We start from the raw sequence: 57,293 nt of genomic DNA on the forward strand, positions 1-57,293 counted from the left end.
GTCACCGGCACCCGCCGGGACGGCCTCCTTCTCCAGCGCCTTGCGGATGCCGCCATAGGGCAGGAGGTCCTGGGGACGCCGCGGACCGGCGGCGTGCATGGCGACGGCGGACAGGTCGACGTCGACGATTCTCGTGTAGACCGGCGTTGCGTCGGGTTCGAACCACAGGCCCGTCTGCCGGGTGTACGCCTCGACCAGCCGCGTCTGTTCCGCACTGCGGCCGGTGCTGGCCAGGTAGTCGAGGACGTGCGCGTCGATCGGGAAGTAACCGGTGGTGGCGCCATATTCAGGCGCCATATTGGCGACGACGGCGCGTTCGCCGACGGTCAGTGTCGAAACGCCGGGGCCGAAGAACTCGACGAACTCCCCCGTGACGCCCACCTGGCGCAGCCGCTGGGTGACGGCCAGCGCCAAGTCAGTGGCCAGGGTCCCCGCCGCCAGTTCACCGGTCAGGCGGACGCCGACGACGTCGGGGATGCGCAGCGTGGCGGGCATCCCGAACATCACGGTCTGTGCTTCCAGCCCGCCGACGCCCCAGCCCAGGACGCCGAGGCCGTTGATCATCGGGGTGTGGCTGTCGGTGCCGACCATCATGTCCGGCACCGCCCACCGGACGCCGTCCCGCTCGATTGTGGTGACCACGGTGGCCAGCTGCTCGAGGTTGATCGTGTGCATGATGCCGGTGCCCGGCGGGTTGATGTGCACGCCGTTCATGGCTTTGGACGCCCATTTGAGGAACTGGTACCGCTCCCGGTTCCGGCGGATCTCGTGCTTGATGTTCCGGGCGGCCGCGTCGGCGCGCCCGTATTCCTCCACCGCCAGGGAATGGTCGATGGACACGTCCACGCGCAGCAGCGGGTTCAGCACCATGGGATCTGCTCCGGACTCGGCGAGGGTGTCCCGCATGGCCGCAATGTCCACCAGCGCAGGCGTGCTGGTGGTGTCGTGCATCAGCACCCGAGTGGGCAGGAACTCGATTTCTGCGGTGCTGGTGCCCGTGGCCAGCCAGTTCCGCAGCGCGTCCATGGCCTGTTCGCGTTCGCGGCCCACCATGTTCCGCTGCACGTTCTCCGCCAGCAGCCGCAGCACCACCGGCAGCCGGGAATACCCGGTGCCGACGGCACTTGCGATGTCCACCGTCTGCAGGACATCGCCGTTGACGGCAAGGCTGGCGATGCAGGGGTCGGAGCCGGCGGCGGTGACGATATTCATGGTGCACACTTTCTAGAACAAGAGTCAGGCGTGGGACAGATTATAAGATATAACCGGTCAGGTGGTCACGGCCATCATCTCCGCCGCGTCGGCCGAAACCACGTTGGCACGTGGGTAGAGGCGCAGGGCTTCAACCGGCACCACCAATATCAGGTCGCCACGGAAGACGTTGCTCTTACTGTCCACGGCCAGGGTCCGCGTTCCGTAGCGGAGCTCGTATTCGTAGCGGGAACCCACGTAGGAGGTAGTGAGGATTTCCACGGGCAGGCCCACGTGCCCGGACGGGATGGAGTCCCCCACAGGTGCCAGGGATGCTTTTTCCGGGCGGAAAGCAACGGTGACGGGGTCACCGTCGCGCATCTGGCCGGTGAGTACGGCGGTGACGGTTTCGCCCGTGTCTTCGAGCCGGACGGTTGCCGTACCGCCGTTGGTGGACACAATCACGCCGTCGAGGAAGTTGGAGCGGCCGATGAAGGCAGCGACTTCTGCGGTGGCGGGGCGTTCGTAGATTTCCTCGGGCGGTGCGACCTGGAGCATGTTGCCGTTGGACATGACGGCGATGCGGTCACTCATGGCCAGGGCTTCTTCCTGGTCATGGGTGACGTAGACGGTGGTGATGCCGAGTTCGGACTGCAGGCGCTTGAGCCAGACGCGGGCCTGCTCGCGGAGCTTTGCGTCCAGGTTGGAGAGCGGCTCGTCCAGGAGCAGGACCTTGGGTGAGTAGACCAGGGCGCGGGCCAAGGCGACGCGCTGCTGCTGGCCGCCGGAGAGCTGGTGCGGGAAGCGGTGGGCCAGATGGGCCAGGCCCACCTTGTCCAGGGCGTCGTGGATGAGGGTTTTCTGTTCGGCCTTGGGGACTTTGCGGATGTTCAGCGGCATGGCCAGGTTGTCTGCCAGGGTCATGTGCGGCCAGAGGGCGTAGGACTGGAAGACCATGCCGAGGTTACGCTCTTCCGGGGGCACGAACCTGTTGGATGTGTCATCGACCAGCACGGTGTCGCCGACGGCGATGGAGCCGGAGGTGGGCTGTTCCAGGCCGGCGAGGCAGGACAGGGTGGTGGACTTGCCGCAGCCGGAGGGGCCTAGGAGGGTGAAAAACTCGCCGTCCTTGATGGTGAAGCTGACCTCGTGGAGGACGGTGTTCCCGCCGAAGTCCTTGCGGAGGTTCTTGATGATGACGTCAGGCATCTTTCTTACCTTTCATGAGCAGGCCGGCGATGCCGACGAAGGCTGCGGTGATTCCGATTTGAATGGTGGCCAAGGCTGCCACGGAGCCGGTGTTGCCCTGGACCCAGAGTTCGAGCATGGTGGTGCCGATGATGTTGGTGTCCGCCGAGCCGAGGAAGATGGCCGGGGAGTATTCCTTCATCATCACCACGAAGGTCAGCACCATCGCGGCGACGAACGCGGGGGTAAGGAGTTTGGCCAGGACGGTCAGGAACATCCGCATCCAGTCCGCGCCGTTGACCCGGGCGGCGTTGTCCAGTTCCTCGCCGATCTGCATCACGGCCGGCGAGATGGACCCGAAGGCGCTGGGCAGGGCGCGGAGGCCGAAGCCAATGATGATGGCCCAGATGGTGCCCTGGACGAACGAGCCCAGGTTGAACGGCAGGAAGGCGAAGGCCCAGAACAGGCCGATGCCGATGATCAAACCTGGCATGGCCTGCGGGGCCAGGGCCAGGTATTCGATGACTTTCCGGTAGCGGAAGGTGGAGCGTTTGGCGACGACGACGGCCACCACGGCCAGCACGCTGACCAGAACCGCGCCGGCGCCGGCAACGATGAGGCTGTTGCGGATCGAGGCGACGTAGGCCGGGAATTCGAAGATGCGCTGGTAGTTGGCCAGAGTCACCGAGGCCAGCGGGTTCTGCAGCGGCGTGAAGATTTTGGTGAAGGAGCGCATCACCAGGCCGGCGATCGGAACCAAAGCGCCGACCACCACGTAGATGGAGATGAATGCCACCGAGACCCATTTGATCCAGCCCAGGTCCAGCAGCCGCGGCCGGGTGGCCTTGCCGCGGACCGAGACGAACCGCTTGGCGTCCTTGAGCAGCTTGGCCTGCACGGCCACCAGCAGAACCGTAACGAGGAGGATGATCGTGGACGCCGCCCCGAGGATGCCGTAGTCGGGGTCGATGGACTGCAGCCCGTTTTTATACAGGAAGGTCGCGAAGACGGTGATGTTCACCGGCTGGCCGTACAGCAGCGGGATGGACAGGGTCTCGATGGACATGCTGAACACCAGTACGGAGCTGTAGACCATGGGCGGGCGCAGCATCGGGATGATGACCGACCAGAGGATCCGAAAGGGGCCGGCGCCGACGGTCTGCGCTGCACCTTCGAGGGAGGCATCGGAGTTCCGCAGCGCGTTGGCACAGAACATGTACGCGATCGGCGCCAGCGCCACGGCTTCGGTGAGCGCCATTCCCGGAATGCTGTACAGGTCCCAGGGCAGGAAGCCCAGAACTCGCCTGACCTCTACGCTGGCGAACCCGGCCGGGCCGTACATGGTGATCCAGCCGAAACCGAGGATCAGGGAGGAGATGAAGAACGGCCACTGCATCGCGGCACCGAAGAACTTCCGGCCCGGGATGTTGGTCCTGACCACCACGATGGCCATCGGGACCGCGATCAGCAGCGTCATCACTGTGGTCAGCACGGCAAACATGAGCGTATTCAGCGCGACCGTGCCGAAGCCTGCCTCGGTAAACAGCCGGGTGTAGTTCTCCGCGGTGAACAGACCGCCCTCCTCATACAGAGGACGGTCCATCACCGACTGGTAGAGCGTGGGCACCACGGGTGCAAGGACCAGGAGCGCCAGGATGATAATCGTCGCCCAGTACAGCAGCTGGCTGCGGTCGGCACCGAGGACCCGGCGGTACTTCGGTGCGGGATACTCCGGCCGCGCGGCCGCCACGGTGGCGGGCGGCCTGGTCTCAGGAATTGTAGTCATGGAAATCGTTCCGGTCCTTGCTTTTCGGGGGCACGGCTGTTGGTCAGTTCTTCAGTAACGCGGAATGGAGCGCTTACTTCTTGAGGCTGTTCCAGCGCTCCGTGAACGTGGCGGTTTCAGCTGCGGAGACCTTCTCGTAGGGAACGAGGATGACGTCTTCCTTGCCAACTTCCTTAACGATGTCGTCATAGGTGTAGCTGAACTCGACCGGCTTCACGCCTTCGCGGTAGGAGGAGAGGCCGCCTTCCTGGATGGCCTGCTGGCCTTCGGCCGAGAGCGTGAAATCGGTGAACAGCTTCGCGGTGGCAGCGTGCGGCGCCTTTGCAGCGACGCCGAGGCCGCGCGGCAGAACTACCGTTCCGTCGTCGGGCAGGGCGATCTTGAACAGCCCGCCCGAGTCCTTCACCACGGGAAAGGCCGGAGCCGCGCTGACCAGTGCGCTGGCGACATACTCGCCGGCGAGTACCTTCTCGGTGGCCGAGGAGCTCTCGGGACGCGAGAGCGGAAGGATGGTGGCGAGGGAATCCCAGGCTTCCGGGTGGCTCTTGGTCAGGCTGTGGAAGACGGTGAAACCGAAGGCGCCCTCGATGTCACGGAGGCCGATCTTGTCCTTGAATAGCTCCGGCTTTTCCTTGGCCTGCTGAGCGAGCGAGGCCAGGCCCGTGGGCGCGGTGGGCAGCAGCGAGGTGTTGTACGTGATGGTCATGGCGTCTGCGGACATGGCCGTAACGCCGGGCAGCAACTGGGCGAACTCGGGCAGTTTTGCCAGCTCCGGCGAGGTGTATTTGGCCAGGAGGTCGCCGCGGGCGGCGAAGTCGGCCCAGGCGCCGGCGGCGTTGGTCACCAGGACGTCGGCCGGGGAGGTTCCGGTGGCGTTCTCGCTTAGCACGCGCTGGAACACTTCATCGGATCCAAGGTTGTTGGCCGAGATTTCCTTGACGAACGGGTACTTTTTCCTGAAGTCCCGGAACACCGGAGCCCAGTTCTCCTGGTCGGTGTTCGAGTAGATCGTGAGTTCGCCGCCCTCCTTCTCGGCGGCGGCCACCAAGTCCTTGTAGTCGGCCGGGTAGTAGTCCGGGTACTGGCCGGTGGCGATGGAGTTGACCGGCGCAGGCGCAGCAGCCGGGGAAGAGCCTCCGCAGGCGGTGAGTGCCAGGAGCAGAGCCGAGGCCACCCCTGCCGCGGCGTACCTGCTGAGCGAACGGGGAACGGGCTTATCCGACGCGGTGGTTTTTGACGCCATCATGGCTGTCTCTCCTTTGAGCAAAAACGATGGTGGTATTCACGGCCGGCACTGGATGTGATCCGGTTCACGAAACTATAGCTTATAACCTATAGTAAAAATCAAGCCGGGCTAAGGACTTGTCAGATAGGCCTTGGGCCCGGGGATTGAAGTGGCGCGGACGGCGTCGCCCGTGTGTATTTGTTTTCGCCGACGCGTGACGGCGGGAGCAACGCCGCCGGCCGAGGGCGGAAAGCTACTATAGGACATAGCCTATTTCGGCGCGCCTGGGCATTCCCGGACCGCCGCCGGAAGCAACGTAATAAGGAGCACACGGTGGCATATCCGACCGTAGCACTGACCAAGAGCGCCTACGCCTACGAGGAAATGCGGCGCCGAATCCTGACCGGGGAGATCTCCCACGGGTCGGTGCTCAGCCAGGCCCAGCTCGCCCACGAAATCGGCGTGAGCACCACGCCCCTGCGCGAGGCGCTGCGCCGGCTTGCCGCCGAGGGGCTGGTCCAGCTGGAGTCCCACCGGGATGCCCGGGTCGCCGCACTCACGGCGGATGAAGCAAAGGACCTGTACATCCTCCGTGAGAATCTGGACCCGCTGGCCGCCGGGCTCGCGGCGGAAAGCCGGACACCCGGGGACATCGAGAACATCCAAGCCGCGCTGAAGCAGCTGACACCGCTGCACGACGCCGCGGACCTGGACGCCATGACGGCGCACCGCGAATTCCACCGCGCTGTCTACATGGCCTCGCATAACCCCCTGCTCATCGGGATCCTGGAGGGCCTGTGGGACAAGGCGGACCGGTACCGCCAGATAGGCCTGCAGGGCCAGAAGGACTCCCAGAAGGACCAGAAGCGCGTCCGCGAAGAACACATCGAGATCGCCGACGCCGTGGTGTCCGGTGACGCCGTCCGCGCCCGCGAGATCATGCAGCGCCACGTCGTGGGCAGCCTGGGTCGCCGCGCCATCGCCGTCCTCGCCGAGGAGTAGCACTGTAACCCTGTATGTGGCAAACCTCACCCGCCATTTGGGGCCAAATCGTTTGAAAAGCCCCATCGCGCCTGTGCATCATGGAAAGGAACCACAGAAGAATACGCTTTTCTGCAAGTGGTTCAGAAGTTCAAACACAACAAAATCCTGGTGGACGCAATGAGGCCAAACCGGTGAGCTCGTCGAGCTGCCTAAGGCCTCCGAGCGTTCCTGGGCTGACCTGTTCCGCGGCATCGCATTGGCGCCATGCCCAGACACGAAAGCACTGAAAAATGACCTTTGAGACCGCCGAATCAATGACGATCAAGATCTGGGACCGTTCTGCAGTGAACCACACGCTGGAGACGCTGGTGCACGATTTCTCGAGCCGGGCCAACGCAAAGAAGAGCGACGTCGCCGTCACCCTTAGCGGCCCGAACACCTTCACGCTCAGCCTGAACACCGCTGCCCTTTAGTCAGCACCCAAGCACAACGCAAGAGGACGATGGCGGGACTTCCCGCCGTCGTCCTCTTGCGTTTTTGCCTGAATAGCGGAGCAGCGCGCTAGGAGTGCTCGGCCAGCAGTGCGTCGATCTGTCCGGCGGCCTCCTTCATGCCGTCCTCCATGCCCATCTCGATCATCGTCTTCATCTGCTCTTCGGACTCGAAGACGGACTGAACCGTCATCCGGGTGCGGCCGCCGATGTCCTCAAGGGTGACGGTGGCGTGCGAGGTGCCCATGGCCTCGACAGGAGCGCCGTCGTCGTCGGCGAACCCGTCGTCGAACTCGAGGCGGTTCGGCGACTGGATGTCGGTGATGCGCCACCAGCCGCCGGCCTTCTCACCCTCCGGGCCGGTCATGTAGTAGGAGGCCTCGCCGCCGGGAGTGAACTCGTACTGGCTGAACGTTGCCGGCCAGGTGGGCGGGCCCCACCAGCGCTCGAGCTGCCGCGGGTCTTCCCAGATCTGCCAGACGCGCTTCACGTCGGCGTCGAATTCTGCCACGAGGGTGAAGCTGAGCGCCTCGGGGTTCTTGGTGGAACTGATAACCGTCATTGCCGGACCCTTCCTATTCTTCAGCCAGTCCTACTCTTCAGCGAGGATGTCTGCGATCCGGGCGACGCGCTGCCGCCAGATCGCCTCGTACTCATCAAGCAGCCAGCGGGCTTTCTCCAGGCCATCATGGTTGCCCCGCACAATCTGCTCCCTTCCGCGCTTCTCCTTGGTGACCAGGGAGGCGCGCTCCAACACCGCCACGTGCTTCTGGACGGCAGCAAAGCTCATGGCGTAGAGCGCTGCCAGGCCGCTCACCGAATACTCGCCGACTGTCACCCGGCGCATAATGTCCCGCCGGGTGGTGTCCGCGAACGCCTGGAAGAGGCGGTCGAGTTCGGCATCGCTAAGCTGATCTACAACCATTTGGTTGTAGGATATGACCACCGGGGAAGGGTGTCAATGGGCTGCAGCGTTGGCCACGTCGGTGGCCACGTCAGTGGGCACGGTTTTTGCGGGCACGGTCCCGTCGTCCTCGTACTCCACGGCCCCAGCCAGATCGCGGCCGGCAACGTATCCGAACGCCAGAGCCGGGCCGAGGTTGATGCCCCCGGCCGGGTAGTGCCCGCCCATCACACTGGCCTGGTCGTTGCCGGCGACGTACAGGCCCGGGATGGGCCGGCCGCCGTCGTCAAGGGCGCGGGAGCGGCCGTCCACATCCAGCCCGGCGAACGTGCCGAAGCTCCCCGGCACCACCCGCACGGCGTAGAACGGGCCCTTCTCGATGGGGCCCAGCGACGGGTTCGGCTTCACCGAGGCGTCGCCGCCATAGCGGTTGAAGGACGTGGAGCCGCGGCCGAAGTCCGGGTCCGTGCCGCCGGCCGCATGGCGGTTGAACCGCTCCACCGTCTCCTTCAGCCCGGCGGGATCGATGCCGCAGCGGGCCGCGAGTTCCTCGAGCGTGCGGCCCTTCTTCAGGTAGCCCGAGCGCACGTAGGGGAAGAGCGGCACGGGCAGCGGTTTGGCCATGCCCAACGGAAAGCGCCGCACAAAGCGGGAATCGGCGACCTGCCAGGCCTCCGCCTGTTCCCCCGCCGGCGTGGCCGCCAGCATTGCCGCCACGTAGTCGTAATACCCGTTAGCTTCGTTAACGAACCGCTTCCCGCTGCGCAGGACGCCGATGCTGCCGGGCTTGGCACGGTCCATGATGTGCGGGAACGTGCCGGTCCGGCCGCTGCGGTACGGAACCAGCGACACCGGACACCACGCGGCCGCGGATTTCACGTCGGTCCTGAAACGGGCGCCCACCGACTGGCCCAGGCTGATGCCGTCGCCGCCGGCCTCCGCAGGCGCCAGCGTCCAGTGTTCGTGCCCGGTTGGGGTGTGCGGGAACAGTTCCTTCCGGCGCTCCACGTCCTGCGGGAAGCCGCCGGCCGCCAGGACCACTCCGCGTACGGCGTTGATCCGCAGTTCCCCTTCGGGGGTTCCGACGACGGCGCCCGTCGCCTTGCCTGCCGCGTCGGTCAGCAACCGGCGGGCCGGTGTGGAGACGCGGATGTCCACGCCAAAGCGGTCTGCCGACTGCAGCAGCCGGCCGGTCAGGGCCGTGCCGTTGACCAGCTGCATGTTGCGCCGATGCGTCAGCAGATCCAGGAGGTGCAAGCCGAAGCGCCAGCCTGCATGGAAGAGCCCGCGCGGATTGCCCCGGGACGCGGACAGGAAGTTGGCCAGATCCGGTCCGGCCATGATGCCCATTCCCAGGAACGAGGTTTCATACAGCTGGTGCCGCAGCTTGGCGCGCAGCTCCGGACGGATCCGCCGGGCGTTCATGGGCTTGGGCCCAACTGAGCGGTGGCCGGTCCCGGCACCGGGAAGCCCGCCATAAACGTCGTTGATCCTTGCACCCGGGACGAACTGCAGTGACGTCTTCTGATGGAAGAAGCCCACCATGTGGGGCACGGCCTCCAGGAACGCGTCCACCCTGTCCGCTTGGTAGTCCGCCCCCAGGACTCCGCGCAGGTAGGTTCGGAAGGTCTCCTTGTCCTCGCTGACGCCGGCGGCCCGGGCCAGCGGATTGCCCGGCGCCCAGGCCCAGCCGCCGGACCAGGCCGTGGCACCGCCGCAGACGTCCGCCTTTTCCACCACCACAACGTTCAGCCCGTGGTACGCGGCCGTCACGGCTGCGGCCAGGCCGCCCGCGCCGGAGCCCACCACCAGGACGTCGCAGTTCAGCGCGCGCATGTTGACTCCGGCAGCGGAGGGGGTTGTTGCATCAGTCGGGAAAGTCATCTCTTGCTCCAGTTGTTCTTTCAGTGTCCGAATTCGTTTGAGTCCAGCCGCGGCGGCGCGCCCGTGTCCAGGGCATCAATGCCGGCCATTTCCGCCTCGGTGAGGGCAAAACCGAAGACATCAAGGTTTTCGCGCTGCCGCCGGTCGTCGGCGGACTTGGGGATGGCCACCCGGCCGGACTGGACCTGCCAGCGGAGTACCACCTGCGCCGGCGTCTTGGCGTATGCCTCGGCGGGACCGGTGACGGCAGGGGCCGCGAGGAAGCCGCCGTTGCGGCCCAGCGGGCTGTAGGCCGCGGTGGCGATGTTGTGTTCACGGTGGAAGGCCAGCTGGTCGAGCTGCTGGTGTTCGGGGTCGATTTGAACCTGGTTGACCGGGACGTCGAGGCCTGCCGCCTGCAGCTCGCGCAGGTGGGCCGGCTTGAAGTTGGAAACGCCCCAGCACCTGATCAGCCCCTCCTCGGCCAGCCGGGCGAGCCCTTCCGCTGCGTCAACAAACCGGCCCTGGGCAGGGTTCGGCCAGTGGATCAGGAAGAGGTCCAGGTACTCGGTGCCGAGCCGCCGGGTTGCCGCGCCGAAGGCCTCGCGCACACCCGTCCTGCCGTGCCACTGCTTATTGAATTTGGTAGTAAGGAACAGGTCCCTGCGGGCAATGCCGCTGCGGCGGATCCCCTCCCCCACGGCCTCCTCGTTGCGGTAATTTTCCGCCGTATCGATATGCCGGTACCCGTTGGCTATCGCCCGGGCCACGGCATCGGCGGCCTCCTCGCCGGTCATCGGCCAGGTGCCCAGGCCGATGAGGGGAATTACGACGCCGGGCGCCAGTTCCGCCGTCGTGTTTTCCTCTGTTTTTTGGCTCATTTGGTTCCTGCATTCTGGAGGTTGCCTGCCGCCTGCAGCACCGTGTCGGCTGCCTCCTTGAGCTTCCGTGCCCAGCCCAGCTCCCCCAGCCGGGCCACCGTGCTGTCCGAGGGCACCTCCACGCTCACGGCAAGATCAGCGGGGAAGGCGTTGACCAGGGCGGCCAGGTTGAAGCCGCCCTCGCCCGGAACACCGCGTTCCGAGCGGGACTCCGTCACCAGCGCCTCCTGGGCGGCCGGACGCTGCGCCGGCCCGTCGCACAGCTGCAGCAGCGGCACCAGGTCGAGGTTCGCCTGGAGGTCCTCCCACTGCGCGCACCCCGGAACGGCCCCGAAGCGGTTCAGATGGAGTGCGTCCACCACGAGGTTGCAGCCCGAGGACCGGGCCAGAGCCACCGCGGCGGGAATGGAGTTCACCGCCTGGTAGGAGATGGGCTCCAGGGTGGGGACGATGCCGTAGCTGCGGCCGTCCTCGGCCATGCGCGCCAGGGTGTCGGCAAGGCGTGCAGTGTCGGGGTCGGACCCGGCCACCGTCAGGGATACGGCGCCGAGGGCCTGCCCGGCCTCCATCATGGCAAGCCAGGCATCGCGCTGGTCAGTGCCGTCCAGCAGCAGGAACTCGATGTCGCGGACCGTGACGCCGGTGTCGGCCATCCGGGCCAGGGTCTCCTTCAGCATCGGCGACCCGGGCTGCAGGTCATAGGGCCGCTCAGTGGGAGTGACCGGGCGGACGCGGGCGCCGATGAAGTCGAAGCCGGCTTCGGCGGCGATGGCCACCAGCTGCGGCGGTGCGGTGTTGAGGAGGGACAGCTGGGCCAGGCCCAGCGGGCGGCGCGGTGCGCTCATGATGCTGCTCCGTTCATGCTGAGTTCTACGGGACGGGCTGATTCACTGGCTGGCGCTGCCGATTCGGCGGCTGGCGCGAACGGCTCGGCGGCAAGCGCAGCGGCGATGCGCTGCGCGGCGTCATAACCGCCCTTCACCGCGTTTGAGGCGATGGCGGGGGTCCGGTCCACCACCGTTCCCGCCAACGCCAGCGGCACACCGGCCGCTCCGGCCAAGTGGGCCTCACGGTCCGCCGCGGGAACGGAACCGTCCAGCGGCAGCACCGAACGGGATACCAGCAACGGACCAGGCGCGTCCAGCCATTCCGGGCCGGACCCGTCTCGAGCCCCATCCGGGGAGGTGCCGGCGATCCGGATCCGGCCGCCGTCGTACTCCTCGATCGTGGCACCGAGCCGGACCCGCACCCGCGGATTCTGTTCGAGCCGGGGCACGGCAAGGATCTTCGCCCGCCGCCCGGATTCCGGCGCGAGGACCTCCTGCGGCCCCACCAGCAGCACGGCGGTGCCGCGGCCCGCGAGGGTGTCGGCCACGCTCATCGCCACGGAGTCCGCACCCCAGATGGTCACGGCGTCCGGAATGCTCCCACCTTGCCCATCCGGGCGCAGCACCTCGGGGTGGGCGGCGAGCCAGTCCCGCACGTCCGTCACACCGGGCAAATCGGCTCCGGGGAAGCCTGCCCCGGGGCGGGTCCCGCCGGTGGCGAGCACGACGGCGTCGGCCCCGGTTTCCCGGATCAGCGCCGCAACGTCGCCCGGATCGGAAAGATCCACCTGCCCGCCCAGCCGGACGTCAATGCCCAGCCTGTCGTTCTCGGCGGCGGACCAGTCGGTGAAGCGGTGGAAATCAGGAGTGGATTTCATCTGTTCGGCGAGGGCGAACTGCCCGCCCAGCCGGACGCCGCCGTCGAGCACGGTGACCTGCGCACCTGCCACGGCGAGTTCCCGGGCGGCGGTGAGGCCGGCCGGGCCGGCCCCCACGACGGTGACCCGGGCACCCGGCCGCACGGCCGGCGTCGGAACGGGAACCCGCGAGCGTCCGACGGCGGGGTTAACGGTGCACGTGACCTGCCCCTGGCCGAGGGTGTCGATGCAGACGTTGCAGGCGATGCAGGGGCGGTACGCCTCGCCGTGCAGGACCGCGCCCACAAACGCTGGGTCGGCATGGATGGCGCGCGCCAGGCTGACGAAGTCGCAGACTCCGGCGCCGAGAACCTCTTCGATGACCGCCGGCGAGTTCAGCCGCCCGGCCATGCCCAGCGGAAGGCCGAACTGCCGGTATTCCGTGGCGTAGTCCCGGAGCAGGCCGGGCTTCCATTCGCCAGGCTGGACGATCCATTCACCGGCGTCGTAGCTGCCGGCGGACAGGTCGAGAAAGTCCAGCTGGTCCAGGTGTGCCTTGGCCATGACGGCCACCTGGTCTTCGGCGCTGATGCCGTCCGCCGGGCCTTCGACGACGGACACCCGCACGCCGACGAGGGCGTCCGGCGCCGCCTCCCGGACGGCGTCGATGACCAGGTTCAGGAAGTGCTCCGGCGCGGCGAACTCGTCCGTGCGGTGGTTGGAGATGGGGGACATGAACTGGTGGATCAGGTAGCCGTGGGCGCCGTGGATGTTGATCACGTCGAAGCCCGCGGCCACGGCCCGGCGGGCGGCTGCGGCGTAGGACTGCACGAGGTCGTGGCATTCTCCGGCCGTCAGTTCCCGCGGAACCTCCCCGCCGGCCACCGCACACGGCACCGGCGACGGCGCCACGTTCTTGTGCCCGGACACCGCTGTCTGCGCGGTCCGGCCGCCGTGGTTAAGTTCGACGGCGGCCAGCGCACCTTCAGCGTGCAGCGCGTCGGTGAGCCGACGTAGCCCGGGAACCATGGCGTCCGTGTGCAGGCCCAGCTGGTGAGTGCGGCCCTTGCCGTCTGCCCGGACGTACGTGGCTTCGGTGGTGACCAGTCCCAGGCCGGCCCGGGCGCGGGTGACAAGGTAGTCGATGTACTGCTCGGTGATGTGCCCGTCGGTGGTGCCGTAGTTGCGTTCCATCGGAGCGGAGACGAGCCGGTTGCGGAGGGTCCGTGGAGTGCGGCCGTTCCGGCCCAGGGTGAGCGGGCGGGCGGCGTGGCGGGTTTCGTGTTCGGTCATGGCTAGCCTGCCGCTTCCGCAGGAACACGGGTTCCGGCTGAAACCTCGGCCGGAACCCGGACGCGGCCCGGAACCTCAACGTCAGCGAAGCGCACCGGGCGCCCGGTGCGCGCGGATTCGTAGACCGCCAGCAGGATGCGGAGCGATTTCAGGGCGTCCTTGCCGGTGATGGCGGGCTCGGTGCCGGCGTCCAGGGCCTGCACGAAATCGCGGACCTGGCTGGTGTGGTGCGGAATCAGCTGGCCGTTGATGGTGGAAAGGTCGATATTCGGTTCCACGCCCTCGGGATGGACGGGCTCCACGGTGATCTTCTCCCCCACGGCCCACAGGTCCAGCCGGCCGTCGCTGCCCTCGGGGAACTCCGTCAGCGATGCCGAGGCACCCGTTTCCCCCGTGATTCGGAGCTGGATGCCCAGGTTGGGGGACACCGCCGTCGACGCCTCGAGCGTTGCCATGGCGCCGGAGGTGAAGGTGATGACCGCCGTGGCGGAGTCCTCCACCTCGATGTAGTCGCCGTGCCGGTAGGTGTTGACCTTGCCGTAGACCTCCGCCACGTCGCCGAGGTACCACTGCAGCAGGTCGATCTGATGGATGGCCTGCGTCATGAGCACGCCGCCGCCGTCGTTCTCCCAGGTGCCGCGCCACGCGTCCCGGTTGTAGTATTCCGGCGCGCGGTGCAGCATCACGGAACACTGGGCCATGAGCGGCCGGCCCAGCGTTCCGTCGTCGATCGCCTTCCGGATTTTCTGGGCTGCAGGCCAGAAGCGGCGCTGGAACAGTGCCCCGAACTGCACACCGGCCTCCTCGCACGCCTCAACCATCCGCTCGGCCGAGTCCAGCCGGGTGGCAATCGGCTTTTCGCACAGCACATGCACCCCGGCCGCCGCTGCTTTGAGCACCACCTGCTCATGGGTCGGGTGTGGCGTGCAGACCGAAACGATGTCCACGCCCAGCGCCAGGAGCTCGTCCACGGTGTTCACCGCGTTTGGCACGTCCCAGTTCCCGGCGGTGGCGCGTGCCCGGTCCAGGTCGATGTCGCACACCCCCACCACCTGCACATTGTCCAGGGCGCCGAAGGCCTCGAGGTGGTTGCGGGAGATGGCGCCGCAGCCCACGATTCCGGCTCGGTACGTGCGGGGGGCGGTTGCTGGCGGGGTCATGGTTCCAACTTTCTTTCTGAATGGCGGGGGGCGCTGGTGACTGGCGAGGGCGCGGCCGGGCTAGGCGTCGGCGGAAACGGAGCTGCAGACCGGCCTCTGCTCCCGCGGCAGGCCAAGCTCCTCGAGCGGGGTCTTGTGGGTTTCGCGGGCCGTGGCGATGGCGATCGCGGAGACCGCCAGGCAGGCCACGGTGAAGACCGCTACCGGGATCCAGCCGCCGGGTCCCGGCTGGGCCAGGACCGTGGCGATCGCAGGAGCGAAGCCGGTGAGGATCAGGCCCACCTGGCTGCCGATGGCCATTCCGGAGTAGCGGACGGGTGCCGGAAACATCTCGGGGAAGAAGACAGTCCAGACACCGTTCCAGCACGAGTAGAAGACGGACATGTTCAGGAACCCGAAGACGAAGATCATGGCGATGTTGTGCTCGCTAATGGCCCAGAAGTAGCCGAACGAGGTGACGGCGCAGCCGAGGGAGCCCACCAGGAGCACCTTCTTGCGGCCGAACCGGTCCGAGATGATCCCGGCCAGTGGGATGGTGAACATGGACAGGCCGATGGTGACTGCGTTGACCGTGAGCATGAGGGTGCGGTCCAGGCCGATCCCCTTGCCGGTGGCATAGGCCAGGGCGTACACGGTGAAGGTGGTCTGCATGACGGAGAACAGCATCACGAGGGCCACGCGCAGGACGTCGCGCCATTGCGTCTTCAGCACCTCGGCCGCCGGAATGCCCTTGGGCTTCGTCGTTTCCACGGTCTCTTCGAACACTGGCGGCTCGTCCAGCCGGGTGCGGATCCAGTAGGCGACCAGCAGCACCACGGCGGACAGCCAGAACGGGACTCGCCAGCCCCAGCCCAGCAGCTGTTCCTCGGGGAGGGCGGCGAGCGGAATGAACACCACGGTGGAGAGGACCATTCCGGATGCGTAGCCAGTCATCACGAAGCTGGTGAAGAAGCCGCGGCGTCCCTCCGGGGAGTGTTCCATGGTCAGGGTGGACGCACCCGCGGCCTCGGCGCCGGCGGAGAATCCCTGCGCCAGCCGGCCCGCCAGCAGCAGCGCCGTGGCCCAGTAGCCGATCTGGTCATAGGTGGGCAGGAAGCCGATGCCGATGGAGGCAACGCCCATGATCACCAGCGTGATCATCAGCGCCTGCTTGCGGCCGATCTTGTCCCCGAAGTGGCTCATGATGACGCCGCCCAGCGGCCGTGCCAGGTAGCCGACGCCAAACGTGGCCATCGCGCCGAGCAGGGCAACTACAGGGTCTCCGCCGGGGAAGAAGATCTTCGGGAACACCAGCGCTGCTGCGGTGCCATAGATGAAGAAGTCGTAGTACTCCAGCGTGGAGCCAAGGAAAGAAGCCAATGCTGCCTTCTTTGGGGTCTTCGCCGGGAGGCTGTCCGCGCGTTGCAGGACGGCAGGTTCCGCGACGGGGGCGGGGGGCTGGACGTGTCCCATAGGTTCTCCTCGTTGAGTTTCCAGGGCGGCCGCCACCAGATGGCGGGGGCCGAAGAGTTGAGCGTGCACCCTGTCCGGGTGGCTGTTGCTCTGGGGAAAAACACTAGGAGCAGGGAGAAGCTGCGCGATGGAACTTCCCGTTCAACGGGACGCTGGTTGAGAAGAGAAAGCCCCGGTTCAGGAACCCTGAAGCCAGGGCCTCGTGCCGTACGGGCGGCGCTCTGCGCCCATGGTCCGGGACAGGCCGCGCCCTGCAGCCACCAGGACGGGAAGAACCACCTTGGGGTCCTCGTCCGCCGTCGGAATAACGACGGCGATCGCGCCGATCACGCTGTTGCCCTCACCAAAGACGGGGACCGCATAGGCGGTGTTTTCCTGCACCAGGACACCGGCCATGCGGACGTAGCCGCGTTCCCGGGTCAGGGCGAGCTGGGCGCGCAGCCGCGCCGGGTCGGTCTCCGTGGCGGCAGTGGTTTTCTCCAGCGGCCCGGCCAGGAACCGCTCCTGCACGTCGCGCGGCATGTGCGCCATCATGGCCATCCCGGACGAGGTGTTGTGGATCAGGAGCCGGCCGGCCACGGCAGCAAGATTGGTGGCGGTGCCGTGCCGGTCCAGCTGCTCCAGGTACAGCACGGTGCCGGAACCGACGTCGGGAATGGAAAGTGAGACCTGCTCACGCACAGCGGCGTGGACGCCTTCGAGGAACGGAAGGCCCCGGCGTCGGAATTCCTCCAGCGGATTGCTGCGGGACGCCAGCTCCCACATCTTCATGCCAACGCCGTAGTCGCCGGAATCGCTGCGGTTCAGCAGCCCGCTGTCCACGAGGTCGTTGGCCAGCCGGTGCGCGGTGCTGCTGGACATGCCCGTGGCCCGGGCTAGCTCGCTCAACGACATCCGCGGGCGGCCCTTCGAAAAGGCGTCCAGGATTTTCACCACGCGCTGGATGACTGATTCGCCGGAGGGCGAGTTGGCCATCAGGCCCGCCGCAGCCCGGACGCGTCCCCGCCGTAGTCCAGGCCGATCTGCCGGGCAGCCTCCTGCAGGCGCGGCACCACGGACTTTTCGATGTCCTCGGCAGGGGAACGGTGCGTCTGCAGGGAAACGTTGACGGCCGCCACTATGTCCTGGCCTCGCCACACCGGCACCGCCACGCCACGCAGCCCCTCTTCCAGTTCCTGCGACACCATTGCCCACCCCCTTGATCTGGCACGGTCAATCTCCACCCGCAGCTGCTCGGCGCTGGCAATGGAGTGTTCGGTCAGCTTCTGCAGCCGGACGGTTTCGAAGTAGGACTGCAGATCCGCCTCGGTCAGTGCTCCCAGCAGCACCCGGCCCATGGAGGTCGCCCAGGCGGGGAACCTCGTGCCCACGGTGATGGTGACGCTGAGCAGCCGCGGCGAGGGCACGCACGCGACATACACGACGTCGACGCCGTCAAGAATGCATAAGGAGGTGGTCTCGTTCAGCTCGGCTGCGAGGGATTTCAGATGCCGGTCCGCAATGGCCGGAAGCTCGAGGTTGGCCAGGAAGGACCGCCCGATCTCCAGTGAGCGGGCAGTCAGCTCGAAGTGTGCCCCGTCCGTTCGCAGGTAGCCGAGGTCTGCCAGGGTGAGCAGGAACCGCCGGGCGGAAGCCCTGGTGGTATCTGCGGCCGCGGCCACTTGGGACACCGTCAGCCGTGGCTGGTTCGGGGTGAAGGCCCGGAGCACGTCGAACGCTTTCTCGACCGATTTCACGAAGTAGGCCGGCTGTTCGTCCATGGGCTCCCTGCACCTCAAGCTGCGCGCTTTTCCTGACCTACCAAGAATACGGGCCGGGGTCGGGCGGGGAGCAGGACGGCAAACAACGGATTGTGAGTCACTTCACTCTGCGCTATCCTTTTTCTAGTCGCATATCGTACGCCTGTTCGCGATACGCACAAATCCAAAAATCCGGACCCGTCTTTCAGTGCGGAAGGACCCCCTGCAATGACCGATCTCGCCCCCACTGCCACCGCTGAGGCGAAGCAGTACCAGTTGAAGCGCGCCAAGAAGGCCGCCCTCGCCGCTTTCCTGGGCGGCGCGCTGGAGTACTACGACTTCTTTATCTACGCCACAGCGGCGTCACTGGTTTTCTCCAAGATCTTCTTCCCCTCCGGCGACCCCACCGTCGCCCTCATCGCCTCCTTTGCCACCTTTGGCGTGGCCTACGTGGCACGGCCCTTCGGCGCCGTCGTCTTCGGCCACCTGGGGGACAAGATCGGCCGCAAGAACACCCTCGTCCTGACCCTGGTGCTGATGGGGTCGGCCACGTTCCTGATCGGCGCACTGCCCGACTTCAACGCCGCCGGCTACTGGGCACCGGCACTGCTGGTGGTGCTGCGCCTCATGCAGGGGTTGTCCGCCGGCGCGGAAACGGCCGGCGCTTCCGCCCTGTCCACCGAGGAAGCACCTGAAGGGCACCGCGGCTTCTTTGCCAGCTTCGCGATGAGTGGCATCTCCGCCGGCATCGTCCTGGCCTCCCTCGCCTTCCTTCCCGTGGCCGCCATGAACGAGGCCGACCGCCTCGCCTGGGGCTGGCGCATCCCGTTCTGGCTGTCCCTCGTGGTGCTGGTGGTCGCCTACCTGGTCCGGCGCTCCCTCGAAGAACCCGAGGTCTTCGAGGAAAAGCACGACCACGGCGAACTGGTCAAGCTTCCGTTTGCCAAGATGTTCAAGACGCACCCGGCGCAGTTCTTCCAGGTTGCCCTGATGTCCTTCGAAACCGTGACCAACACGTTCATGCAGTCCTTCGGTCTGGCCTACGCCGTGTCCGTGGGCGTCCCGGCGTCGACCATGCTGTGGGTGAGCATCGTGGGCAACGTCATCGCCATGTTCAGCCAGCCGCTGCTGGCCCGGCTCTCGGACCGCTTCGGCCGTCGACCGGTATTCATCGCCGGCGTCCTGGGGTCCGGGCTGATGATCTTCGTCTACTTCTCCGTCATCTCCACCGGCAACATCCCCATGATCTTCCTCGCCAGCACGGTGATCACCGCCGGCACGTACTCTATGTCCAACGCGATCTACCCGGCGTGGTTCTCCGAGTTGTTCAACGTCAAGGTCCGCTACTCGGGCATGGCCATCGGCCTGCAGGTCGGCATCCTCTGCGCCGGATTCACGCCGCTGCTGGGCACCGCGCTGGTCGGCGCCGACAAGGCCAACTGGGGCCCGGCCGCCTGGATTGTCGCCGCATCATCCCTGCTGGCGGTGGCCGGCGCGTACTGGGCCCGCGAAACCCACAAGACCCCGCTGCGGCAGCTGGGCAACCCGGTCAAGTAGCTACCCCCCGAAGCACGAACGAGCAGATAATGCCCTCAGATTGCTACTTTGAGGGCATTATCTGCGAGTTCGGCGTCAGCCGCTTCGGGGGCACAGGAGGAACTGCATGGAGCTTCGGCAGATCGAGGCTTTCCTTGCCCTGGCCGAGGAACTGCACTTCGGCCGGGCAGCGCACCGCCTCCGTATGGCCCAGTCCCCGCTGAGCCAGACCATCAGGAAGCTCGAGAAGGAGCTTGGCTCGGACCTGTTTGAGCGCAACACCCGCTCGGTGGCCATGACGACGGCGGGCGTCGCCTTTCTCCCCCACGCCCGCCGGATCATCGACGAACTTGATCTCGCCCGCCGTTCCGCCGTCACCGAACCCGGCACGTTCTACGGCCGGCTCAGCATCGGCTTCTCCGGGGCGCTGAACCACCGGACCCTTCCCCCGCTGACCCGGGCCCTCCGCCACCGCTACCCCTCCCTGGACCTGACCCTTACCGGAGGACTGCTGACCCAGGACGCGCTGCAGCAGCTCCGGAACGGTTCGCTGGACCTCGCCTTCGTGGGGCTGCCGCTGGACGCGGGCACGCTGTCCACCCGCACCATCGCCCTCGAAGCGCTGGGTGCCACCGTGCCGGTGGACCACCCGCTGGCCGAGCGGCCGGCAATCGGGCTCGCTGAGTTGTCCGACGACGGGTTCGTCACCATGCGCGCCGCCCAGGGATCCACCCTCCGCGAGGCCACTTTCGCGGCCTGCGCCGCAGCCGGGTTCCGGCCCAAAGTGGCCCAAGAGGTCACCGACCCCTACACCGCCCTGTCACTGGTGGCCGGCGGCGTGGGTGTGAGCCTGATGCCCGCCTCCGTCGCCAGCATCATGCCCGGCGGGACGGTGTTCATCCCGGTTACCGGCAGCGCGCCCCTGCTGGAATCGGGCCTTGCGTGGAACCCGGCCGGCATCTCCCCCGCACTGGCGCTGGCCCTGGCCGTCGCCGAGGAAGTCCTCCCGACGCCGGCAAGCTGAGGCACCCAAACCCGGCCTCCCGCCGTCGTGCATTATGTGTTTTCCGCACATACTCATTGACCAAATAAGTGTTGGACGCGGCACAATCCCGGTGGCCACGATGGAGGGGAACATCCACCCGCTCAACGATGAGGACACACCCCATGGGAACATTCGCTGTCACCTACGACTATTCCGCCGCCTCCACCGCGGGACGGGACGAACACCGCCCGCGCCACGTCGAATTCCTGCAGAAGCAGTTCGACGACGGCCGGCTGGTAAAGAGCGGTCCGTTCGGGCCGGAGGAGGACCCGGGCGCGCTGCTGATCATCGAGGCGGACTCGAAAGCCGCCGTCGAAGCGCTTATGGACCAGGACCCGTTCTACCTCAACGGCCTCGTGGCGCAGCGCCGCATCCGGCAGTGGAACGTGTTTTTTGACGCCACCACCGCTGCCAACGCCGGCGCCGACGCCGCCCGGAGGTAGGGCTCCTGATGCTGATTGCGCGCACAGTCTCCAAGGAGACCATCCAGTACGAGGACGTTCCGGAGCCGGCCCTCGAACCCGGTCACGCCCTAATCCGCGTCCATAACATCACCCTGTGCGGCACTGACCTGCACATCTGGGAGGACGACTATCCGGCCGGGCTGCCCGTCATCCAGGGCCATGAATTCGCGGGAGTCGTCGAGTCCATCGGCCAGAACGACGCCGGCATCCGCGCCGGTGACCGGGTTGCTGTGAGCCCGATGGTCTACTGCGGGGAGTGCCGGCCGTGCCGCCTTGGCCGGTTCAACGTCTGCGAGAACATCGGCTGCATCGGCTGCTATTCGGACGGCGCGCTCGTGGAGCTGATCAGCGTGCCGGTCGAGAAGCTATGCCCCGTGCCGGAGGGCCTGGAACTGGATCTGGCCGCCATGGCGGAGCCCGCGTCCATCGCCATTCAGGCGGTGAACCGGGGCAGGCCGTCGCCCGGCGAGACCGCCCTGGTGCTGGGCAGCGGTCCGATCGGGCTGCTCGCCACGCTGCATCTGACAGACCTCGGCGTGCGGGTCGTCTGCGCCGACACGGAACCGGACCGGCTGGAGCTGGCCACAGCGTTTGGCGCTGTGGACACGCTGCTCGTCGATCCCCGGGCAGGCTTCCCCGGCGCCGACCAGGCAGTCCGGCTGGATGCGCTGACGGATTCGTCCGGGCCGGAGCTGGTCATCGAGGCCACGGGTGTTCCGTCCTCGCTGGAGAACGCCATCCGCCTGGTGGCGAGCGCCGGACGGATCGTGCAGGTAGGGATTTCGGCGCGGACCGCGTCCGTTCCGATGAACACCATTCCTTTCAAGGAGATCGACCTGCTGGGCAGCAGGAACAGCCTGAACCTCATCCCGGCAGGACTGGAGCTGCTGGCCGGGCACCGGGACCAGGCCCGAGCGCTGATGACGCACCGTTTCCGCTTCGAGGTCCTGCAGCAAGCCTTCGAACTCATGCGCAGCCGCACCGAGCCTGTTGGCAAGATCGTGGTGGACATGCCGGCCGGGCAGCCCACTCCCCCGGCCGGAACTGCCGCGCTTACGGAGGTCCAGCCGTGAGCGCGGGCGACGGCGTGAGCGGTGCAGCAGGCCCCCTCCTTACCCCCGCCGGGAACATCTCGGGCACCTACGACGTGGTGGTCGCGGGCAGTGGAGCAGCCGGCCTGGTCGCCGCGATCCGGGCGGCCGACGCCGGCCTGAGGGTGTTGGTGGCCGAGAAGGCGGCGCTGCTGGGTGGCACCACAGCGGCCGGAGGCGGAGTGATGTGGGCACCGAACAACCACCTCGCCCTCCAGGCCGGATACCGGGACAGCCATGAGGACGGGGTCGCGTACCTCACCGAGGCCGCCGGGCACGTGCTGACCGCAGCGGAAGTGGAGTGGTACGTCAGCACGGCACCGCGCGCCGTCGCGTATCTCGACGGCGAAACCCGGCTGTCCCTGATACCGATCGCACGCCCGGATTACCACATGGAATGGCGCGGTGCGGCCGACGGCGGACGCGGCCTGGACAACGGCGCCTTCGACCCGTCCGGGTACCCGGGCCTCTCGGAGGCGATTCGGCCGTCGTCGTATTTTCCGCTGCTGACCATGACCGAACGCGACCAATTGAACGGCCGGGCGGCGGATCCGGAGCTGCTGGCCCGGCGTGCTGCCACGGGCATGCGGACCATGGGCGGCGCCCTGGTGGGGTCGCTGCTGGCCAGCGCGCTGGACCGCGGCGTGGAGATTGCGGTCTCCGCGCCGATGGAAGACTTGGCCCGCGGCGGGGACATATGGACCGTGACCCTCGGCGGCACCGCAGCCGGCAAGACTACTTCAGCGGCCGCCGTCGTACTCGCTTCCGGCGGTTTCGAATGGAACCCGCGGCTCCGCCAGGCGTTCCTGCCGTTTCCGGTGACACCCATCAGCGCGCCGTCCAACGAGGGCGACGGCCTGGAGCTGGGGCTGAAGGCGGGCGCCGCGGTGGCGGACATGACCGCCATCTGGGGAGTGCCGGTGATTTCCGAGGCCGCCCACCAGTACGACGGCGTTCGGTCCGGCCGGATGGGAAACGTGGAAATGACCCTCCCGGGCTCGATCACGGTGAATGCGGCCGGTAAGCGGTTCGTCAATGAAGCGCTGAACTACCACGACGCATGCCGCGTGTTCGCCTCCGTCGACCCGCTGACCGGCCGGCAGCAGAACAATCCGGCCTGGCTCGTGTTCGATGCGTCGTACCTGGCGAAATACCCGGTGGCTGGTTCGGCGGCTGGCATTCCGGCCGACTGGATGACGGCCGCGGGATCGCTGGAAGAGCTGGCCGGCAAGGTGGGAATCGACCCCTCCGGGCTGGCCGCCACGGTGAGCCGCTTTAACGCCGACGCCGGGAAGGGCGTGGATACGGAGTTCCATCGCGGCGCGACGGCGCAGGACCGCTTCCTGGGCGACGCCGCCAACACGCCCAACCCGTGCCTCGCCCCTTTGGCGACGGCCCCGTTTTACGCGGTCCGGATTTCCGCCGGCGTGCTGGGAACCTCCGGCGGCCTGGACACCGACTTCAGCGGCCGCGTCCTGGACCGCCACCGGCAGCCGATCCCCGGGCTCTATGCCGCGGGCAACGTCTCCGCCGGGGTTTTCCGCAACAACTACCCCGGCGGCGGAGCAACCCTTGGCTCGGCCATCACGCGGGCCTTCGCAGTAGGTGAGCACCTCGCGGCAACCCTCTGACGCGCCCCACGACTAGGCCGCCCCCTCGAGGGAGTTTTTGTCCAGTTGTCGCGACTTTAGGGCCTTCAGCGGCCATTATCTGCACAAAAAATCCAACCGAAGAGGACGACGGCGGAACCTCCCGCCGTCGTCCTTCTTGCGTTAATGCCGTCCCGACCTGCCGCACCGCCCGCCTGTGATGCAACTCATGGAAATCCCTTGACAAGTTTGTACAAGTTTTTCCATACTTGGACGGAAGGGTTTCAACGAAGCAACTGGAGGACCGATGGCGGCAAAACTCACGGACGTCGCAAAGCTCGCGGGCGTCTCGCTCGCCACCGCTTCACGGGCGTTCGGCGACCCCGGTCGCTTGGCCGCTGAAACCCGGCAGAAGGTCATGGACGCGGCCGCCCAGCTGGGGTACGACGTCCCCGGGCTGAACGGCAGCCGCACGTTCGGCGTCGTCGTCCCGGACATCTCAAACGCCGTGTTCGCGGCACTCATCAAGGCCATCCAGGACCAGGCCTGGCACGGCCGGCACCGCATGGTCCTAGCCGACACCGGCGAATCCTCCGCCCGCGAGCGCGACCACCTCGCGGCATTCGCCACCGGAGTGGACGGCATCATCCTCTGTTCCCCGCGCCTCCCGTCGGAACAGATCCATAACCTGGCCGGCAACGCACCGCTCGTCGTGATCAACGGCGAGGCTGACCAGGCCGCCCGCGTGCTGATGGAGGCCGGCGAAGGGATCCGGCAGGCCGTCGAGCACCTTTACGCCCTCGGCCACCGCAAGCTTGCCTACATTCCCGGCCCGGCCTCCTCCTGGGCCAACGGCCAGCGGCTCGCGGCCATCACCCGCCTCTGCGGGGAATGGGGCATCGAACTGGTCACCGTGGGCAACCAGAACGCCACGGTCGACGGCGGCCTGGCCGCCGCCGCTTCGGTCGTCGCCAGCGGCGCCACCGCCGTCATCGCCTACAACGACCTCGTCGCCATCGGCATGCTCGCCGGCGCCCGGACGCTCGGCTACCACTGCCCCGAGGACATCAGCGTGGTGGGCATCGACGACCTCGACATCGCCGCGGCCGCCGAACCCGGACTCACCTCCGTCCGCGTCCCCATCAATCGCAGCGGCGCCCTCGCCCTCGAACTCCTCCTGGAACAGATCGCCGGCAAGCCCACCGCCACCGAGGCGGTCCACCTCAACTCGCAGCTCATCGTGCGCGGCTCCACGTTCGCCGCACGCACCGCCGACCAAACCCTCCAGGGAAAGTAACCATGAGAATCGTCATCGCAGACTCCAACTTGATGCCCCAGCGCGCCACCTTCGAGGCGGCACTGCCGGAAGGCACCGTCACCTCCTGGCACGACAGCTGGAACGAACACTCCGTCCTGACGGACCTCAAGGACGCCGACGTCTATGTGGGACCCAAGTTCACCGCCGCCATGGGCGCCGAAGCACGGAACCTCCGGCTGGTGCACGTGGCCGGCGCCGGCTACGACGGCATCGACGCTGATGCCCTCCCCGCCGGATCCGTCTGCGCCAACACCTTCCACCACGAAGGCTCCATCGCCGAGCACATCGCTACCGTGCTCGTCGCCCTCCGCCGCAACCTGCTGGGGCAGGACGCCGCCCTGCGCACCGGCGTCTGGTCCTCCTCGGTCTACTCCCCCGACATCCGCCAGCCGGAAACGCTGCGCGGCGCCGTGGTGACCTTCCTCGGCTTCGGCCACATCGGCAGCGCCGCCTGGAAACTGCTGCAGGCGTTCGGCGCGGAAGGCATTGCCATCACCCGCAGCGGATCCGTCGACGCGGAGGAAAACTCGCTGCGCTGGACCGGCGCTACGGACCGCCTGGGCGAGGCCCTCAGCGAATCCGATGTGCTGGTGGTCAGCATCCCGCTCGACGCCGGAACCACCTCCCTGATCGGCGCGGCCGAACTGGACGACCTGGGCCCCGACGGGCAGATCGTCAACGTCGCCCGCGGGCCCGTCGTCGACGAAACCGCGCTGTACGAGGCCCTGAAGGACCGCCGGATCGCCGGCGCCGCCATCGACGTCTGGTACCAGTACCCGGCCACCGACGGCCGCGGCGAACCCTCCGCCCTGCCGTTCGGCCGGCTCGACAACGTCATCATGACCCCGCACTCCTCCGGTGTCACCGCCGAAACCTTCCGCGGCCGCGCCCGCGAGATCGCCGAAAACATCACCCGCCTGTCCGAGAACCAGCCACTCAAGAATGTAGTGATTTCCCGATGACCCGAAAAATCGTCGACGTCGACGTCCTCGTCACCAGCCCCAGCCGCAACTTCGTCACCCTGAAGATCACCACCGACGACGGGCTGATCGGCTGGGGCGACGCCACCCTCAACGGCCGCGAACTGTCCGTCGCCAGCTACCTCCGTGACCACCTCGCCCCCGCCCTGCTCGGCCGGGACGCCGACCGCATCGAAGACAGCTGGCAGTACTTCTACCGTGGCGCCTACTGGCGTCGCGGACCGGTGACCATGGCCGCCATCGGCGCCATTGACCTGGCACTGTGGGACATCAAGGGCAAGGCTCTGGACGTCCCGGTCTACCAGCTGCTGGGCGGCGCCGCCCGGGACAAAATCCTCACCTACACCCACGCCACCGGCTGGGACGTGCCCGAGCTCCTCGACTCCGTGGAGCGCCGCCGGGAACAGGGCTTCCGCGCCGTCCGCGCCCAGTCCGGCGTCCCCGGGCTGGACAAGGTCTACGGCGTAACGAAGGGCGCTGCCAGCTACGAGCCCGCCGGCCGCGGCGCCGGACCCGTCGAAGAGGACTGGGATACCTCGGCCTACCTCCGCCATGCCCCGAAGGTCCTGGCAGCGGTCCGCGAGCATGTCGGCCCGGACCTCAAGCTCCTGCACGACGTCCACCACCGGCTCAACCCCACCGAAGCCGCCCGGCTGGCCAGGTCCTTGGAAGACGTGGACCTGTTCTGGCTCGAGGACGTCACGCCAGCGGAAAACCAGCGGCTCCTCCGCACGCTGCGCCAGCAGACCACCATCCCGCTGGCCATCGGCGAAGTCTTCAACACCATCTGGGACTGCGAGCACCTCATCACCGAACGCCTCATCGACTTCATCCGCACCGCGGTCGTCCATGCCGGAGGCATCTCGCACGTCCGCAAGATCCTCGCCCTGGCCGAGGTCTACCAGATCAAGGGCGCGCCGCATGGCCCCTCCGACGTCTCGCCGATCAACCTCTCCGCCTCGCTGCACCTTGGCCTTGCCACCAGCAACTTCGCCATCCAGGAATACATGGGCTACGACCCCCTGGTGTCCGAGGTATTCCAGTCCAGCTTCCGCTTCGAGGACGGCTACCTCCACCCCGGCGATGAGCCAGGCCTGGGCGTGCACGTGGATGAGGACGCGGCCGCACGCTTCCCCTACAAGCAGGCCTACCTGCCCATCGCCCGTGAGCTCGACGGCTCCATGAAGGACTGGTAACCATGACCTCCACTCCCCCGCTGTCCGCAGCCACCCCCGGTATTCTGCGGCGCCCGGCGGCACCGGCCGCCGGGATCGTGCACCTGGGCCTGGGCAACTTCCACCGCGCCCACCAGGCCGTCTACACCGACGCCGCCGTCACCGCACACGGCGGCGACTGGGGCATCATCGGCGTCGCCAGCCGTTCCAACGCCATCCCGGATGCCATGCACGCCCAGGACATGCTCTACACCGTGGTGGAAATTTCACCCCAAGGCTCCAAGTTCTCCGTTCCGCGGGTTCACACAGACGCCTTCACTGCTGCCGCCGACCCGGACCGGGTGGTCAAGGCCATCGGGAACGCCGGCACCCGGATTGTGTCCCTCACCGTCACCGAGAACGGCTACAACTACACCCCCGCCACCGGCTCCCTGAACCTGCAGGACCCGGCCATCCGGCACGACCTCGCCCACCCCGATTCACCGAAGACGCCAATCGGACAAATCGTGCGCGGCCTGCAGCACCGGTCCCGGACCCACGCCGAACCGGTGACCATCCTCAGCTGCGACAACCTCGCCGACAACGGCCACCACACGCAGCGGCTGGTCCGCGAATTCGCGTCCCTGCTCCCGCCCGCCGAAGCGGCCGACGCTTTGGCCTTCATCGACACCCGCACCAGCTTCCCGTCCTCAATGGTGGACCGGATCGTGCCCGCCACCACGGACCACTACGGCAGCCTTGTTGCATCCCACCGCGGGTACACCGACCGGATTCCGGTCCCCGCCGAGCCGTTCACCATGTGGATCGTCGAGGACAACTTCGTTGCGGGACGCCCCACGTGGGAAGCGGGCGGCGCCGTGTTCTCCGACGAAGTGGCCGGCTACGAGCAGTTGAAAGTCCGCCTGCTCAACGGCACGCACTCCCTGATTGCCTACCTCGGAGCCCTTACCGGCGCAGTCACCATCCCCGAATCCGTCTCGCACCCGAACATCGAACTGGCCGCCCGCTCCGTACTGCGCAACGAATACCTGCCCAGCGTCTCGGTGCCGTCCGGCGTGGACGTGGACGCCTACGAGGAACAGCTTTTCTCCCGCTGGCGCAACACGGCCCTGGGCCACCGCACCAGCCAGGTGGGCTCCGACGGAGCCGTCAAACTCCGGCAGCGGATCCCGCTGCCGGCGCTGCAGATGCTCGACGACGGCCGGATGCCGCAGCTGCTGGCCCTCACCACCGCCGCGTATCTCGCCTGCATCGCCCCGCTGCCCGGGTTCGATCCCGGGCCCCAGGCGCACGCGATGGAGGATCCGGCCCGCAGGCTGCTGGCAGGACTGGCGTCAGGGTCCCGCTCGGGCAGGGACCTCGCAAGCAAGGTCCTCGGCGAGCACCACCTCCTCGGCGAAGAGCTGGCCGAGCGGGACGAGTTTATCCACCGCACCGGCGAGTTCATCGACATCATCCACTCGGCGGGCCCGCTGGCCGGCATCGCCGAAGCGAACACCGATCTGGCTCCCGCCGCCTCCCTTCAAGCCACCCGGAGCACGCCATGACCACGCAAGCCATCCCGTCAACCGAGACAACGGGGCTACCCACCGGCACCCAGGCCGCGGTGCTGCACGGCGCCCGCGACCTGCGCATCGAGCACAGGCCGCTGCCCGCACTCGGCCCTCAGGACCTGCTGGTCGAGATGCGCTCCGGCGGGATCTGCGGCTCGGACATGCACTACTTCGCCGACGGCCGCAACGGCACCAACGTGCTGCGCCAGCCCACCGTCCTGGGCCACGAGGGCGCCGGCGTCGTCATCGCCGCCGGACCGCAGGCCACCGTCGCCACGGGCACCGCCGTCGCCATTGAACCGGCCCTGCCCTGCCGGGAATGCCCCACCTGCCTGTCCGGGCGCTACAACCTCTGCCCGGCCGGAACCTGCTTCGGCTCCCCGCCCACGGACGGGCTGTTCGCCCGCCACGTCGTGGTGCCAGACGCCGCTGTCCACCGGCTGCCGGACGCCATCCCGGCGGAAGTCGGAGCGGCGATCGAACCGCTCGCCGTCGCCGTCTGGGCCGTCGAACGGGCCCAGGTCGAGAAAGGCCACCGCGTGCTGATCACCGGTGCCGGGCCCATCGGCCTGCTGGTGGCCCAGGTAGCCGCCGCCCGGGGCGCTGCCGAAGTAATGGTGACGGACGTGAACGACGACCGCCTCGCCGTCGCCGCAAAGTTCGGCGCCACCCGCACCATCAACACCGCAACCACGGCACTGGACCTGACGGACATGGACCGCCTGATCGAATGCTCCGGCAACACCAGGGCCCTGGCGGACGCCATCCAGACCCTGGCGCCGGCAACCCGAGCCACCGTCGTCGGCCAGGCCAAGCCCACGGTGGACGGCATCCCGCTGGGGTTCCTCCAGCGCTACGAGATCGACCTGGTCACCGCGTTCCGCTACGCCAATGCGTTCCCGGCCGCAATAGACCTCGCTTCCTCGGGCGTCGTGGACCTGCAATCCATCATCACCAGCACGTTCCCGCTCGAAGACGCCGCGGCCGCCCTCACTGCTCCGGTAACCGACCCCACAAACCTCAAAGTACTCATCACCTACTGATCCCCAACCGCTCCCTAGCCTCGCACGCTCGGCCAGGGAACCTGGCGGTCGTGGCCCCAGTTCAGCCACCGCAGGACATCCATTCAAAGGAGTTTGGCAATGACCACAGCAGCGCACGTTCCCCCAGGGGAAGTCGATCAAAGCAAAGTCCGGAAGGCCGCCGTCGCCGGCCTCATCGGCACCACCCTCGAACTGTATGACTTCGTCATCTACGGCACCGCCTCGGCGCTCGTCTTCAGCAAACTGTTCTTCCCCAACGTTTCCCCCGCTGCCGCGCTGATCGCCAGCTTCACCACCTTCGCCGTCGGCTTCCTCTTCCGTCCGCTGGGCGGCATCTTCTTCTCTCACTTCGGCGACCGCCTCGGCCGGAAGTGGATCCTCGTGGTCACGCTGCTCCTGATGGGCGGCGCCACGCTGGCCATCGGCCTGCTGCCGACTTTCGACCAGATCGGCCTGTTCGCCCCGATCCTGCTGTGCGTGTGCCGCGCGGCCCAGGGATTCGGCGCCGGCGCCGAACAATCCGGCGGCGCCACGCTGCTCACCGAATCCGCCTCTCCCGGCACCCGCGGCAAGCTCGCCTCGCTGATCATGGTGGGCGCGGCCGCCGGTACCGCCCTCGGCGCGCTGGTGTGGATCGCCGCGCAGTCGCTGGCTCCGAACGACATGCTGACCTGGGGCTGGCGGCTGGTCTTCCTCTCCAGCATCTTCGTCACCATCGCTGCCCTCGTCATCCGGCGCAAGCTCGACGAGTCCCCCGTGTTTGAAGAGATCAAGCAGGCCCGCACCGAGCCTCCCGCGCCTCTCAGGGAAGTCGCGAAGTTCGGCAAGGCCAACGTCCTGCGCGTCATCCTGATGAACTTCGGCGTCAGCACCCAGTCCTACACCATCCAGGTCTTCATGGCCTCCTACCTGATCACCGTCGTGGGCACCGACCCCAAGTTCATCCCGCCGGTGCTCCTCATCGGTGCGCTCTGCGGCGGCGTCGCGGCCGTGTCCTTCGGAATCCTGTCCGACAAGATCGGCCGCCGCCGCGTCGTCTCCGTCATCACCGGGGCGTTGATCCTCTTCCCCGCGCCGGCCTTCATGCTCCTGACCACCGGCTCCCCCATGGCCATCGTGCTGGTGATCATCGTGGGCTTCATGCTCGCCTGCCAGGGTGTAGTAGGCGTGCACATGAGCTACTTCCCGGAGATCTTCGGCAGCCGTTACCGCTACGCCGGCGTCACCCTCGGCCGCGAATTCTCCTCCATCATCGGCGGCGGCATCGCCCCGATGGTCTGCGCCGGACTGCTGGGCCTCTTCAGCAACTCCTGGATCCCGGTGGCCATCTACATGTCAGTGACCATGCTCATCAGCTTCATCGCCACGAGACTCTCCCCGGAGACCGTCAACCGCGACCTGACCGACCCCGAGGACGCCCGCCGCGACGGAGGCGTGGTCGCCACCCCTACGGTGGCGGCTGAACTAGCCGCCGCCCAGACCGTCAAGTAACGCCCGGTGCACGACGGCGGCACGCGCCGCCGTCGTGCACTGTCAGTTCCGCTTTACAGCACTTCCATCGCAGGCCCCGCCAACCCCAAAGGAATCCCATGCTCCGCCTCGAAAACCCCGGCACGGTGGCCCGGCCGGCGCCCTCCGCAACCCTCCGCGACACCCGGGCTGTAGCGGTCCTCCGGGCCAGGCACGCCTCGGACTACGCGCCGGTCATCGAGGCCCTGCAGCGCGGCGGCGTGCTCAGCATCGAGCTCACGCTCAGCACGCCCGGCGTCTGGGAGGAGCTTCCCCTCCTCCGGGAGCGGTTCGGGCACTCCCTGGAGATCGGCGTCGGGACGGTCACCGCAGCAGCGGAAGCGGAGACGGCCCTCGACCTGGGGGCTGCCTACATCGTTACCCCTGTCACGGATCCCGGCGTCATCGACGCATGCGTTCGCCGCGGCGTCCCGGTTTTTCCGGGCGGCCTGACGCCCACCGAACTGCACACCGGCTGGAAACTGGGCGCCACTGCCGTCAAGATCTTCCCCGCGTCCACGGTCGGCGCCGGCTACGTTTCACAGCTGCGCGGCCCGTTCCCGGACATCGAGGTGATGCCCTCCGGCGGCGTCAACATCGAGGACGTGCCTGCCTGGATCAGTGCCGGCGCCCTTGCAGTCAGTCTGGGCGGCCCGCTGTTGGGCGACGCCTTTAAGGGCGGCGACCTGCAGGACCTCACGGCAAGGGCACGGCGGGTCCGCGAGCTGATCGACGAGACCGCCGAGCAGCTGGAGGCCGGCAAGTGAGCACCGCACCGTACGTGCTCACGTTCGGCGAGACCATGGCGCTGATGCGCGCCGACCAGGTAGGCCCGCTCGCGCACGCCTCCACCATGAGCCTGGGCATCGGCGGTTCCGAGTCCAACGTCGCCATTGGCCTCAGCCGCCTCGGCGTGCAGGCCGTCTGGTGCGGCCGGATCGGAGCGGACTCCCTCGGCCAGCTCGTCGAGCGCGAAATCCGCGCCGAGGGCGTGGACGTCCGCATCACCGTCGACCCTTCCGCCCCCACCGGCCTCATGATCAAGGAACGCCGGACACCCGAGGCGCAGCGCGTCAGCTACTACCGTGCCGGAAGCGCCGGCTCCCGGATTGCGCCCGAGGACATTTCCCAGGAGCTTATTGCCGGCGCCGGGCTGCTGCACGTCAGCGGCATCACCCCTGCACTCTCCGCACAGGCGGAGGGCACGCTCCGGCATGCCATCGGAGTGGCCAGGGATGCCGTCGTCCCCGTGTCCTTCGACCTGAACTTCCGCGGCAACCTCTGGTCAGCCGAAGGTGCCGGCAGCGTGTACCGCGACATCATTCCACTGGCCGACATCGTGTTCGCGGGCGAAGACGAGGCAGCAATCGCCGTCGGCCCCGGTGACCCGGAGCAGCTGGCGCAAAGAGTTGCCGCTTTGGGGCCCAGCCAGGCCGTGATCAAGCTCGGTGCCGACGGAGCCCTCGCGCTGATTGACGGCGAGGTGTTCCGGCAGGCGGCTGTTCCCGTTTCAGTGGTGGACACGGTCGGCGCCGGCGACGCCTTCGTAGCCGGTTACCTGGCCGAACTCATGGAAGGCCGCAGCCCCGAGGAACGCCTCCGCACCGCCGCGGCAACCGGAGCCTTTGCCTGCCTGGTCACCGGCGACTGGGAAGGCTTCCCCCGCCGCCACGAACTCTCGCTTTTGGAATCAAAGGAGCCGGTGTCCCGCTAGCGGGTCCCTCCCCTTTCCCTTGGAGGTTTTTTGTCCATTTGTCACGACTTCAGGGGCGCTTAGCGCCCATTATTTGGACAAAAACTCCAACCAAACTAAGGACCACGGCGGGACCACCCGCCGTCGTCCTTTTGCGTCTGTTGGCAGTTCGGCACCCGCCGCGACCCATGTGAGGAGTGTTTGTACACGTATCGCGACTTCAGGGGTGTCTAGCGGCCATGATCTGGACAAAAACTCCAAACGCGCGGCAGTGCTGGTTCACTGCGTGAGCTGGGCTGCTCCGAAGGAAACACTGAACTGGACGCACCACAGATCCACCGACTTGAACCTGGCCAGGTCAAGCTCGTCGGGGAGCGCGTAGACCTGATTGCCTTGGTTTCCCTTGATCATGCCCAAGTCGAAGTATTCGGCAGAACCGGCCGTGAACCATCCGGCTGTTCCCTCGACCACATCGGCAGCGCTGAGCCAGACGTGCACATCCGGGCCGTTGGACGTATCGAGGTTCTCCAAAGTCAACACGCGCTTCCCGCCGGGCTGCTGAATTATCCGGACTGTTCCTGTGGTGGCGTGTTCGTGGCTGATGAACGTGCCTTCGGCAAGTTGCACCGGCCCCGCAGGTTCCGCGGTTGGAGTTCCGGAGGACGGCTCCCCGGTGGCGGAAGGGGCAGCCGGTGAAGTCACAACGGTGGGCAGCTGCTCATCCACCAGCACGTCGACAAACAGAAGCCACGGCTTGAAAAACGCCAGTCCCACTGCCAGCACTACGGCACCAGCAGCGGCGGCGATCAACCAGCGGCGCTGGCGAGTGCGGGCCTCCATGCTGCAAATCTACACCCGGCGCCGGACGCGAGTTTTTGTTCACTTGTCGCGACTTCAAGGGCGTTTAGAGGCCAATATCTGGACAAAAACTCGGAACCGAAAGTGAGGCTAGCCGACGCGGGGCATCGGTTCCCCCGCAGACATCCCCGACGGCATCGGAGCGGAAGTCGCCGCAGGACGCGTGGCCGGATGGGACTGCAGCCAGGCCGGGATCCGCTCGGCCGGCAACGGCTTGCTCCACAGGTAGCCCTGAGCGAGGCGCACGCCCAGCCGGCGGAGTTCGGCCAGCTGAACGGCGGTCTCCACGCCTTCGGCCACCACATCCAGCCGCAGGCTCTCCGCCATGCCGAGCACCAGTTCGATGATCGTGGCCCCGTGCGGATCGGTGCCCAGCTCCTCGACGAAGGTGCGGTCGATCTTAAGGGTGCGGGCCGAGAGCCACTTGAGGTAGCTCAGTGAGGAGTAGCCCGTGCCGAAGTCATCGATGGACAGGCCCACGCCAAGGCGGGACAGCCGCTGCAGGGTTTCCTTGGGCAGGTCCGGCTGGTCCATGAGGACGGTCTCGGTGATCTCCAGGTGGACGGCGGCCGGGTCGATGCCGGTGTCGCGGATGGCCGCTTCCACGATATCGGGAAAGTCGCAGGCCACGAGCTGGCGGCCGGAGATGTTCACTGCCGCCGTGAAGTTTTCCGCCCCCGGAACCTGCGTCCGCCACTGCTGCACCTGGCGCAGCGCCTCGCGGAGCACCCAGGCGCCGATTGGCAGGATCAGGCCTGTCTCCTCGGCAATGGGGATGAAGGCATCCGGCATGATGGGGCCGTGCTCGTGGTGGTGCCAGCGCAGCAATGCCTCAAACCCAACAGCCTCCTCGGTGGAAACGTCAATGATCGGCTGGTAGTTCAGTGAGAGCTCATTGCGTTCCAGCGCGAGCCGCAGGTCGGACTCGAGGTCCAAACGCCCGGTGGCCCGTCCGGTCATGCGGACGTCGTAGATCGCTGACGAATCCCCGCCGGCGGATTTGGCCCGGTACATGGCCGCATCGGCCCCCTGCAGCATCGATTCTGCGGTGTCCTCTTCGTCCGCCAAGGCGATGCCCACGCTGACATTAAGGTAAATCTGCCGGCCATCCACGTCGAACGGCTGCCGGGTTGCATCCCGGATCCTTTCAGCCACGGCCTGGGCCCCGGCCATCTGCAGGTTGTCGCAAATCACCACGAATTCGTCCCCGCCAAACCGGCCCACCGTATCGCCGCCCCGGACGGCGGCCTTCAGCCTCTCCCCCAGCTGCACCAAGATCGTATCGCCGGCACCGTGGCCGATGCCGTCATTGATCAGCTTGAACCGGTCGACGTCGACGAACATCACCACGGGGCGGGCGGTTCGGTCGAGGAACCCCTGCAGGACCTCGGTGACCATGTACCTGTTCGGCAGGCCGGTCAGGGCGTCATGGCGCGCCTGCCACTCCAGGATCTGTTCCGCGTTCTTCCGGTCTGTAATGTCCAGGACGGTGTCGAGGAAGCGGATCGGCTTTCCGTCGGCGCTCTTCATGCTCTTGATGCGTGAGTGCAGCCACCGCTGTTCGCCGGTGGGCCGAATGATGCGGTACTCGAAGTCGGCGAAGCCAAGTCCGTGGTCCAGGCGTGCCCACACCTCGCGGACCCGGTCGCGGTCCTCGGGGTGCGTCCGAGCCAGGATGGTTTCCCTGTCCTTCGGGCAATCTGCCGGCATTCCCAAGATCCGGTCGAACTCCTCCGAATGCCACGTCTCGCCGGTGGCCACCGTGTGCTCGACGCTTCCAACGTGGGCCATCTCCTGGGCAGCCAGCAACCGCTCGCGTTCGGCTTCGGCCGCGGCTTTCAGGCGCTGGATCTCGGTGATGTCCCTGGCAATGGCGGACGCTCCCACCCGGATGCCGTCCTGGTCGTAGACGGGGGACACTGTCAGTTCCACGTCGATCACGGACCCGTCCTTGCAGCGCCAGCGGGCTTCCACACCGGTGACAAACGCCCCGTTCCCCGAACGGGAGGTGACTTCCGTGCCGAAGTAGGCGCCGGCGTCGGCGGTCACCAGCCCATGAGTTTGCCCCACGGCCTCCCAGGAGCTCCAGCCGAGCATCCTCGCCGCCCCCGCATTCCAACTGGTGATCTTGCCGGTGAGGTCGGCGCCGATGATGGCATCGCCGGAGGATTCGACCATGGCGGAGAGCCTGCGAAGGATGGCCTCCGTGTGCTTGCGGTCCGTGATGTCCTTCGAAATCGCCACGACCGCAACGGGTACGGTATGCCTGCCCCTGATTCGGCTGACGGTCGCGTGGACCGGAAACTCCCGGCCCGTGCTGTGGCGGACCCACAGTTCACCGGCCCAGTCCCCGCCGCGGGCCACCCGGTGCGCGATTTCCCTGTCGGTGGCACCGCCTGCCCGTCCCTCGGCACCGCCGATGATGCGCAGGTCCGTGATCTTCAGCCCCAGCGCCTGGTCCGGGCCCAAACCGTACAACCGCTCCGACGCACGGTTCCAGTACGTAATGCGCCAGTCACCGTCCATGCCGATCACCGACTGGCCGATCTCGTCCAGCAGCAGCGATTGCATCACTAGGTCGTCACGATGTTCCCCGGCCATAAACCCCTCCGACAGGTGCTCCCCCAATGGCAGCGCGCTAAGACACGCTAAGAGGCGGGTCCGTTTGCTTAGGAACCGTGCTGGAAGTAAATCAGTAGGCTGTCTTTCCCGCAAGGGTATCGGCTACGTGGCGGCCTCCGCCTCCGCGAGCCGGATCATGCGAAGCTCATCCCGCACCGCACGGGAAGGCCAGTGGTCACCGGTCAATTCCCTGAGCCGAGCGGGACCGGCGCCGGGGAAAAGCTTGTCCATGAGCCCTGCCGCGTGCAGCACTCCAATCAGTGCAACGGTTCTGGCGTCCGACGCCGATCCGTTGAGTATGCTTTCAATCCTCGCCAGAAGTGCCGCCTCGGGAGCGTGGTCCTTCTCCGGGTAGCGGGTGGTCCTGAAGACGCCAAGATGCTTTTCGCCCACATGGCTCACGACGCCGAGAGCCGCCATTCCCTCATAGACACGGTGCAGTTCGGCGCGGCTTTCCAGCATGGCGATCCACCGCCGCGGACTGTGCGGCCGTGACTTGTCGTGGATCAGCTCCCACTGGTGCCGGAAGTCAGATTGCGGCGGAGCGCCGGTAGCCCTTACGTGTTTTCCCTGCAGCTGTATCGCGCCCAGCAGATCCAGCTCGGCCAGGATTGCGCCGGCCAGGCCTGCTTTGAGCACGCTCTGCGGCACTTCCGGCTCGCCGTCCTTGTCATTTGTCGCCAGAAGAAGGAACGCCTGCGGGAGGTTCAGCTCCCCGGCGCCCGGATTTTCCGAGGTCATACCTTCATGGTGGCGCGGTCACACCACCGCTGCAATGGGCGGCTGGGTCCTGATTTTCAGGGCGGAAACCGGAAACCCTTTTCGCAAACGAGATTGCAGAGTACATTTAATGCAATCGCCCTTGCATAGTGATCTGCGTTACAGATCCCGCACGCGTCACAGATCCTGCGCAGAGAAAGAGGCCTGACTTGAACCCCCATACCGCCCGGCTGGAAGCCAGCGCGGAAACCGGGTCCGCCCCCGCTTCCCACGCGTGGCTCGGCGACGCGCTTCCGGACGTACCGCTCTCCAAGGCACAGAGCCGGGTGGTGGATGTGATTGCGCGAAACCCGCAGCTGTCCTCGTATGCGGACATCGCCGAGATCGCCCAGCGGGCCGACGTCAACAATTCGACCGTGGTCCGCGCGGCCCAGCACCTTGGCTACCGGGGCTGGCCGGACCTACAGCGGGAACTGCGGTCCCGCTACCTGGTGATGATCTCCACGGAGGACACCCTGACCGAGCACGGGGAGCACCGCAGTCCCCTCCATGACGCACTCAGCCACGACATCGAGAACCTGCGGCTGACCCTGGACTCCAACACGGGAGACGACGCCGAGGCAGCCATCGCCACCATGGCAGCGGCCAAGTCCATCATCGTCTTGGGACTGGGTTCGTTCGCCGGCCCTGCCAGCGTGATGGCGCACTTGGGCTCAACCATGGGGTATCCGATCACCCTCGAGAACCGCGGCGCGGTCCACCTCGCATCCAGCGCCAACGCCCTGGGACCGGGCGACGTCCTGGTGGTCATCAACATGTGGCGGTCCATGCGGCAGATCATCGTCACTGCCGAAGCCGCGAAACAGGCCGGCGCCACGGTCATCGCCATCAGCGACATGCGCCGCGGCCGCCTGGCAGCGGTCGCGGACCACCTCCTGGTGGTGGCCTCGGAAGGGATCTCCTTCTTCCAGTCCGTCACCGCCGCAAACTCACTGGTCTACGGCCTGCTCGCAGGCATGGAGGCCGCGCACCCCGAGCGCAGCCGCGCAGCCATCCGCCGCACGCAGCAGCTGTGGAAAGACCTCGACATCTACCTGGACTGACCGCCCACGCCCTACTTGAACCCCACGTACCTTCTTCCAGGAGCAACTTTATGAACACCAGCACCGAACGCCGCGTCGCCGTCATCGGCCTCGGCTCCATGGGCGGGGCGATGGCAGCCACCCTCTACAAGGCCGGCTGGGAGGTCACCGGCTTCGACCCCTCCGAGGCAGCGCGGACCGCGGCGTCCGACGCCGGCATCGCCACCACCGCCAGCGTGGAAGATCTCGCCGGCACCCCCTACGCGGTGCTCTCGCTGCCCGCGGCCAGCGTGGTGGAATCCACCGTCCCGCAGCTCCTGGCCTCACCGGGAACCGTCGCAATCATCGACACCACCACCTCCGAACCGGCAACGAGCAAGCAAATGGATGAACTCGCCGAAGCGCAGGGCGCAGCATTCGTCGATGCACCGGTCTCCGGCGGCCGCGACGGCGCATCAACCGGAACGCTGAGCGCCTTCGTCGGGGCAACGGATGCGGCCCTTGCCGCCGCCGAACCTGTTCTGCTGGCACTCACCGGCGGCAAGTACAACCACATCGGCGGACCCGGCAGCGGCAACGTCGTCAAGCTCCTCAACAACGTCCTGGCGGCGGCCAACCTGGTCTCGGTGGGCGAGGCCCTCGGAGTCGCCAAGGCCTACGGCATCGACCCGGCCAAGGCGGCAGCAAGCATCAGCGAAGCCTCAGGCGGCAGCAAGGTCTCCGCGAACATGTACCCCAACTGGGTGCTCTCCGGAACCCACGACTCCGGTTTCGCACTGGGGCTGATGGCACGCGACGCCGCCCTCGCCGTCGACGTCGCCGCCCAGATCGGCGAAAACCCGGCGCTGCTGGCCGCCGTCGCCGGCCAGTGGCAGGACGCCCTGGCCGCCCTCGGGCCGCGCGCGGATTTCACCGAGATCGCGCGGACCGTCGCCCCGGCTATCACCCCCGCCGGAGCACCCGGCGCCCCCGGCACCGCAAACGACACCACCGCCGTCGCCTGACGGCTCCCCCACACGGACAAACCGGAGCAAAAACGACTCCCCAACAAAGAGGACCACCACATTGAGCACCACCACAGCACCCACCTCCTCCTCGGCGGCCACCGCACGGGCCGTCCTGGACGCAGCCTTCCCCGCCGGCCTCGGGGCATTCCTTGACGGCCGGACAGTCCCCGGCAGCGGCGAGAACATCACCCTCACCGCAGCCGCCACCGGGGAACCGTTCGCCACCTATGCCGACCCCGGCACCGAGGGCGCCAACGCCATCCTGGAGAGCTCGGCGGCGGGCGCCACAGCCTGGGGCGAAATGAACGGGTTCGAACGCGCCGCCATCCTCCGCAACGTCAGCCGCGCCGTCGAAGCGCACGCGGAGGAGCTGGCCATCCTCGAATCGGCCACCACCGGAAAGCCCATCCGCGATGCCCGGGTGGAGGCCGCCAAGGTTGCCGAAATGTTCGGCTACTACGCCGGCTGGGCAGACAAGCTGACCGGCCAGACCATCCCCGTTCCCGGCCCCTGGCACACCTACACCGAACGCGTGCCCTGGGGCGTCGTCGTCGCCATCACCCCGTGGAACGCGCCCCTGTTCACCGCCGGCTGGAACTCCGCCGCGCCCCTGGCCGCGGGCAACGCCGTGATCATCAAGCCCAGCGAATTCACGCCAGCCTCCACCATCCGCCTCGCCCAACTGGCGCACGGGGCCGGGCTGCCGGCCGGCGTGTTCAACGTGGCCGCGGGGCTGGGCCAGACCGTGGGCGCGGCCCTCACCAGCGACCGGCGGGTCGGCAAGGTCAGCTTCATCGGCTCCGTCCCCACCGGGCGCCGGGTCGCCGTCGCCGCCGCGCAGGCCGGCATTCCCGCCCTGCTGGAGCTTGGCGGCAAGAGCGCCAACATCGTCTTCGCGGACGCGGACCTGGAACGGGCCGCCGACGGCGCCATCGCGGCGATCTTCTCCGGAGCCGGGCAGTCATGCGTAGCCGGATCGCGGCTCCTGGTGGAGCGCAGCGTGCACGCCCAGTTCGTGGAGCTGGTCGCCGCCCGCGCAGCGAGGCTGCGCGTCGGCGACCCGCTGAGCGCGGACACCGAGGTGGGTCCCATCATCACGGCCCAGCAGTTCGCCACCGTCACCTCACTGATCGAGGCGGGAATGAACGACGGCGGACGCCGGGTCACGGGCGGAACGCTTCCCGACACCCTGGCGGGGTCGCCGCTGGCCGGTGGCCATTGGGTCATGCCCACCCTGCTCGACGGCGTGACGCCGCAGAACAGGCTGGAAACCACGGAGGTCTTCGGGCCCGTCGTCGGGGCCGATGCCTTCGACACGGAGGCCGAGGCGATTGCCCGGGCCAACAACACCAACTTCGGCCTGGCCGGCGCGGTGTGGACCTCGGATGTTTCCCGTGCCCACCACGTGGCGCGCCAGGTGAAGGCCGGCACGTTCTGGATCAACTCCTACAAAACCATCCACGTCGCTGTTCCGTTCGGCGGCTTCGGGGACTCCGGCCACGGCCGCTCCTCCGGCCCGGGCGTCCTGGACGAGTACACGCAAACCAAGGCCATCTGGGTGCCGACCCGTGCAGCGGGCGCCCCCTTCCCGTCCCTCTCCTATTAGGGCAGGCACGCTCATGGAACTGACAGAACCGATGCCGTCCATGCAGACCCTGCGCACCGCCCTTGCCGAGGAGGCCAGCAGGTGGAAACCGCGCGTGCAGGAAATGGCGCACCAAGTCCATGCATTCAAGGAGGTGTCCTTCGAGGAGGTCCGCTCGGCCGAAGCGGTTGCAGACCTGCTGGCCGAGGGCGGCTTCGAGGTGGAGCGCGGCACGGGCGGCCTTCCGACAGCCTTCACCGCCACCGCCGGCAGCGGCGACCTGACGGTGGCCCTGTGCGTGGAATACGACGCACTCCCGGACATCGGACACGCGTGCGGGCACAACCTGATAGCCGGCACCTCCGTGGGTGCCGCCCTGGCTCTGCAGCCCTTCGTGGATGAGCTGGGCATCACCCTGAAGGCCATCGGCACGCCGGCAGAAGAACACGGCGGCGGCAAAGCGCTGCTGCTGGAACGCGGCGCGTTCGACGGTGTCAGCCTGGCCCTGATGGTCCATCCGGTCCAGGACGGGGTGACCTACAACCCCGCGGGCACCAGCGCCCAGGCCGTCGGCCGGTACCGGGCAACGTTCACCGGACAGGCAGCCCACGCGGCGGCAGCCCCGCACCAGGGCGTGAACGCCGCGGACGCCGCCGTGCTGAGCCAGGTGGCCGTCGGGCTGCTGCGCCAGCAGATCCCCGGCGACCACCGCATCGCCATGTATGTCGCAGAGGCCGGTCACGTCACCAACATCATTCCGGAACGCGCGGTGGTGGAGTTCGAATGCCGGGCCTTCACCCTGAAGGAATACGAGGCACTGCTGGAGCGGGTCCGCCGCTGCTTCGAGGGGGCCGCCCTGGCCACCGGCACCACACTGGCCGTCGAGAACACGGAACCGCTCTACGAACCTCTGATCCAGGACGACGCCCTGGCAGCGCACTGGACCGAGGCCATGGTGATGTTTGGCAAGGACACCTCCCCCTCGCCCGGCATCAGCGGCGGCTCCACGGACATGGGCAACATCTCCCAGGTCATCCCCAGCCTGCATCCCTGGCTCAGCATTCCCGGTGCGGACGTGCCCATCCACTCACACAGCTTCGCAGCACTTGCAGACTCCCCGGCGGCCTACGCCGTGATGCACGAGGCCGCCGTCGCGCTGGCCTGGACAGTCGCCGCCGCGGCCACCACCCCCACCGAACGGGCACGCCTGATCAAAGCGGCTTACCGCCGTCAGACTGTCACACAGGAAGGCACATCATGAGCACCAGCACAACACCCGTGCGGACAGACAGGGCTGGTACCCGGCTGACGCTTCCCATCGCCGCACTGGCCTTTGTCATTGCCCTCGCGGTCCAGCTGATCGGCCAGGCCAAGATCGACGTCGGCATCGGCGCGATCGTCATCTTCCCCATGGTCTGGGGCCTCATCCTCGGGCTGCTCGTTTCAGTCCAGAAGTTCAAGCCGCTGGGCCTGGACCTGCAGCGGGTCGCCGCGGCCCTGGTGGGCGTTGCCGTGCTGCTGCTGGTGGCCAGGCTGGCGTTCAACATCGGGCCCAGCCTTCCCACGCTGCTCAAGGCCGGGCCGGCGCTGCTCCTGCAGGAGGTGGGCCACCTGCTGGGCACCATTGCCCTCGCCCTCCCGCTGGCCGTGCTGCTCCGGATGGGCAAGGCTACGGTCGGGGCCACGTTCTCCCTTGACCGGGAACCGTCGTTCGCCATGGTCTCCGAAAAGTACGGCCCCGACTCCGACCAGTACCGCGGCGTCCTGGCCATGTACGTTTTCGGAACCCTCTTCGGCGCCGTGTACATCACGCTGCTGACATCCCTCGTGTCCAACTGGAAGATCTTCGACCCCCTGGCCCTGGCCATGGGTGCCGGCGTGGGGTCCGGATCCATGATGGCAGCGTCCTCCGCCAGCATCATCGCCGCCTACCCCGGCGACCAGGAGGCCATCCTCGGCATGGCGGCCATCTCCAACCTGATCACCACCATCCTCGGCGTCTACGTCGGCATCTACCTCGCCCTTCCGCTGGCGGACCGTTTCTACCGGTTCCTCACCCGCAGGCAGACCAGGGAAGAGGCCGCGGTCACGGCCGGCGCCCCGCCGCAGCATGCGGACACCCAGCGCAGCGCTGCCGCCACGCACCGGGTTGCTGATGCAGAGCTCGGCGGCTCAGGCACCGCACGGGAAGCAGCCCAGGCGGAGGAAAACCGGCGGTTCCGCGAGCGTGTGGCCGAATCGTCAGCGGCCATGCACCTGCCACTGTGGCTCTCCCTCTCGGTCCTCACCGTCCTCGGCATCGGCACCGCTTCCGTGGCGGCCAAGGGATTCAGCCTGACCATCGTCGCAGGGTACGCGATCATGCTCGCCCTCGTTCTGGTCAGCATTGCCCTGGCCAAGCTCACCAAGAAGATCTCGGCGATCGTCTACATCACCACCATCGGCGCCTACATCTCCAGCCCGTGGTTCTTCGGCGCCGCAGCACTCGCCGGGCCCATCAAGTCGGTCGACTTCCTGTCCATCGCCACGGTCATGCTGACCCTCGCCGGCCTGTCCCTGGGCAAGGACATTCCGCTGCTGAAAAACATCGGCTGGAAGATCATCCCGGTGGGTCTGGTGGCCGTCACCGCATCGTTCCTGCTGTCCACCGTCATCGCGGAGTTCGCCCTCGGCCTGTGGCACTAATGGCCTAACGCACAAACAGAAGCGGACGACGGCGGGCCCTCCCGCCGTCGTCCGCTTCCTTTGTTTTTGGCTCTTGTCAGCGCAACCGGTACGTGAGTATGGTGCGGCCAGCCGGACTTTCGGCCGCGCCGGAGGATCGGCGGTCCCGGAAGTTTGGCAGTACAGCGCGGTGCCCCAAAACGGCGCCGCCGTCAGGGGCCACGACGCGCACAATCATGGTCCCGTAAATCCAGGCGCCCGCTCACCGCGGTGGCACGGCCACGGGCGACGCAGGACGCCACGCTTCCGATTTAAGGGAGAACCTGATGTTAGGCACCACAAGCCGCCTCGCCGCCGTCGCTCTCGCCGCCGGTCTCATGGGCATCGCCGCCCCTGCCCACGCGGCCCCCGCGACGCTAGTCAGTGCGGGACCCGGAATCCTCGTCGCCGACGGCGCCGCCGTCGATATTCCGGTGACCTTCGTCTGCGACACCGATCCCACCCTGCTCATCGCGATACCCGTCATCCAGCTCACCCAAAGAGTCAGTGACGGACGGATAGCCGCCGGCTTCGGCAACGAACAGCTCAGCTGCACCAGGCAGGCCCAGACCATCACGCTCCGGGTGGTTCCCAACGCGATGGCGTTCAACGAAGGCACGGCCGCGGCCACCATCGTTCTGCAAAGCTGCAACGCGCAGTTTCAGTGCTCCGTAGAGATCATCAACACCGAGATGAAACTCGCCAAGGCCACGGCCTCCGGGATCCTGCCCCAGAGGTAGGGCTAGGAAAGTTCCAGTTCGCGGACGACGCCGTCCACCAGCGATGCCGGATCACCGACGATATCGACGGGAATATGCGCCTCATCAGTTCCCAGCGGCTCCAGCGTGGCAAGCTGCGAAGCCAGGAGGCTGCTGGGCATGTATTCGTGCGCCCGGCCGCTGATTCTGCCGCAAATGGTGGCGGCCTCGCCGGAAAGGTGGACGAACACCAGGTCAGGTGCGTAGCTGCGCAGCAGGTCCCGATAGCTCCGCTTAAGCGCCGAGCAGGCGATGATGCGCGTGCCCGCTCCGTCGCCGGGCGTTGCCAGGGCGGCGCCGATCTTCGCGAGCCACGGTGCCCTGTCCTCGTCATTTAAAGGCGTGCCGCTTGCCATCTTGGCCTTGTTGGCCGGCGGATGAAAGTCATCGCCGTCGAAGAAGGGCACGCCCAGGCGCTCGCCGAGCAGCGCACCCACGGTCGACTTCCCGCAACCGGAGACGCCCATGACAACCAGGGGCGGCAGGTTCGTGATCATTGTTGTTCTTTCCGTCTATGGCCCTGTTCAGCTGCGCCTCGGTTTAGCTGGCGAAGTTGAGGAGGACTTTGCCGGATTGGGCGGAGTTGCGGGCGGTGTCGAAGGCTTCGAGGGCGTCGGTGACGGGGTAGTCGTGGGTGATGACCGGGTCGATGGTGAGGGTGCCGTCGGCGAGGGCGGTGATGACCTCGTCGATTTCGTCGTTGAACCGGAACGAGCCTTTGAGGTCCAGTTCGCGGGTGATGGCCAGGGAGATCAGGACCGGCTGCGGGCCGGTGGGCAGCAGCCCGACCATGACCACGGTCCCGCCCCGGGCCGCGCCCTGGATCGCTGAGGCCAGGCCGTGGTGGTTCCCGGAGGATTCAATCACGACGTCGGCCTGCACCCTGGCGATCGCCTCACCATCGGCGGCGTTCAGGACCTCGTCCGCGCCCACCGCCATGGCGATCTCCACCGGTTTCTCATGCATGTCGACCGCGACGATCCGGGCCGCCCCGGCGCGTTTGAGCACCGCGACCACCAACGCCCCGATCGGTCCGGACCCGATCACGAGCGCGGTCTTGCCGGCCACGTCCCCGGCCCGGGCCACCGCGTGCCAGGCCACCGACGCCGGTTCGATCAACGCCGCGGTGCGCAGGTCCAGGTCCGCCGGGAGGGTCCGGAGCATCCGGACCGGCACGTTCACGTACCGGCTGAACGCACCGTCCGTGTGCGGGAACCTCGCCGCGGAACCCAGATACGTGCACCCCGGGGACAGGTTCGGCCGGTCCGCCGGATACCGCGGCGCGTCCGGGCCCGTCCCAGGGCCCGGGGTGGCCGGATGCACCGCCACCGGCGTCCCCGCCCCCGGGCCGGAACCGTCCGCGGCGGCCCTGACCACCCGGCCGCTGATCTCATGGCCCAGCACCAGGGGCGCCTTCAGGATCGACTCGCCCGCCGCGCCGTGCAGCCAGTAATGCAGGTCCGACCCGCAAATCCCGCCATACAGCACCTCGACCACGGCCTCCCCCGGCCCCGGGGCCGTCAGCGGGACGTCCTCGACCCGCAGGTCACCCTTGGCGTGCGCGACCACCGCCGGACCCGAAACCGGAAGCGCGGTTTCCGCCGCTGCCGTTGCTGCCGCTGCTGCGTCTGTTGTTGTTTCTGTTGTGTGGGTCATCAGACCACCACCGTCATTCCGCCGTCGATAAAGATCGTCTGCCCGTTCACGAAATCAGACCCGGACGAGGCCAGCCACACCGCCGGGCCGGCCAGATCCTGCACCGTGCCCCACCGCGCCGCCGGGGTCCGGCCCAGGATCCAGGCATTGAACTGCTCATCATCCACCAGGTTCTGCGTCATCTCGGTATGGATGTACCCCGGCGCGATCCCGTTGATCTGCAACCCGGCACCAGCCCATTCCGCGGTCATCGCCCGGGTCAGGTTCCGCAGCCCGCCCTTCGCCGCCACATACGGGGCGATCGTGGGCCGGGCCAGGTCCGTCTGCACCGAACAGATGTTAATGATCTTCCCGTGACCCCTGGGAATCATGTGCCGGGCCGCCTCCCTCCCCACCAGGAACGCGCTGGTCAGGTCCGTGGAGATCACCCGCTCCCAGTCCTTCACATCCAGCTCCAGCATCGGCACCCGGTGCTGGATCCCGGCATTGTTCACCAGGACCTCCAACGGGCCCACATGCTCCTCCACCCACGCCACCCCGGCCGCGGCCGCAGCATCGTCCGTGACATCAAACACCACACTGTGCACCCGCCCCGGCGCGTACTCCGCGGCCATCGCCGCCTCCGCAGCCTTCAACCGCTCAGGATTCACACCGTTCAACACCACCGTCGCCCCCGCATCAGCCAAAGCCCGAGCCAACGCATTACCAATCCCCCGGCTCGAACCAGTCACCAAGGCAACCCGCCCGGTCAAATCAAAAAGTGAAGTCATGAAGAGCAGCTCCTTCGCCGCGGTCTGCGCAGTGCGCAATGGTTGTTCGTTGTCGTGGGCCCTGAGGCGCGGGAAGCTGCTGCCTTAGAAGGGGCCGCGCTGCACGAGGTTGGCGGGGGCCTGTCCCGCGGCCAGCGCTTCGAGCTGCTGCCGCAGGAGCTTCAGGATCCGCGGCTGGAAGGCGGACGCGTTGCCGCCCACATGGGGCGTGATGAGGACGTTGGGAGTGGACCACAGCGGGTGGTCCTGCGGAAGCGGTTCCGGATCGACGACGTCGAGGGCGCACTGCAGGCGGCCGGAGAGGACTTCCTTGGTGAGGGCCGCCGTGTCCACCACCGGCCCGCGTCCCACGTTCACCACGAGGGCGCCGTCGGGCAGCGCAGCGAGGACTTCCCCGCCGATCAGGTGGTGGGTGTGGTCGTTCAGCGGCAGAACCGAGACCAGGATGTCGTGCGTTCCGGCGAGCGTGGCCAGGTCCGCGGAGGCGTGGACGTCGCCGTGCTCGTCGGTCCGCGCCGCGCTTCCCACGCGGGTGACCGTGACCTCGAAGGGCTCCAGGCGGCGGGCAATTTCGTGCCCGATCCCGCCGACGCCCACCAGGAGCACGCGGCGGTCCGCGAGGGACTGGCGCCGCTCCGGCCGCCAGAGGCCGTACTGCTGGTCACGGACTGCCTGGTCGATGCCGCGCAGTTTGGCGAGGATCAAACCCACCGCCAGTTCCGCCGTCGCCGCCGCGTGCACGCCTGAGGCGTTTGCGACGCCGGCCGCCGGACCAGCGGCCTCGACGACGCCGTCGTATCCGGTGGACTGTGTCTGGACGAACTTCAGTTCGTCCACCTGTGCGAGCGATCCCAGAACCGCGCCGGCGTTGATGTAAGGGAGGATGACGCCGTCGATCTCACCCAGCGTCCCGCCGTCGGGATCCGACTTCATGTCCCAAACAATTCCCTTGAGCCCTTCGGGGAGGGGCGAGAGATCGGCGAGCAGTTGCCGGTCGGGAAAGCTGACGGTGCGTACTGGTTGCATCGGAAACCTATCCATTCTGGGAGCGGGTGGTGAATTGGGTGGGGCGGCCCTGGCCGGCCCCACCCTTGGCAACTCTAGGCCTGGCGCCGGTCGAACGTGAGTCCGCCGGGGACCTGGAAGGTGGGCATGAGTTCCATCATGCCGACGTTCACGTGGCGCGGTGTTTCGATGGCGTAGTCCATGGCGTTGACGATGTCGTCGGTGGTCAAGGATTCGTAGCCCTCGTAGTACGTCTTCCAGGCCTCTTCCATGGCCTCGGGCGAGCCGCCCATGTTGCGTCCGAAGATCTCGGTCTCGACGCGTCCGGGGCAGATCTCGGTGACGCGGATGCGCTTGCCGACGGTGTCGTTGCGCAGCTGGCGCGAGATCTGGTGCACGGCAGCCTTGGTGGCGTGGTAGACGGTGTGGCCGTAGAAGTTGTACAGGCCGGCGATGGAGCTGACGTTGATGACGTGGCCGCGGTCGCGTTCCACCATGCCGGGCAGAACCAGGCGGGTGAGCTGGAGCAGGCCGCGGAGGTTGACGTCAACGAGTTCGTCGATGTCGCTCTCCGAGGAGTCCAGAATGTTGCCTGGCCGGGATACGCCGGCGCAGTTCACCAGAACGTCGATCTCGAGATGTCCGACGGCGGCCGTCAGGGCCGCGGTGTCGGTCAGGTCAACGACGTGGGGAATGGCGCCGGTCTTGTCGGCAAGGTCGTTCAGGCGTTCCTCGTTGCGGGCAACGGCGTGGACGGTGAGTCCGCGCTTGGCGAGGCGCTCGGCGATCGCGGCACCCATCCCGGTTGAGGCACCGGTGACGAGGGCTGTTGAGTAGTCTGAAAACGGCATTTAAGTCTCCTGTTATTGCAGTATGAGTGTTAGGCGTCGCGCAGCGGCAGGTGCGCGCGGTCCTTGACGGTGCTGACGGCCGCCAGTGTGCCCAGCGCGGTGATGACGGCGTAGAAGGCGGGCATGTAGACGTTGCCGGTGGACGAGATCAGCCAGGTCATCAGCAGCGGGGCGGTTCCGCCGAAGAGTGCCGAGGAGATGTTGTAGCCCAGGCCGTAGGCCGAGTACCGGACGCGGGTGGGGAACAGTTCCACGATCAGGATGTGGATCACGGCGGTGTGCCCGGCGAACACAATGGCCATGATGCAGGCGCCCAGGATGGCGAGGGCCATGTTGCCGGTGGCGATGAGTGCATAGGAGGGGATGCCGAGGACGGCCATGGCGATTGCGGAGCCGGCGATGACCTTCTTGCGTCCAATGCGGTCAGACAGGGCACCCATGAACGGGATGGCGATGCAGATGACCACGAGGCTGCAGGCGGTGACGAGGAGTGCCTCACCGATGGTGAAGTTGAGCTGCTTGCCCTTGAGGAACGTCGGCATATAGGAGAACAGGACGTAGTAGCCGGAGCCGTTCATGAGCGGGATGAACAGGGCCAGGAGCATGGCGCGGCGGTGTTCGGCGGAGGCGAAGGCCTCCTTGAGGGGGTTCTTGGACAGGCCGCCCTCTTCCTTCAGCTTCACGAAGTTGGGGGTGTCCGCGATGGCCTTCCGGATGTACCAGCCGATGACGCCCATGGGGATGGCGACGAGGAACGGGATGCGCCATGCGAACGAGCCGAAGCCGCCGCCGTCGATCGCTGCCTGCGTGAGCCAGGGGGACATGGAGAAGGCGACCAGGGTGCCGGTAAGCAGGGCGGCGAAGGATGCGATCTGGGCGTAGGAGGTGATGATGCCGCGCTTGCCTTCGGGGGCGTGCTCGGCGAGGAAGGTCATGGCGCCGGCAGCCTCGCCGCCGACGGAGAAGCCCTGGAGGAGCCGGAGCAGCACAAGCAGCACGGGGGCTGCGATGCCGATGGCCGAGTAGGCAGGCAGGATCCCGATGCCGGCGGTGGCGATGCTGATCAGCAGGATGACGAAGACCAGTAGTTTTTGGCGTCCGATCTTGTCGCCCAGGATGCCGCAGACGACGGCGCCGAGGGGGCGGACGAAGAAGGACACGGCGTAGCCGGCGAAGACAAAGAGCAGGGCGTTGTCCGGGTTGCCGGGTGCCAGGAACACGAGCGCAAGCGTTCCGGCCATGAAGGCGAAAATGCCGTTGTCGTAGAGCTCAACAAAAATTCCGACGCACCCGGCGGTGACGACTTTCCGGGTCTGCCTCGCATCGAGGCGGTCGTGCTGCGGTGCAGTCGCACGCGTTGGTGTAGACATTTTCATTCCTAACTTGGACTTAGTTCGAGGGGAGGTCATCGGTGATCCTTAGCTGCCAGCTGCCGGTATAAGTTCCGGCCAGCCGGGCTCTTTTCCGATGCCAAGGAGGGCGAAGATTGTGCTGATGCGGGACCGTAGGTTTTCCAGTTCCCTTATTGCGGCCCGATGCTTTGCTGTGGCTTCGGGGACGGTGGTTTTGCGGAAAGTGATGGTGTGCCCGGGGCGGGCCTGGGCAAGGGTGTCGAGCGAGCGGCTGGTGACCACTGCCAGTACGGGGTACCCGGCGGTGACGCCGCGCCCCCGGTGCAGCACCAGCAGCTCTTCCCTGGAGGGAACCTCGATGGCTCCCACCGGAACGCCGCGGGACAGCACCTCGGCTGACGACTGGCGTTCGGGAAGCGCCCCGCCGAGGCGCAACCCGATGTGGTTGCTCCGGCCGCTGACGGTGTATTCGGTGTTGTACAGCAGCTCTGCTGTGTCGCCGAATTCGTCAACGTCCGGTCCGTCCGTGACGTCGATGACCGCCCGGCTGCTGAACTCGGGCCGGGTCAGCCCCAGCCGGAACAGCGGAAGGTCAAAGTATGGCTGCCGGATGGGTCCGACGCTCCTGGAGGTCGTCAGCTCGGTGCCCTCGGAGAGCCGGAGGCCGAAGCCGACGACCGTGTCCGGGGCGCAGCTTCCCAGCAGTTCCGGAGCCTCGACCGAACCGTGGACCGCAAGGTAGGCGCGGAGGCCGCCGGTGATCCGGCGCGCCGCCACGGTTTCCCCGGCACGGACGGACACCGGTTCCCACTGCGGGCATTCGCGCCCGCCGACGGTGAGGGTCAGCGGTGCGCCGGTGACGGCGATGAGTAGGTCGGTGGTGGCCTGCATCCGGAAGTCGAGGGCTGTTATTTCCAGCAGCGGCGCGTTGTCGGCGTTGGCGGCGAGGATGTTCGCCGCCCGTGCCGAGAACTGGTCGAGTGCCCCGTTGACGGGGAGCCCGAACCGGGGTCCGCGGAAGCGGCCCAGGTCCGTGACCACCGAATTTCCGGGCTGCTGGATGATCAGTGACCCGGTCATCGCGCTGCCTCCAGTTTCCGGCCCGTGTACTCTGCGAACTCTTCCGGCTGGATCTGGCGGAACGTCAGGCGGTCGCCGGGAAGGTAGGGAACCAGCGGCTCACTGCCGGCGTCAAGGACGGTCAGCGGGGTTTGGCCGATGACGCACCATCCGCCCGGCGCCACCGCGGGAGCGATGACTGCCTGCCGGCCGGCGACGGCCACGGCACCCGCCGGAACGGACAGCCGGGGGTCCTTCAGCCGCGGAACGGGGAGGGGGAAATCGGGGCCGTCCATCATGGGCGAACCCGCGGGGGCGCCCAGGCAACGGATGACGTAGGACTTGGCCGTGTGGAGCGCGATGATCTCCTCCACGGAGAGCTGCTCGTGCTCAGCAACGCGCTCGAGGTCCGGACCGTATTCGCCGCCGTACACCACGGGAACACTGAACTCGCGGGGCGTGCGGGCGGGTGCACCCACGTGCTCCAGCTGGCGCAGGCCAAGGAGGACAAAGGCCCGTACCTGGCGCGCGGAGGTGACCCCGGGGTCAAATTCCACGAGCAGCGAGTCGTACGTCGGCACTGCGCCGTGTACGCCGTCGGCCCCGGCGGTCTCAAGCCACTGCGCGAGGGAATGGACGGTGCTCCAGTTGGCCTCCGTGTCAGCGGAGGAGGCCACGACCCGCAGGGCTGAATCCCCGGACTCGAAGATCTCCACCGGAGTCAGGTTTGGGGTGGCGGTCATGTCAGGCGACCTTCTCTTTGGCGGCCAGCACCTGGGCGAGCGGGGCAATGGTCACGCCGGCGTTCTCCAGTTCGGCGCGGACCCGGCGGGCCAGCTGCACCGCGCCAGGGGTGTCCCCGTGCAGGAGAACGGTGTCCGCAACAATCGGCAGGTCTGTGCCGGCGACGGTTTCAATGAGTCCCTCGCAGACCATCCGCACGGTGCGTTCGACGATGACGGCAGGATCGTGGATCACGGCGCCGGGGCGGCCGCGGGGCACCAGGGTGCCATCGGCTTCATAGGCGCGGTCGGCGATGCCGACGATGCCGACGGGGAGCTGCCGTTCCGCGGCAGCGGAGGCCAGTTCGCCGTCCTGGGCAAGGACGATGAGACCGGGGTTCAGGCGGGCGGCGGCATCGGCCACGGCCACTGCGTAATCGGCCCGGGTGGCAACCAGGTTGCCCAGCCGGCCGTGCGGTGCAATGTGGGCCACGGTGGTGCCGTGGTAGGCGGCGAAGGCGCTCAGGGCGCCGAACTGGTACAGGACGTCGTTGCGGACCTCGTCCGCCGTCAGGTCCATGGCGCGCCGGCCAAAACCACGCAGGTCCGGGAAGCTCGGGTGCGCCCCGATGCTGACGCCGCGGCGGACGCATTCGGCCACGGTGGCGTGCATGATGTCCGGGTCACCGGCGTGGAAGCCGCAGGCGATGTTGGCACTGGAAACCACCTCGAGCAGGGCAGCGTCGTCGCCCATCGAGTAGGCGCCGAAGCCTTCTCCGAGATCTGCGACGAGATCAACTGTGAGTCCCATTATCTGCCTTCCTGGGGTGGTTAGCAGCGGCCCTGCCCGCCGGGGCAAAGGGATCAGCTGCGCTGGTGATGAGGTGTGTCCGAACTGGCCCTGCGAGGGGTTCCCGGTTCGGTGCTGCCGGGCTGCCGGCTTCTGCAAAAAGTCTGACACCGGGATTTGGCTCACACAAAGACGTAATCGGTGTCACGGGATAGGTGCCGGTTATGACCAGTGCCGCTATGGAGTCCATGACCGTTCCCTTCCCAGTAAGGAGGATTCGGCCCTTGCCGGACCGCCCTCATTGCATTGAACATATGGACCGTTTATTTCGGGAATGTAAAACGGGTCATCTATTTCGATAAAACCTATTTCCATGCACAATGCATCTGACCCCATAGGGAAATTGCATGTCCCCCGAGGGGATAGAATGTAGCCTTAATGAAATAGCGTTCTGGGTTCAACCTAGTGTCAGCGATGTGGATCACACAAAGACCTATTGCGTGTCCCTCCATAGCATCCCGTTATGACCTTTCGGGTTCAGGACGCCGCAAAGAGAGAGGGCGGCCGTGGATACCAGGAAACTGGCGTACTTCGTACAGATCGTGGACTCGGGGAGCATCACCAAGGCCGCGGCTGCGCTGCACGTGGCCCAGCCGGCCCTGAGCCAGCAGGTTTCGGCGCTTGAGACAGAACTGAAGCAGCGACTGCTGATCCGCAGCAAGCAGGGCGTGCAGCCCACGGCCGCCGGGCACACGCTGTACCGCCATGCCCAGTCCATCCTGCGGCTCGTCGCGCAGGCCCGAGTGGACGTTGCCAAGTCGGGGGCGGCGCCGTCCGGCCGTGTGTCGATTGCCATTGCGCCCTACAGCATGGCATCGAGCCTGACCCCGCAGATCATCAGCGAGGTGGCCCGCCGGTACCCCGACATCGTCCTGCACGTCACGGAGATTTACGGCGGCGTCCTGAGTGAAGCCATCAAGAACGGCCGGCTGGACATGGCGCTCATCTACGAGCCCGGCCCCATCCGCGGCGTCCTGTTCACCACCATGATCGTCGAGGACCTGCACCTGGTGGTCAACGCCGCCAGACCGGACGTTAACTCGGAGAACGGCGAGATCACGCTGGAGGAGGTGGCCCGGCTGGGGCTCTTCCTTCCCGAGAAGATTCACACGCTGCGCCAGGCTGTGGAGGCGGGTTTCGACAGCAAGGGGCTCAAACTCCAGCTCGTGGGCGAGGTGGAGTCGGTGCCCTCGCTGACCCGGCTGCTGCGGGCCGACCTTGGGGCCACCATCCTGCCCAAGTCGGCGGCGGACGCACTGTTCCACGAGGAGGACTTCCATGTCCTGCGGATTGTGGACCCGGCGCTGCAGTGCAAGATCGCGCTGTGCACACCCGATCACGACCCCCTCTCGGAGGCGGCATCGGCAGTGCTCCTGGTACTGAAGGAAATGCTCCAGGAAATGCTTAACGACAAGTACGGCCGATCATAGCTTTGACTTATTAGGGCACTCATCATTTGTCTTAGTAACCGAGTGCGCGGGATTCTAGTATTGGTGGCAAGCCAAGAAATTGCGGTGAATGATATTCCGCAGACAATTCAACGGGGAGCCAGCCATGAAAAAGATCAGCACCGCCAGGAGAACTTCCGACCCGAGCCTGGGGCTTATGGCCAAAACGGGGTCGCACTGCCCGACCAACGGTTTCTGGCGGCCAGCGGACCGGTCCGCAGCGCCCATCTTCGTTTTCGAGGGCAGCATCATGCCGGTCAGCGGAGGCGGGTCGACGGTCTGGCACCTGGAGGACGCTGTCTTCGGCGCCCCCGCCTACCCAGTCCCCCACCGCGTCTAGATTCAGTACGACGGCGGCGCTGCCGCAGCTTGGGCTGTCTGCTCACCACGGCACCCAACTGGGTAGCACTTCAGGGCGTTCTCAGCGCTGGGAACGCCCTGTGCTGCTACCTACTTTTCGGTCTCATGTGGATCCGAAAAAACTATTTCGATCCCGCCCGCATCCGGCGCCCTATCGGCCCTTTATTGTCGGTCCCCCTTGGCAGACTGTGTCCATGGAAGGCTTCGGGAATTCAGCACTGACAGCAGCGGCGCCGCGCTTGGTTCTGCACGCTGCCGCGGTTCCCGACGCCTTTATTGCAGACGCCGTTTTTCCTCTTGCCGCGTTTCCGGAAGATGCGTTCACGAACGACGGGCTTCCCTATGACGATGATGTCGACGCCGCGTATCCGGCATCGTTGCCGGAGGATCCGTTTCCTGAGGCCCTGTTTGCCGACCGTCCTTTCGACGAGGACCTCTTTGACGACCGCTTTTTGGACGACGGCGTTTTTAGGCACAGCGTTCCCTCGAGCGCTGCTGCATCCTCGGGCCGGTTTTTCCCGGCAGCTAACCTCACCGCCGACAATGCCGGGCTGATCGACCAAGTCCGAGCCTACGAGAACATCAAGTGCTGGGCCGCCGGGCAACAGGCACGGCTTTCTGTGACCTTCGAGGCCCGGCTCCGCCAGGAATCCACCGGCCGGCCGCCACTGGCCGCCGAGGACCTGGGCAAGGGCCGCGGCAAAGACCAGGGCCTGGGCGCGGCCGAGCAGATCGCACTGGCCCGGGGCGAATCCCCAAACCGCGGGCGCCGGCTCCTCGGCACAGCCAAGGCCCTGACACAGATGCCACACGCCCTGGCCGCACTGGACACCAGGGCAGCTGAACGAAGAGCGGGTCATGCACGTCGCGAAAGAGACCGCCTGTTTGAGTGTCGAAGACCGGGCTGCCGTTGACGAAGAACTCGCCGCCGACACCGGAACCTTCGTTGGTGCCGGAACCCGGACCGTCATCGCAGCCGTGAGGGCCGCCGCCATCCGCAGAGACCACCGCTCCGTGGCCCAACGGGCAAGCCATGCCGCCTCGGAGCGCAGGGTCAGCCTGCGCCCGGCCCCGGACTGCATGACGTATCTGACGGCGCTGCTGCCGGTCCACGAGGGCGTCGCGGTCCTCGCGGCGCTGACCCGGAACGCCGACTCGCTCCGGGCCGGCGGAGATCCGCGCTCCCGCGACCAGGCCATGACCGACACCCTGGTCGAATGGACCACCGGCACGCCCGGCGGCATCATCGGCATCGAGCTTAACGTCGTCATGACCGACCGCACCCTCTTGCAGGGCGATTCCGAACCCGCCCGGATCCCCGGCTACGGCACCGTCCCCGGAGACTGGGCCCGGAACCTGGTGACCACCGAACAGGCCAAGGGAGTTGAGGAGCTCAAGACCTGGGTCCGGCGGCTCTACACCGCACCCGGGACCGGCGACCTGGTGGCCATGGACTCGCGGCGGCGTCTGTTCCCGGCACCACTGCGCCGCTTCATCCAACTCCGCGACGACACCTGCCGCACCCCCTTCTGCGACGCCCCGATCCGCCACCACACCACATCATCCCCTGGCACGACGACGGCCCCACCACCCTGGCCAACGGCGCGGGCCTGTGCGAAGCCTGCAACCACACCAAAGAACTCCCCGGCTGGAAAGCCCAACCCAGGCCAGGACCGAGACAGACCATCGAAATAACGACGCCAACCGGCCACGTCTACCAGTCCACGGCACCGCCACTGCCCGGCACTCGGCTGCCCGGAATCCCGTTGAGTGACACCAGAGTGCTCGGAACTTGGGCGCGCGAGTCCCACGAGTCGGACCAGCCCGGCCCAGCCCCGTAATGGGCAGCCTAGATACGCGTTAGATACGCCTGAGGCGGGACAGAAGACTGTCCCGCCTCAGGTCATACCGCTAAGCGACTACGCGTGCTCGACCAGCAGGCCCTTGGCCTTGAGCACCTCGGTGAGGTTGCACAGGTCGATGGTGGTTCCGCCGGCCTTGTAGAGCCCGATCAGCTCGCGCTCGGCGTCGTCGCGTTCCTGCGAGAGGCGGATGACTTCCTCGATCTCGTCTTTGCGGACAACCACCACGCCGTCGGCATCGCCGCGGAGGACGTCGCCCGGGTAAATGATCTCGTCACCGAAAACCACCGGGTGGTTGATCGGGCCGATGGTTTCCTTAACGGTGCCCTTAATGGACACGCTTCCGGAGAAGACGGGCAGGCCCAGCTCGATGAGGTCCTGGGTGTCGCGGACACCGGAGTCCGTCACCAGGCCCGCGAGGCCCTTGGCCTTCATGGCGTTGCCCAGGACGTCGCCGAACGTGCCCGCTTCCTCGTACTCCCCCGCCGCGGCCAGGATAACGTCGCCGGCCTCGGCGTAGTGGATGGCCACCTGCAGCATGAGGTTGTCCCGCGGTGCGCAGCGGACCGTAGTGGCGGGGCCGCAGAAGGACATGCTGCGGTCGATCGGCTTGATCCTGGAGCTGAGCGCGCCCTTGCGGCCCTGTGCCTCGTGGATCGTGGCCGAGGAGAACTGCGCCAGGCGGCGGACGGCGTCGGCGTCGGGTCGTTCGATGTTGGTCTTTACGTGGATCACGGGGTTTTCCTTCATTTGGTGGGGTTAGGTGAGGGCCCGGCTACTGGGGTTAGCTGAGGGCCCGGACGGCCTTGTCGATGGCTGCGATGGACTCTTCAATGACGTCGAGGCTGGTGGCGTAGGAGATGCGGAAGTATGGACCCAGTCCATAGGCCGAGCCCTGGATGACGGCGACGGAGGCTGCCTCCAGAAGATAGAGCGTGAAGTCCTCGTCGTTGGCGATGACCTTTCCCTCCGGGGTGGTCTTGCCGATGGCACCGCCGCAATTGACGTACGCGTAAAAGGCACCTTCCGGCGTCGCGCATGAAAGGCCGTCGACGGCGTTCAGCGCGGCTACCGCTGCATCGCGCCGGCTGCGGTAAACCTCGACGCTCTCCCGCACGAAGGACTGGTCGCCGGTGAGCGCGGCAGCGCTGGCGGCCTGGCTCACCGAGGACGGGCAGGAGGAGAT

General features: G+C 67.1%; 51 protein-coding genes and 1 pseudogene (2 of these 52 cut by a window edge). 24 read left to right on the top strand and 28 right to left on the bottom strand.

What is annotated here, in order from left to right; genetic code table 11:
• The 4 genes from acnA to LFT45_RS19265 form a co-directional block, all read right to left on the bottom strand.
• On the bottom strand, window positions 1–1,212 hold the 5' portion of the coding sequence (acnA, locus tag LFT45_RS19250) for an aconitate hydratase AcnA (RefSeq protein ID WP_236805178.1). The gene continues 1,452 nt to the left of window position 1, outside the view; 1,212 of the gene's 2,664 nt are visible here — the first part of the coding sequence; it begins with the start codon at window positions 1,210–1,212; the stop codon falls past the left edge of the window.
• A 57-nt stretch (window positions 1,213–1,269) separates the two neighbouring features.
• Window positions 1,270–2,400, bottom strand: a complete 1,131-nt coding sequence (locus LFT45_RS19255) for an ABC transporter ATP-binding protein (RefSeq protein ID WP_236805179.1) — start codon at window positions 2,398–2,400, stop codon at window positions 1,270–1,272.
• The gene (locus LFT45_RS19260; protein WP_236805180.1) at window positions 2,393–4,165 is read right to left on the bottom strand and encodes an ABC transporter permease; all 1,773 of its coding nucleotides are present in this window, start codon (window positions 4,163–4,165) and stop codon (window positions 2,393–2,395) included. Before LFT45_RS19260 ends, LFT45_RS19255 begins: the two co-directional genes overlap by 8 nt.
• Before the next feature lie 73 nt (window positions 4,166–4,238).
• A complete protein-coding gene (locus LFT45_RS19265; RefSeq protein WP_236805181.1) occupies window positions 4,239–5,411 on the bottom strand; it encodes an ABC transporter substrate-binding protein in 1,173 nt (390 codons plus the stop codon).
• Between the two features lie 312 nt (window positions 5,412–5,723).
• On the opposite strand from LFT45_RS19265, the gene LFT45_RS19270 reads away from it, so the two are divergent.
• Together LFT45_RS19270 and LFT45_RS19275 are read left to right on the top strand one after the other, a co-directional pair.
• Window positions 5,724–6,392: a GntR family transcriptional regulator gene (locus LFT45_RS19270; RefSeq protein WP_236805182.1), complete on the top strand. Its 669-nt coding sequence runs from the start codon at window positions 5,724–5,726 to the stop codon at window positions 6,390–6,392.
• 272 nt (window positions 6,393–6,664) lie between these two features.
• Window positions 6,665–6,847, top strand: a complete 183-nt coding sequence (locus LFT45_RS19275) for a hypothetical protein (protein ID WP_111905501.1) — start codon at window positions 6,665–6,667, stop codon at window positions 6,845–6,847.
• A gap of 88 nt (window positions 6,848–6,935) precedes the next feature.
• Here LFT45_RS19275 and LFT45_RS19280 read toward each other — a convergent pair whose 3' ends face one another.
• The 10 genes from LFT45_RS19280 to LFT45_RS19325 all read right to left on the bottom strand — a co-directional run bounded on the left by LFT45_RS19280 (window position 6,936) and on the right by LFT45_RS19325 (window position 17,862).
• Complete coding sequence (locus tag LFT45_RS19280) at window positions 6,936–7,427, bottom strand: SRPBCC family protein (protein ID WP_236805183.1); 492 nt, start codon at window positions 7,425–7,427, stop codon at window positions 6,936–6,938.
• Between the two features lie 30 nt (window positions 7,428–7,457).
• On the bottom strand, window positions 7,458–7,790 hold the full coding sequence (locus LFT45_RS19285) for an ArsR/SmtB family transcription factor (protein WP_236805184.1): 333 nt from the start codon (window positions 7,788–7,790) through the stop codon (window positions 7,458–7,460).
• Window positions 7,791–7,823: 33 nt separating this feature from the next.
• Window positions 7,824–9,653: an FAD-dependent oxidoreductase gene (locus LFT45_RS19290; protein WP_236805185.1), complete on the bottom strand. Its 1,830-nt coding sequence runs from the start codon at window positions 9,651–9,653 to the stop codon at window positions 7,824–7,826.
• Between the two features lie 20 nt (window positions 9,654–9,673).
• Window positions 9,674–10,513, bottom strand: a complete 840-nt coding sequence (locus LFT45_RS19295; RefSeq protein WP_236805186.1) for an aldo/keto reductase — start codon at window positions 10,511–10,513, stop codon at window positions 9,674–9,676.
• Window positions 10,510–11,358, bottom strand: coding sequence for a sugar phosphate isomerase/epimerase family protein (locus tag LFT45_RS19300; RefSeq protein ID WP_236805187.1), 849 nt, complete (start codon window positions 11,356–11,358; stop codon window positions 10,510–10,512). Before LFT45_RS19300 ends, LFT45_RS19295 begins: the two co-directional genes overlap by 4 nt.
• Complete coding sequence (locus LFT45_RS19305; RefSeq protein WP_236805188.1) at window positions 11,355–13,490, bottom strand: oxidoreductase; 2,136 nt, start codon at window positions 13,488–13,490, stop codon at window positions 11,355–11,357. Before LFT45_RS19305 ends, LFT45_RS19300 begins: the two co-directional genes overlap by 4 nt.
• Window positions 13,491–13,492: 2 nt before the next feature.
• A complete protein-coding gene (locus LFT45_RS19310; RefSeq protein WP_236805189.1) occupies window positions 13,493–14,650 on the bottom strand; it encodes a Gfo/Idh/MocA family protein in 1,158 nt (385 codons plus the stop codon).
• A gap of 60 nt (window positions 14,651–14,710) precedes the next feature.
• The gene (locus LFT45_RS19315) at window positions 14,711–16,102 is read right to left on the bottom strand and encodes an MFS transporter (protein ID WP_236805190.1); all 1,392 of its coding nucleotides are present in this window, start codon (window positions 16,100–16,102) and stop codon (window positions 14,711–14,713) included.
• Between the two features lie 177 nt (window positions 16,103–16,279).
• Window positions 16,280–17,077, bottom strand: a complete 798-nt coding sequence (locus tag LFT45_RS19320) for an IclR family transcriptional regulator (RefSeq protein WP_236805191.1) — start codon at window positions 17,075–17,077, stop codon at window positions 16,280–16,282.
• On the bottom strand, window positions 17,077–17,862 hold the full coding sequence (locus LFT45_RS19325; RefSeq protein WP_236805192.1) for an IclR family transcriptional regulator domain-containing protein: 786 nt from the start codon (window positions 17,860–17,862) through the stop codon (window positions 17,077–17,079). The genes LFT45_RS19320 and LFT45_RS19325 overlap by 1 nt, the downstream gene beginning before the upstream one ends.
• Window positions 17,863–18,069: 207 nt before the next feature.
• Here LFT45_RS19325 and LFT45_RS19330 point away from each other — a divergent pair, with 207 nt between their 5' ends.
• From LFT45_RS19330 to LFT45_RS19390, 13 genes are all read left to right on the top strand, one after another.
• Window positions 18,070–19,398, top strand: coding sequence for an MFS transporter (locus LFT45_RS19330; RefSeq protein WP_236805193.1), 1,329 nt, complete (start codon window positions 18,070–18,072; stop codon window positions 19,396–19,398).
• 106 nt (window positions 19,399–19,504) lie between these two features.
• The gene (locus LFT45_RS19335; protein ID WP_236805194.1) at window positions 19,505–20,401 is read left to right on the top strand and encodes a LysR family transcriptional regulator; all 897 of its coding nucleotides are present in this window, start codon (window positions 19,505–19,507) and stop codon (window positions 20,399–20,401) included.
• A gap of 143 nt (window positions 20,402–20,544) precedes the next feature.
• Complete coding sequence (locus LFT45_RS19340; RefSeq protein WP_236805195.1) at window positions 20,545–20,865, top strand: YciI family protein; 321 nt, start codon at window positions 20,545–20,547, stop codon at window positions 20,863–20,865.
• 8 nt (window positions 20,866–20,873) lie between these two features.
• The gene (locus tag LFT45_RS19345) at window positions 20,874–21,959 is read left to right on the top strand and encodes an alcohol dehydrogenase catalytic domain-containing protein (RefSeq protein WP_236805196.1); all 1,086 of its coding nucleotides are present in this window, start codon (window positions 20,874–20,876) and stop codon (window positions 21,957–21,959) included.
• Window positions 21,956–23,608, top strand: coding sequence for an FAD-dependent oxidoreductase (locus tag LFT45_RS19350; protein WP_236805197.1), 1,653 nt, complete (start codon window positions 21,956–21,958; stop codon window positions 23,606–23,608). The genes LFT45_RS19345 and LFT45_RS19350 overlap by 4 nt, the downstream gene beginning before the upstream one ends.
• A gap of 265 nt (window positions 23,609–23,873) precedes the next feature.
• The gene (locus tag LFT45_RS19355; protein WP_111905488.1) at window positions 23,874–24,863 is read left to right on the top strand and encodes a LacI family DNA-binding transcriptional regulator; all 990 of its coding nucleotides are present in this window, start codon (window positions 23,874–23,876) and stop codon (window positions 24,861–24,863) included.
• A gap of 2 nt (window positions 24,864–24,865) precedes the next feature.
• Complete coding sequence (locus LFT45_RS19360) at window positions 24,866–25,846, top strand: 2-hydroxyacid dehydrogenase (protein ID WP_236805198.1); 981 nt, start codon at window positions 24,866–24,868, stop codon at window positions 25,844–25,846.
• Window positions 25,843–27,060, top strand: a complete 1,218-nt coding sequence (manD, locus tag LFT45_RS19365; RefSeq protein ID WP_236805199.1) for a D-mannonate dehydratase ManD — start codon at window positions 25,843–25,845, stop codon at window positions 27,058–27,060. Before LFT45_RS19360 ends, manD begins: the two co-directional genes overlap by 4 nt.
• Before the next feature lie 2 nt (window positions 27,061–27,062).
• Complete coding sequence (locus LFT45_RS19370) at window positions 27,063–28,586, top strand: mannitol dehydrogenase family protein (protein WP_236805200.1); 1,524 nt, start codon at window positions 27,063–27,065, stop codon at window positions 28,584–28,586.
• Complete coding sequence (locus tag LFT45_RS19375; RefSeq protein ID WP_236805201.1) at window positions 28,583–29,635, top strand: NAD(P)-dependent alcohol dehydrogenase; 1,053 nt, start codon at window positions 28,583–28,585, stop codon at window positions 29,633–29,635. Before LFT45_RS19370 ends, LFT45_RS19375 begins: the two co-directional genes overlap by 4 nt.
• Before the next feature lie 99 nt (window positions 29,636–29,734).
• Window positions 29,735–31,126, top strand: a complete 1,392-nt coding sequence (locus tag LFT45_RS19380) for an MFS transporter (protein ID WP_236805202.1) — start codon at window positions 29,735–29,737, stop codon at window positions 31,124–31,126.
• A 98-nt stretch (window positions 31,127–31,224) separates the two neighbouring features.
• The gene (locus LFT45_RS19385) at window positions 31,225–31,911 is read left to right on the top strand and encodes a bifunctional 4-hydroxy-2-oxoglutarate aldolase/2-dehydro-3-deoxy-phosphogluconate aldolase (protein WP_236805203.1); all 687 of its coding nucleotides are present in this window, start codon (window positions 31,225–31,227) and stop codon (window positions 31,909–31,911) included.
• The gene (locus tag LFT45_RS19390; protein WP_236805204.1) at window positions 31,908–32,858 is read left to right on the top strand and encodes a sugar kinase; all 951 of its coding nucleotides are present in this window, start codon (window positions 31,908–31,910) and stop codon (window positions 32,856–32,858) included. Before LFT45_RS19385 ends, LFT45_RS19390 begins: the two co-directional genes overlap by 4 nt.
• A gap of 258 nt (window positions 32,859–33,116) precedes the next feature.
• Here the strand turns inward: LFT45_RS19390 and LFT45_RS19395 are convergent, their stop codons facing one another.
• The 3 genes from LFT45_RS19395 to LFT45_RS19405 form a co-directional block, all read right to left on the bottom strand.
• Entirely contained in the window at window positions 33,117–33,677 is a 561-nt protein-coding gene (locus LFT45_RS19395) for a DM13 domain-containing protein (protein WP_236805205.1), read from the bottom strand.
• 108 nt (window positions 33,678–33,785) lie between these two features.
• Entirely contained in the window at window positions 33,786–36,296 is a 2,511-nt protein-coding gene (locus LFT45_RS19400) for a sensor domain-containing protein (protein WP_236805206.1), read from the bottom strand.
• A 123-nt stretch (window positions 36,297–36,419) separates the two neighbouring features.
• Window positions 36,420–37,058: a GOLPH3/VPS74 family protein gene (locus LFT45_RS19405; protein ID WP_236805207.1), complete on the bottom strand. Its 639-nt coding sequence runs from the start codon at window positions 37,056–37,058 to the stop codon at window positions 36,420–36,422.
• A gap of 188 nt (window positions 37,059–37,246) precedes the next feature.
• Here LFT45_RS19405 and LFT45_RS19410 point away from each other — a divergent pair, with 188 nt between their 5' ends.
• From LFT45_RS19410 to LFT45_RS19435, 6 genes are all read left to right on the top strand, one after another.
• Window positions 37,247–38,140, top strand: a complete 894-nt coding sequence (locus tag LFT45_RS19410) for a MurR/RpiR family transcriptional regulator (RefSeq protein ID WP_236805208.1) — start codon at window positions 37,247–37,249, stop codon at window positions 38,138–38,140.
• Window positions 38,141–38,190: 50 nt separating this feature from the next.
• Entirely contained in the window at window positions 38,191–39,123 is a 933-nt protein-coding gene (locus LFT45_RS19415; RefSeq protein WP_236805209.1) for an NAD(P)-dependent oxidoreductase, read from the top strand.
• Between the two features lie 61 nt (window positions 39,124–39,184).
• Window positions 39,185–40,732 carry an aldehyde dehydrogenase family protein gene (locus tag LFT45_RS19420; RefSeq protein ID WP_236805210.1) on the top strand — a complete coding sequence of 516 codons (1,548 nt, stop codon included), beginning with the start codon at window positions 39,185–39,187 and terminating at the stop codon, window positions 40,730–40,732.
• A gap of 13 nt (window positions 40,733–40,745) precedes the next feature.
• Window positions 40,746–41,972 (top strand): amidohydrolase, encoded by a 1,227-nt coding sequence (locus LFT45_RS19425; protein ID WP_236805211.1) that lies wholly within the window; start codon window positions 40,746–40,748, stop codon window positions 41,970–41,972.
• The gene (locus tag LFT45_RS19430) at window positions 41,969–43,396 is read left to right on the top strand and encodes a DUF3100 domain-containing protein (RefSeq protein ID WP_236805212.1); all 1,428 of its coding nucleotides are present in this window, start codon (window positions 41,969–41,971) and stop codon (window positions 43,394–43,396) included. Before LFT45_RS19425 ends, LFT45_RS19430 begins: the two co-directional genes overlap by 4 nt.
• 305 nt (window positions 43,397–43,701) lie before the next feature.
• Window positions 43,702–44,154: a hypothetical protein gene (locus LFT45_RS19435; protein ID WP_236805213.1), complete on the top strand. Its 453-nt coding sequence runs from the start codon at window positions 43,702–43,704 to the stop codon at window positions 44,152–44,154.
• Window positions 44,155–44,156: 2 nt separating this feature from the next.
• Here the strand turns inward: LFT45_RS19435 and LFT45_RS19440 are convergent, their stop codons facing one another.
• From LFT45_RS19440 to LFT45_RS19480, 9 genes are all read right to left on the bottom strand, one after another.
• The gene (locus tag LFT45_RS19440; RefSeq protein WP_236805214.1) at window positions 44,157–44,669 is read right to left on the bottom strand and encodes a gluconokinase; all 513 of its coding nucleotides are present in this window, start codon (window positions 44,667–44,669) and stop codon (window positions 44,157–44,159) included.
• Between the two features lie 43 nt (window positions 44,670–44,712).
• A complete protein-coding gene (locus tag LFT45_RS19445) occupies window positions 44,713–45,828 on the bottom strand; it encodes an L-idonate 5-dehydrogenase (RefSeq protein WP_236805215.1) in 1,116 nt (371 codons plus the stop codon).
• Window positions 45,828–46,598 (bottom strand): SDR family oxidoreductase, encoded by a 771-nt coding sequence (locus LFT45_RS19450; protein WP_236805216.1) that lies wholly within the window; start codon window positions 46,596–46,598, stop codon window positions 45,828–45,830. The genes LFT45_RS19445 and LFT45_RS19450 overlap by 1 nt, the downstream gene beginning before the upstream one ends.
• A gap of 84 nt (window positions 46,599–46,682) precedes the next feature.
• Window positions 46,683–47,624 carry a 2-hydroxyacid dehydrogenase gene (locus tag LFT45_RS19455; protein WP_236805217.1) on the bottom strand — a complete coding sequence of 314 codons (942 nt, stop codon included), beginning with the start codon at window positions 47,622–47,624 and terminating at the stop codon, window positions 46,683–46,685.
• A 74-nt stretch (window positions 47,625–47,698) separates the two neighbouring features.
• On the bottom strand, window positions 47,699–48,454 hold the full coding sequence (locus tag LFT45_RS19460) for an SDR family oxidoreductase (protein ID WP_236805218.1): 756 nt from the start codon (window positions 48,452–48,454) through the stop codon (window positions 47,699–47,701).
• Window positions 48,455–48,483: 29 nt separating this feature from the next.
• Complete coding sequence (locus tag LFT45_RS19465; RefSeq protein WP_236805219.1) at window positions 48,484–49,824, bottom strand: MFS transporter; 1,341 nt, start codon at window positions 49,822–49,824, stop codon at window positions 48,484–48,486.
• Between the two features lie 48 nt (window positions 49,825–49,872).
• Window positions 49,873–50,886: a biotin-dependent carboxyltransferase family protein gene (locus tag LFT45_RS19470; RefSeq protein ID WP_236805220.1), complete on the bottom strand. Its 1,014-nt coding sequence runs from the start codon at window positions 50,884–50,886 to the stop codon at window positions 49,873–49,875.
• A complete protein-coding gene (locus LFT45_RS19475) occupies window positions 50,883–51,608 on the bottom strand; it encodes a 5-oxoprolinase subunit B family protein (RefSeq protein WP_236805221.1) in 726 nt (241 codons plus the stop codon). Before LFT45_RS19475 ends, LFT45_RS19470 begins: the two co-directional genes overlap by 4 nt.
• 1 nt (window position 51,609) lies before the next feature.
• A complete protein-coding gene (locus tag LFT45_RS19480; RefSeq protein WP_236805222.1) occupies window positions 51,610–52,398 on the bottom strand; it encodes a LamB/YcsF family protein in 789 nt (262 codons plus the stop codon).
• A 545-nt stretch (window positions 52,399–52,943) separates the two neighbouring features.
• Here LFT45_RS19480 and nac point away from each other — a divergent pair.
• From nac to LFT45_RS19495, 3 genes and pseudogenes are all read left to right on the top strand, one after another.
• The gene (nac, locus tag LFT45_RS19485) at window positions 52,944–53,867 is read left to right on the top strand and encodes a nitrogen assimilation transcriptional regulator NAC (protein WP_236805223.1); all 924 of its coding nucleotides are present in this window, start codon (window positions 52,944–52,946) and stop codon (window positions 53,865–53,867) included.
• Window positions 53,868–53,991: 124 nt separating this feature from the next.
• On the top strand, window positions 53,992–54,225 hold the full coding sequence (locus tag LFT45_RS19490) for a hypothetical protein (RefSeq protein WP_236805224.1): 234 nt from the start codon (window positions 53,992–53,994) through the stop codon (window positions 54,223–54,225).
• A 214-nt stretch (window positions 54,226–54,439) separates the two neighbouring features.
• Window positions 54,440–56,086 (top strand): annotated as a pseudogene (locus LFT45_RS19495) (HNH endonuclease).
• A 78-nt stretch (window positions 56,087–56,164) separates the two neighbouring features.
• On the opposite strand, the gene LFT45_RS19500 reads toward LFT45_RS19495, so the two are convergent.
• On the bottom strand, window positions 56,165–56,842 hold the full coding sequence (locus LFT45_RS19500) for a 4-carboxy-4-hydroxy-2-oxoadipate aldolase/oxaloacetate decarboxylase (protein WP_236805225.1): 678 nt from the start codon (window positions 56,840–56,842) through the stop codon (window positions 56,165–56,167).
• Window positions 56,843–56,891: 49 nt separating this feature from the next.
• Window positions 56,892–57,293 carry the 3' end of an aspartate transaminase gene (locus LFT45_RS19505; protein ID WP_236805226.1) on the bottom strand. Its footprint extends 807 nt past the window's final position, so 402 of the gene's 1,209 nt are visible here — the last part of the coding sequence; its start codon lies beyond the right edge, outside the window; it ends in the stop codon at window positions 56,892–56,894.

Source organism: Arthrobacter sp. FW305-BF8, assembly GCF_021789315.1.
GTDB lineage: Bacteria > Actinomycetota > Actinomycetes > Actinomycetales > Micrococcaceae > Arthrobacter.

Excerpts from the sequence above, each read along its gene's own strand:
- LFT45_RS19255 (WP_236805179.1), bottom strand. The coding sequence starts at position 2,400 with ATGCCTGACGTCATCATCAAGAACCTCCGCAAGGACTTCGGCGGGAAC.
- LFT45_RS19260 (WP_236805180.1), bottom strand. The coding sequence starts at position 4,165 with ATGACTACAATTCCTGAGACCAGGCCGCCCGCCACCGTGGCGGCCGCG.
- LFT45_RS19265 (WP_236805181.1), bottom strand. The coding sequence starts at position 5,411 with ATGATGGCGTCAAAAACCACCGCGTCGGATAAGCCCGTTCCCCGTTCG.
- LFT45_RS19275 (WP_111905501.1), top strand. The coding sequence starts at position 6,665 with ATGACCTTTGAGACCGCCGAATCAATGACGATCAAGATCTGGGACCGT.
- LFT45_RS19280 (WP_236805183.1), bottom strand. The coding sequence starts at position 7,427 with ATGACGGTTATCAGTTCCACCAAGAACCCCGAGGCGCTCAGCTTCACC.
- LFT45_RS19285 (WP_236805184.1), bottom strand. The coding sequence starts at position 7,790 with ATGGTTGTAGATCAGCTTAGCGATGCCGAACTCGACCGCCTCTTCCAG.
- LFT45_RS19290 (WP_236805185.1), bottom strand. The coding sequence starts at position 9,653 with ATGACTTTCCCGACTGATGCAACAACCCCCTCCGCTGCCGGAGTCAAC.
- LFT45_RS19295 (WP_236805186.1), bottom strand. The coding sequence starts at position 10,513 with ATGAGCCAAAAAACAGAGGAAAACACGACGGCGGAACTGGCGCCCGGC.
- LFT45_RS19300 (WP_236805187.1), bottom strand. The coding sequence starts at position 11,358 with ATGAGCGCACCGCGCCGCCCGCTGGGCCTGGCCCAGCTGTCCCTCCTC.
- LFT45_RS19305 (WP_236805188.1), bottom strand. The coding sequence starts at position 13,490 with ATGACCGAACACGAAACCCGCCACGCCGCCCGCCCGCTCACCCTGGGC.
- LFT45_RS19310 (WP_236805189.1), bottom strand. The coding sequence starts at position 14,650 with ATGACCCCGCCAGCAACCGCCCCCCGCACGTACCGAGCCGGAATCGTG.
- LFT45_RS19315 (WP_236805190.1), bottom strand. The coding sequence starts at position 16,102 with ATGGGACACGTCCAGCCCCCCGCCCCCGTCGCGGAACCTGCCGTCCTG.
- LFT45_RS19320 (WP_236805191.1), bottom strand. The coding sequence starts at position 17,077 with ATGGCCAACTCGCCCTCCGGCGAATCAGTCATCCAGCGCGTGGTGAAA.
- LFT45_RS19325 (WP_236805192.1), bottom strand. The coding sequence starts at position 17,862 with ATGGACGAACAGCCGGCCTACTTCGTGAAATCGGTCGAGAAAGCGTTC.
- LFT45_RS19330 (WP_236805193.1), top strand. The coding sequence starts at position 18,070 with ATGACCGATCTCGCCCCCACTGCCACCGCTGAGGCGAAGCAGTACCAG.
- LFT45_RS19335 (WP_236805194.1), top strand. The coding sequence starts at position 19,505 with ATGGAGCTTCGGCAGATCGAGGCTTTCCTTGCCCTGGCCGAGGAACTG.
- LFT45_RS19340 (WP_236805195.1), top strand. The coding sequence starts at position 20,545 with ATGGGAACATTCGCTGTCACCTACGACTATTCCGCCGCCTCCACCGCG.
- LFT45_RS19345 (WP_236805196.1), top strand. The coding sequence starts at position 20,874 with ATGCTGATTGCGCGCACAGTCTCCAAGGAGACCATCCAGTACGAGGAC.
- LFT45_RS19355 (WP_111905488.1), top strand. The coding sequence starts at position 23,874 with ATGGCGGCAAAACTCACGGACGTCGCAAAGCTCGCGGGCGTCTCGCTC.
- LFT45_RS19360 (WP_236805198.1), top strand. The coding sequence starts at position 24,866 with ATGAGAATCGTCATCGCAGACTCCAACTTGATGCCCCAGCGCGCCACC.
- manD (WP_236805199.1), top strand. The coding sequence starts at position 25,843 with ATGACCCGAAAAATCGTCGACGTCGACGTCCTCGTCACCAGCCCCAGC.
- LFT45_RS19370 (WP_236805200.1), top strand. The coding sequence starts at position 27,063 with ATGACCTCCACTCCCCCGCTGTCCGCAGCCACCCCCGGTATTCTGCGG.
- LFT45_RS19375 (WP_236805201.1), top strand. The coding sequence starts at position 28,583 with ATGACCACGCAAGCCATCCCGTCAACCGAGACAACGGGGCTACCCACC.
- LFT45_RS19380 (WP_236805202.1), top strand. The coding sequence starts at position 29,735 with ATGACCACAGCAGCGCACGTTCCCCCAGGGGAAGTCGATCAAAGCAAA.
- LFT45_RS19385 (WP_236805203.1), top strand. The coding sequence starts at position 31,225 with ATGCTCCGCCTCGAAAACCCCGGCACGGTGGCCCGGCCGGCGCCCTCC.
- LFT45_RS19395 (WP_236805205.1), bottom strand. The coding sequence starts at position 33,677 with ATGGAGGCCCGCACTCGCCAGCGCCGCTGGTTGATCGCCGCCGCTGCT.
- LFT45_RS19400 (WP_236805206.1), bottom strand. The coding sequence starts at position 36,296 with ATGGCCGGGGAACATCGTGACGACCTAGTGATGCAATCGCTGCTGCTG.
- LFT45_RS19405 (WP_236805207.1), bottom strand. The coding sequence starts at position 37,058 with ATGACCTCGGAAAATCCGGGCGCCGGGGAGCTGAACCTCCCGCAGGCG.
- LFT45_RS19415 (WP_236805209.1), top strand. The coding sequence starts at position 38,191 with ATGAACACCAGCACCGAACGCCGCGTCGCCGTCATCGGCCTCGGCTCC.
- LFT45_RS19425 (WP_236805211.1), top strand. The coding sequence starts at position 40,746 with ATGGAACTGACAGAACCGATGCCGTCCATGCAGACCCTGCGCACCGCC.
- LFT45_RS19430 (WP_236805212.1), top strand. The coding sequence starts at position 41,969 with ATGAGCACCAGCACAACACCCGTGCGGACAGACAGGGCTGGTACCCGG.
- LFT45_RS19435 (WP_236805213.1), top strand. The coding sequence starts at position 43,702 with ATGTTAGGCACCACAAGCCGCCTCGCCGCCGTCGCTCTCGCCGCCGGT.
- LFT45_RS19440 (WP_236805214.1), bottom strand. The coding sequence starts at position 44,669 with ATGATCACGAACCTGCCGCCCCTGGTTGTCATGGGCGTCTCCGGTTGC.
- LFT45_RS19445 (WP_236805215.1), bottom strand. The coding sequence starts at position 45,828 with ATGACCCACACAACAGAAACAACAACAGACGCAGCAGCGGCAGCAACG.
- LFT45_RS19450 (WP_236805216.1), bottom strand. The coding sequence starts at position 46,598 with ATGACTTCACTTTTTGATTTGACCGGGCGGGTTGCCTTGGTGACTGGT.
- LFT45_RS19455 (WP_236805217.1), bottom strand. The coding sequence starts at position 47,624 with ATGCAACCAGTACGCACCGTCAGCTTTCCCGACCGGCAACTGCTCGCC.
- LFT45_RS19460 (WP_236805218.1), bottom strand. The coding sequence starts at position 48,454 with ATGCCGTTTTCAGACTACTCAACAGCCCTCGTCACCGGTGCCTCAACC.
- LFT45_RS19465 (WP_236805219.1), bottom strand. The coding sequence starts at position 49,824 with ATGTCTACACCAACGCGTGCGACTGCACCGCAGCACGACCGCCTCGAT.
- LFT45_RS19470 (WP_236805220.1), bottom strand. The coding sequence starts at position 50,886 with ATGACCGGGTCACTGATCATCCAGCAGCCCGGAAATTCGGTGGTCACG.
- LFT45_RS19475 (WP_236805221.1), bottom strand. The coding sequence starts at position 51,608 with ATGACCGCCACCCCAAACCTGACTCCGGTGGAGATCTTCGAGTCCGGG.
- LFT45_RS19480 (WP_236805222.1), bottom strand. The coding sequence starts at position 52,398 with ATGGGACTCACAGTTGATCTCGTCGCAGATCTCGGAGAAGGCTTCGGC.
- LFT45_RS19490 (WP_236805224.1), top strand. The coding sequence starts at position 53,992 with ATGAAAAAGATCAGCACCGCCAGGAGAACTTCCGACCCGAGCCTGGGG.